Raw genomic sequence first — 56,439 nt, 5'->3', positions numbered from 1 at the left:
GATTTCTTACCGGCATCGATAGCCGCCAGCCAGAAAATCACCGGCATCACGGTATTCACCAGCAGGTTTGCCGCCGGAACCAGTACCTTAACGGCGGTGACCTGCAGCGCTTCCGGCACGGAAGAGGCGGTCAGGTTAAGGAAGGCGACGACGATCATGCCGATGATGCCGCAGGCAATGGCCATTTTTTTCGGATCGTGTAGCGTTTCGCCAACGTTACGATTTTTCACCATCAACGCCGCCGCGCCCCAGTTCGGGATAATGCGGTGGTCAACGTCCTGGGTGAAGGAGCCTGCTGCAACGGAAGAGGCCCAGGCGTTAAAGAAGAAGCCGAGGCCAAAAGAGAAGTGAGAAGCCGGATCGCCTTCGCAGGAATTCAGCTCGCCCAAGGTACGAAACGCCCCCATCCCTTGCGTGGTGGGCGCGTGAAACATGCGTGCCGCTCCGGCGCCCACGCCGACGCCGACCAGGCCGCCGATGATGAGCGATTTTATTAAAATTATCAGGAACATAGTCTGACCCTTTGGTAACAATCAGGTTTGCGTGACGAAATCCACTTTATCGAGATCGATGGCGGTCACGTTGACGGTGACGTCCAGCTCCACGCTGTAGGTCCGTCGTTCACGGCGCAAAAAGATGAACAGAAACGCCTCTTTTCGTACCGCTTCGCGCGCATGAACAACCGTCACGTCCTGTGGCTCAATACGCAGTAGGATGCGCGATGATGATTTCATCACCGCAGCCTGCACATGGTTAAGGGCATCGGCGAAGGCCCGTGATTTGCTTTCGCCTTTGCCTGCAACCCTCACCGTGGTGGTGAATTGCTCTTTCATACTTATGCGCCGTATTTCTTTTTCCAGGCTTCAACCAGGCGCTCGCCCAGCTCTTCTTTATCCATGAAGCCGAAGCCCAGCACGTTGCAACCTTCGTTGATGGCGGTGACGCCCTCTTCAATAGAACGCATGCCGTATTTTGCTTTGTAGCCGTACTTGGTCTGCGCGGTGATAGCGCCTGCGCCGCCGCTGCCGCAGAAGGAGATGCCGAAAGAGGCGTTTTCCGCTTTCATCATGTCGCCAAGTTTCATATCTGCAGCAACGCCAGGGACGACCACTGCACGTGCGCCGGCTTTTTCTGCGCCTGCCGCGACTTTTTGTCCTTTACCCAGACGGTCGCCAATAACTACGGTGATTTGTTCCATGTTTTGCTCCTTACAGGTTTTCTTTTGCGACTTCGAAGTGGACGGAGAGCAACCAGGCCTCTTCATCAGGCAGGTTGCCGAACTGCGCGACCACTTCGCGGGCCAGCATCATTGAATCTTCAGAAATTTCTTCGAACAGACTGGCATCCACTTCCGGTAGCGGTTCGCCGCTGATTGACCGGTGGGCCATGGCCCGCACGTGGGAAGTCAGCATTTGCTCCTGAACGTCGTTAGGGACGATGTCGTGACGGCTTAACAGGGCGAATACCTGCTGTAACATCTTGTCAGCCAGGCGTTCGGTCTGCGCCGCCTGCTCCCCTACGTCGTTTATTACCGCTCCGTTATTCACTTGTGTTACCCCGCTGATGTCTCTGGAATCCAAAGTAGCGCCGGGGGTCAGGAGTTTGTAGCGAGTTGTTTTCCACTTCGAAGTGGAAAGGGAGAAGGCTTAGGTGATCGACTCCACATATTCACCGGATAAATGTAAAAACAGGTGATATGGCGTGATGCGCATCACAACAATGCGCAAGGTTTAGCGGAAAACGACGATGGAAAAACCGGAAAAAGAAAAGGGAAAAATGTGATGCGGGTAGGCTTTTAGGCGGGAGACATCGGCTGACGCCTCCCGAAAACGGCGATTAGCGATACTTCTTATGGTAGGTATTGCGGGTAGTTTTGAAGTCCTCTGCGGCGGCCTGCGCCTCTTTCAGCTTACCAGCGTCAGCTAACTTCAGCGCGCCGTCGATCTGGCCGACCAGCGTTTCCAGACCGTGGCGGAAATCTTTCATCTCCGGGCTATCGGCCGCTTTGCCTTCCAGTTTTGGCGGCGTCTCTTTCTGCGCGTCAACCGCAGCAGTACGCATCTTATTCAGCGCCGCTTTCAGCTCGCCAATGTCTGAGGTTTTCTGTACCACCTGCAGATTTTCCGCAAGGGTGTCCATGTCTTCGCCAAGGTCGGCAAACGCCGATGCCGAACCGAGCGCAAAAGCAGAGACGGCCAGCATCGCTAACAGTTTTTTACGCATTGCTCACTTCCTTTTTATTATGAAGATATCAAGCGGGCGCGGCAGGACGCGCCCGGCACACAGGTCATTGACCGGCGATTTTCATCTCCGGCAGCAGCACGGAACCACACTGAATATTGCTGCGCGTTTCGATATCGTCGCCGACGGTGACAATATTACGCCACATTTCTTTCAGATTTCCGGCGATGGTGATCTCACTAACCGGATACTGAATCTCGCCGTTTTCTACCCAGAAACCGGATGCGCCGCGCGAGTAGTCGCCGGTCACGCCACTGACACCCTGCCCCATCAATTCGGTGACCACAAGCCCGGTGCCCATCTCTTTAAGCATCTTTGCAAAACTCAGGCCGCGGCCGTTGATGCGCCAGTTATGGATGCCGCCGGCGTGGCCGGTGCTTTTCATACCCAGCTTGCGCGCGGAATAGTTGGTCAGTAGCCACTGGGTCAGCACGCCGTCTTTGATGATGTCGCGACGTTCGGTGCGTACGCCTTCGCTGTCGAACGGCGTGGAAGCCAGCCCCTTCAGCAGATGCGGATGTTCTTCGATGGTCAGCCACTCCGGCAGGATCTGTTTGCCGAGGGAGTCGAGCAGGAAGGTCGATTTACGGTAGACCGCGCCGCCGGCAATCGCCCCGACCAGATGGCCAAACAGCCCGGTCGCGACTTCGTTGGCGAAGATAACCGGCGCTTTCATCGTCGACAGCTTACGCGGCGCCAGGCGCGACAAGGTGCGGCGGGCGCATTCGTTGCCGACCCACTCCGGGGTCTGTAAATCGCCAAGGGCGCGGCCAATGGTGTAGGCGTAGTCGCGTTCCATATCGCCGTTTTCTTCGGCAATCACGCAGCTGGAGAGCGAGTGGCGAGTCGAACAGTAGCTCTGGAGCATGCCATAGCTGTTACCGAAAACTTTAATTCCATAGTGGCTGTTGAAGCTGCCGCCTTCGGTATTGGTAATGCGTTTGTCGGCCTGCAGGGCGGCCTGCTCGGCGCGGGCGGCCAGCTCGATGGCTTCGTCCGGGGAGACCTCCGCCGGATGGAACAGGTCCAGATCCGGGGCGTCAAAGGCCAGCAGTTCTTTATCCGCCACGCCGGCAAACGGGTCCGGCGAAGTGTAACGCGCGATATCCAGCGCCGCCTGCACGGTACGCGCGATAGCGTCCGGACTCAGGTCGGTCGAAGAGGCGCTGCCTTTACGATTTTGATGATAAACGGTGATGCCAAGCGCGCCGTCGCTATTGAATTCAACATTCTCCACCTCACCGTAGCGGGTGCTGACGCCGATGCCGGTGGTCTTGCTGACGGAGACTTCCGCACCGTCGGATTTGCCTGCCGCCAGTTCCAGTGCCGTACTAACGGCTTCTTCCAGCGTCTTACGCTGCTGTGCAACTTGAGAGATGACTTTCATTGCTAATGCCATAATGTAAGAAGGAGTTAACTGAAGTCTAACAGAGAACCGTTTTTCAGTGCGCGCCTTAACTGGTAACATTAGCCTCTTTTTTAAGGAGCCTGAGATGACAAAGCAGCCCGAAGACTGGCTCGACGACGTGCCCGGTGATGACGTTGAAGATGAAGATGATGAAATTATCTGGGTCAGCAAGAGTGAAATTAAGCGCGACGCGGAAGAATTGAAGCGTCTTGGCGCGGAAATGGTAGACCTCGGTAAGAACGCGCTGGATAAGCTGCCGCTCGATACCGACCTGCGCGACGCCATTGAACTCGCCCAGCGTATCAAAAAAGAAGGCCGCCGCCGCCAGCTGCAGCTGATTGGTAAAATGCTGCGTAACCGCGACGTCGATCCGATTCGCCAGGCGCTGGATAAGCTGAAGAACCGTCACAACCAGCAGGTGGCGCTGTTCCATAAGCTGGAACAAATCCGCGATCGCCTGATTGATAATGGCGATGATGCTGTCGTAGAGGTATTGAACCTGTGGCCAGACGCTGACCGTCAGCAGCTGCGCTCACTGATCCGCAATGCCAAGAAAGAGAAAGAAGGCAACAAGCCGCCGAAATCCGCGCGCCTGATCTTCCAGTATCTGCGCGAACTGGCCGAGAACGAAGGCTAATTCCCACGCTAACCGCCATCTCCCGGATGGCGGCGCGTTGCGCCTTATCCGGGCTACGAATCGGTATCCGGTGGCTAGCTCCGGTCAGCGCATCGCAAACCTTACCTCATGACCTCGTGCCCTAAATCCTCGGCAAACTGCTGATACCGCGCCACATCGATCGGCTGCGGATAGCTCAACACCAGCAGTTCATGATCGTCGATCCCTTGATGATAGGTTGGATGGCGGTGCGCCCAGGCATTGGCATGGAATCCCATCGACTGGTAAAAGCGCAGCCGTTTATGGGCGATTTCGCTGGTGAGCGGATCGATTTCCAGAATAGTCAGCGGCGCGCGCGTCAGGATCTGCGCCAGCAGCTGTTTGCCATAGCCGCGCGAACGCAGGGTGTCGTCAATCGCCAGATGTTCGATATAGCTATAACCGGCAAACTGCCAGCAGCCGCTCAGGCCAATAAATACCCCGTTATCAAACCACGCTTCCAGCGCATAGTGCGGGTTGCTCAACGCCTGAAGTTTGGCGTCGCTTTCACGCTGTTCGTGCCACGGAAAGGCACGGGCGTACAGCGCGTCAAGCGCGGCGAAATGGGGCGAGTCGGTAGAAATGACTTTTTCACAGGTCAGCATCACACAATCCCTGGTGGCGAAAACAAAACTGCCCTCACGCGGAGGGCAGTAACCGGAGGCGTTCGCGCTTACTCTGCCGCGGCCGCTTTTTGCGCCAGTTTATCCAGCAGCTTCTGATGAATACCGCCGAAACCGCCGTTGCTCATCACCAGAATATGGTCGCCCGGATGCGCGGTTTTCACGATCATATCCACCAGCGTATCAACGTCGGCGCTCCAGTGCGCCGGCTGTACGCAGGCTTCCGCCACTTCCGCCACCTGCCACGGGATATGCTGCGGCTGCAGCAGGAAGACTTCATCGGCGCGGCCGAGAGACGGCGCCAGATCGTCTTTACAGACGCCCATTTTCATGGTGTTGGAACGTGGCTCCAGCACCGCCAGAATACGCGCGGTGCCGCCGACTTTGCCGCGCAGCGCCTGCAGCGTCGCGAGAATGGCCGTCGGATGGTGGGCAAAATCGTCGTAGACGGTCACGCCGTTGGCTTCGCCGCGCAGCTCAAGGCGGCGACGGGCGTTGATAAAGCTGCCCAGCGCGTTAGCGGCATCCGCCGGCACCACGCCGACATGACGCGCCGCGGCAATCGCCATCAGGCCGTTGTGCATATTATGCTCGCCGACCAGCGCCCAGTTCACCTCGCCGACCTTTTCGCCGTCGAGCAGGACTTCCCACTGCGAGGCATCGGCGTTGAGTTTCTTCGCCTGCCAGTGCCCCTGCTCGCCCACCAGCTCCTGTTCGCTCCAGCAGCCCATCGCCATCACCTGCTTCAGGTTGATGTCGCTCTCCGGCAGAATAATCTTGCCTTTGCCCGGCACGATGCGCACCAGGTGGTGGAACTGTTTCTGAATCGCTTTCAGGTCGTCAAAGATATCCGCATGGTCAAACTCAAGGTTATTGAGGATCAGCGTGCGCGGGCAGTAGTGAACGAACTTAGAACGCTTGTCGAAGAAGGCGCAGTCATATTCGTCGGCTTCAATCACGAAGAACGGGCTGTCGCCCAGGCGTGCGGAAACATCGAAGTTCCCCGGTACGCCGCCGATAACGAAGCCCGGCTTATAGCCACAGGCTTCGAGGATCCACGTCGCCATGCCGGCGGTGGTGGTTTTACCGTGAGTACCGGCAACGGCCAGCACCCAGCGGTCGCGCAGGACGAAGTCGTGCAGCCACTGCGGGCCGGACATGTACGGAATGTTGTTTTCCAGCACCGCTTCGACGCACGGATTACCGCGGGTCATGGCGTTACCGATAATCACCAGATCCGGCTGCGGGTCCAGTTGGCTGGCGTCGTAGCCCTGAATCAGATCGATACCCTGATTTTCCAGCAGGGTGCTCATTGGCGGATAAACGTTAGCATCCGAGCCGGTTACTTGATGCCCGAGGGAACGTGCCAGCATTGCCAGCCCCCCCATAAACGTGCCACAGATTCCTAAAATATGAATGCGCATTCGTTACTTCCCTCATTAATCTGACCCGCATTTTACCCATATGTATGCCCCCTGAGAAATGCATTTCAGGCAAATCTGCATTTGCTGGCGCGATTCACCTGTGCGCAGTTTTTTTATTATTTGTTAAGATTGTTGCGTTCGTTTTACTCAACATAAAAATGCAGGGAACGAGTTATGAAAACGTTAGGTGAATTTATTGTCGAAAAGCAGCACGAGTTCTCCCACGCTACCGGTGAGCTGACTGCTTTGTTGTCGGCAATAAAACTGGGCGCCAAGATCATCCACCGCGATATCAATAAGGCCGGTCTGGTCGATATCCTGGGTGCCAGCGGTGCGGAAAACGTTCAGGGTGAAGTTCAGCAGAAGCTGGACCTGTTCGCGAATGAAAAATTAAAAGCTGCACTGCGCGCACGTGATATCGTCGCCGGTATCGCCTCGGAAGAAGAAGATGAAATCGTGGTCTTCGAAGGGTGCGAACACGCCAAATACGTTGTGCTGATGGATCCGCTGGATGGCTCCTCCAACATTGACGTTAACGTCTCCGTGGGGACTATCTTCTCTATCTACCGCCGCGTCACGCCGGTCGGTACGCCGGTCACCGAAGAAGACTTCCTGCAGCCGGGTAACAAACAGGTTGCCGCGGGTTATGTGGTTTACGGCTCCTCTACCATGCTGGTCTACACCACCGGCTGCGGCGTGCACGCCTTTACCTACGACCCGTCACTCGGCGTCTTCTGCCTGAGCCAGGAGCGGATGCGCTTCCCGGAGAAAGGCAAAACCTACTCCATCAACGAAGGTAACTACATCAAGTTCCCGATGGGCGTGAAGAAGTACATCAAGTACTGTCAGGAAGAAGATAAAGAGACCCAGCGCCCGTACACCTCGCGCTATATCGGTTCTCTGGTGGCCGACTTCCACCGTAACCTGCTGAAAGGCGGCATCTACCTGTATCCAAGCACCGCCAGCCACCCGCAAGGGAAACTGCGTTTACTGTACGAATGCAACCCGATGGCGATGTTGGCGGAACAGGCGGGCGGCAAAGCCAGCGATGGTAAAGAGCGTATTCTCGATATCATCCCGGAAAGCCTGCACCAGCGCCGTTCGTTCTTTGTCGGCAACGACCACATGGTAGAAGACGTCGAGAACTTCATTAAAGAGTTCCCGGACGCTTAATTTCTGCCTTCCCTTCCCGCCTTGCGGGAAGGGAGCTCCCTGTCAGCGATTCACCGCCCCACCCACGCGAGTCACCGCCGCATTCTGGCGATTTTCCCACAGCACCGTCAGCCCGCGCTGCAGCGCGATGAAGATAAATAGCAGGATGCCGATGGCAATCTTCGTCCACCATGAACTGAGCGTACCGTCAAAGTTGATGTAGGTCTGAATAAGCCCCTGAATCGCCACGCCGAACAGCGTCCCCAGCACCGTTCCGACGCCGCCGCTCAGCAGCGTGCCGCCTATCACCACCGAGGCGATAGCGTCCAGCTCCACGCCGACGCCCGCCAGCGCGTAGCCCGCCTGGGTGTAGATAGAGAAGACGATTCCGGCAAGCGTCGCCAGGCCGGTCGACAGCATATAGATGCGAATAGTGGTGCTACGCGTGGAAATGCCCATCAAATTGGCCGACGTGGCGTTGCCGCCGATGGCATAAACCTGATTGCCAAAGCGGGTACGATGGGCGAGGAAAATGCCCAGCACCACCACCAGCAGCATCAGCAGCCCCATCGCACTCAGGCGGCCGCCGCCGGGGATGGTCCACGCCAGCCCGGACAGAGTGTCATACAGCGGGTGGTTAATGGGAATCGACTCTTCCGAGACCAGATAGCTCACGCCGCGCAGGAAAAACATACCGGCGAGGGTGATGATAAATGCCGGGATCTTCAGCGCATCGATCAGCAATCCCATAAACGCGCCAAAGGCGCAGCCCATGGCCAGTACCAGCGGAAAGGCCAGCAGCGGCGAGATCCCCCAAAAGCCGATCGCTTTGGCGAGAAACACGCCGGTGAAGGCAATCACCGACCCGACCGACAGATCGATACCGCCGCTGAGGATCACGAAGGTCATGCCAACGGCGATAATGCCAAGGAAAGCGTTATCGGTCAGGATATTGCAAATCACCCGCGTCGAAGCAAACCCCGGAAACTGGGTCAGGCAGTAGAGATAGCCCAGCACGAATACCGCGAGGGTAATCATCAAAGGTAAATTACGTTTTATCACGGCCGCGTACCCCTTTCAGTAGACCGATAAAGCGCGGCGACTGAACGATCAGTACGCACAGCACCACCACCGCTTTCACCACCTGGTTGAGCTCCGGCGGGAAACCGGAGAGTAAAATCCCGGTGTTCATCCCCTGGATAATCAGCGCCCCCACCACCGACAGCAGCAGATTGAAGCGCCCGCCCATCAGCGAACCGCCGCCGATCACTACCGCCAGAATGGCGTCCAGCTCCAGCCATAATCCGGCGTTATTGGCGTCGGCGCCGCGGATATCCGCCGCCACGATAATGCCGGCAATCGCCGCGCAGATGCCGCTTAGTACATAGGCCAGCATCACCACGATGCGGGTGTTCACCCCGGCATTTTTCGCCGCGCGGATATTGATCCCCACCGCTTCAATAAACATGCCGAGCGCGGTCCGGCGGGTAAACAGCCAGAACAGCAGCAGCGTTGCGACGGCGATAATCACCGGCGTCGGCAGTAGCAACAGGGAGCCGCTGCCGAGCCAGGAAAGCGCCGGCGAATCAAAGGTGACTATCTGCCCGGAGGTAATCAGCTGCGCGACGCCGCGCCCGGCAACCATCAGGATCAGCGTGGCCACGAAAGGCTGGATCTTCAGCACCGCTACCAGAATGCCGTTCCACAGGCCGGCCAGCGCGCCTGCGCCTAACGCGGCGAGCAGCACCACCGGCAGGCTGTGCCCGGCGACGGTCATTGAGGCGGCGGTCGCCCCGGCGATGGCCATCACCGCGCCAACCGACAGATCGATGCCGCCGGTGGCGATGACCAGCGTCATACCAATCGCCAGCAGCGCCACCGGCGCCGCGCGGTTGAGAATGTCAATCGGGCTGCCGAACAGCCGCCCATCCTGCAGCAGAATCTGGAAGAAATGCGGCGCCACCAGGCTATCCACCGCCAGTACCAGCAATAGCGCGATAATTTGCGGCATTCCTTTCGGCCAGCTAAAGCGCCGTTTTGGCTGTCCGCTTTGTGAAACAGTTCTGGGCATCATGCTGGGCTCCTTATGCCGCAATCGCGTTCATGATCGCCGGGACCGATAGCTCGGCGAGCGGGATTTCCGCTACCTGCTGGCGATCGCGCATGATAATCACCCGGTCGGCGTAGCCAACCAGTTCTTCAAGCTCCGAGGAGATAACCAGTAGCGCCAGGCCATCGGCGCAGAGGGTTTCTATCAGACGAATAATCTCGGCGTGGGCGCCGACGTCGATACCGCGCGTCGGCTCATCGAGGATCAGGAACTGGGGTTTGGTCAGCAGCCAGCGCGACAGCAATACCTTCTGCTGGTTGCCGCCGGAGAGAAATTCGATTGGCTGTTCGGCGCTGGGCGTCCTGATACCTAACTGGCGAATAAAGCGTTCGGCAATCTCATGCTGTTCACGACGCGGGATCGGCCGCAGCCAGCCGCGCTGCGCCTGTAGCGCCAGCACAATATTTTCCCGCACCGAAGCAGCGGCGATGATGCCGTCGGTTTTGCGGTCTTCCGGGCAGAAGCCAATGCCGAGGCAGGAGGCCTGATGCGGCGAGCGCAGCGTTTGCGGCTTGCCCTTGATCCACGCTTTACCGCTGTCGGCGGGCTTGATGCCGAAGATGACCTCCGCCGTTTCAGTGCGACCGGATCCCAACAGCCCGGCCAGGCCGACGATCTCGCCCGGCCGCACCTGCAGAGTAAACGGCGCAATCGTGCCCTTCTTGCCAAAATCTTCAAACGCCGCCACCGGCTTATCGCTGAGCAGCGTGCGCCCGGCGCGCTGCAGCGCCTGATGGTCCAGCTCGCGCCCCAGCATCATTTTGACCAGTTCGATTTGCGGCAGCTCGCGGGTCTCCCGACAGCCGACGAAGCTGCCGTTGCGCAGCACGGTAATACGGTCGCTGACGGCATAGACCTGGTCAAGAAAATGGGTCACGAAAATCAGGCTGACGCCGTTATCGCGCAGCTGGCGCATCAGGGTGAACAGCATTTCCACTTCCTGAGTGTCGAGGCTGGCGGTCGGTTCATCGAGGATTAGTACTTTCGCCGACAGGTCGATGGCCCGGCAGATAGCGACGATTTGCTGCATCGCCACCGAAAAACGGTTCAGCGGTTCGCGCACGTCGAGCGAGAAGCCGTAAGAGGCCATCAGCGCGGTGGCGCGCTTTTCCATCTCTTTGCGCCGCAGCAGGCCAAAGCGCTTCGGCTCGCGACCAATAAACAAATTATCCGCCACCGACATATTCGGCAGCAGATTAACTTCCTGGTAGACGGTACCGATACCCAACTGCTGAGCGTGGGCGGTGTTTTTCGGCGAAATTTGCTGGCCTTCCAGCCAAATCGCTCCGCGTTCGGCATGGTACACGCCGGTGAGCGCTTTAATCAGCGTCGATTTTCCGGCGCCGTTTTCGCCCAGCAGGGCCATGATTTCGCCACGCCGCAGGCTGAAATTGACGTTATCCAGCGCCTTCACGCCGGGGAAGAATTTACTGAGTCCTTCGGTACGAAGGATCTCCTGGTGTTGGTCGCTGGTCATGGTTCCCCCTGCATCACGCCGGATGGCGCTGCGCTTATCCGGCCTACAAAAGAGCGAAATGTAGGCCGGGCAAGCGTAGCGCCCCCGGCATTTTCATGAAGGCTTAGTAACCCATATTTTTCTTCTTCTCTAACTCTTCTTTTGCCGTATCCGGCAGGTAGAGGGTCGATTTGGTAATGGTCAGCTTCTCAGGCAGGGTGCCGTCTTTTTTGTATTTTTCCAGCGCATCAAACGCCGGACCGGCCATATTCGGCGTCAGCTCGACGCTGGCATTCGCCTCGCCGGCGATCATGGCTTTATAGATATCCGGCACGCCGTCGATAGAGCCGGTGAGGATATCTTTGCCCGGCTTCAGCCCGGCCTCTTTAATGGCCTGGATCGCGCCAATGACCATGTCATCGTTATGGGCGTAGACCATGCAGATGTTCTTGCCGTTATTCTCCGCTTTGATAAAGCTCTCCATCACCTCTTTCCCCTTACTGCGGGTGAAGTCGCCGGACTGCGAGCGGATAATCTTGATGTTGGGGGCTTTGGCAATCGCCTCGGCGAAGCCTTTCTTACGATCGATAGCGACGCTGGCGCCCACGGTGCCCTGGAGCTCCACAACGTTACACGGCTTGCCATCGACGGTTTTCACCAACCAGTCGCCAATCAGTTGGCCTTCCAGCACGTTGTTGGCGGTGACCGTGGTCATATACAGCGACTTATCTTTAACGTCGATCGAACGGTCGAGGAGGAACACCGGGATATTGGCCTCTTTCGCTTCTTTCAGTACCGGCTCCCAACCGGTCGCCACCACCGGCGCGATAAAGATCGCGTCCACGCCCTGGGCAATGAACGAGCGCACGGCTTTAATCTGGTTTTCCTGTTTTTGCTGACCGTCGGCAATCTTCAGAGTGATGCCACGCTTCGCCGCTTCTTCCTTAGCAACATTCGTTTCGGCCGCGCGCCAGCCCGATTCAGAGCCGACCTGCGAAAATCCTACGGTCAGGTTGGCGGCCATCGCCATAGACGACATAGCTGCCGAAACCGCGGTGACAAGAAGTAAGCGCTTCCACATAAGATGATCCTCGTAGGGTTATTGTTGGTTAAATGCTCACCTGCGAACAAACTATAGACAATCCGTTATGTAACTGAATGCGTTACATCACACTTCGAAAAAGTAAATAAAATGTTAATTAATGCGATTTATCTGAGCTGAGCGGCGATAAGGCTTCCCGCCCAACGGCATGGCCTGCGCCAATGGCGAAAATTTGTCTTCTGGATAACCGCCGTTCGCGATAATGAAAGCGTTTACACAATTTTATTCAGAATGTAGCTATCTTTATGGATTTTAGGGTTATCTGATGAGGAGAAATTCAGACGCTTCCCCCTGCATCAGGGCAAAAAGAAGCGAAGACATTCGATGTGAGTTGGCTATAATACCGGGCACTTGTTTGCCAAACATTTTTAAAGGAAACAGACATGAGCTTACTCAACGTACCTGCGGGCAAAGAGCTGCCGGAAGACATCTACGTCGTTATCGAAATCCCAGCTAACGCAGACCCAATCAAATACGAAGTTGACAAAGAGAGCGGCGCGCTGTTTGTTGACCGTTTCATGTCCACTGCGATGTTCTATCCGTGCAACTACGGCTACATCAACCACACTCTGTCTCTGGACGGCGACCCGGTTGACGTGCTGGTCCCGACCCCGTACCCGCTGCAGCCAGGCTCAGTTATCCGCTGCCGTCCGGTTGGCGTACTGAAAATGACCGACGAATCCGGTGAAGATGCCAAGCTGGTTGCGGTACCGCACACCAAGCTGAGCAAAGAATACGATCACATCAAAGATGTGAACGACCTGCCGGAACTGCTGAAAGCCCAGATCACTCACTTCTTCGAGCACTACAAAGATCTGGAAAAAGGCAAGTGGGTTAAAGTCGACGGTTGGGACAACGCTGAAGCGGCGAAAGCTGAAATCGTTGCTTCCTTCGAGCGCGCTAAACAGAAGTAATTCTGTCTCAGGCAGGGTCATCCCCTGCCTGACTGCGGCACGGATTGCCGCAATATCACCATGGAGGGTACCCCGTGAAAAGCACTCGCTATTTCACCCTGAACTATTCCGGTTTCACCACAGCAGCCTCTGAAGGGCAAACCTATTTGCGCCTCATTGCTGGCGAGCATGTCTTTTATACCAATAAACGCCATTTTAGCGATCCCACGCTTTTTGACCGCCTGCAGCTTAACTACCCCCTGCACATCGGCGCCCGCCGCTTGCGTAACGGTTGCTACTGGATCCACTGGTTGAGCGACGGCGCAACGCTACTTGAACCTGACCAATTAGCAAAGCCATGGGCCCGGCCGCTGCTGTTGGTTAGCCTACTGGTCCTCATCGCAACGCTCATCCCTGTCATTTACATCGATTCAGAATGGGGAAAGATGGGCTTCGGCATTATCGCGGTACTGGCGTTAATCGCGCTGCTGTCTGGCCTCTGCGAGCTACTGTTTCGCCCGGCGTTAAAACGCCTCCCCGATATGCGCGATCTGCTGGCGAAGATGAATTTGGCGCGCCGCGGCGACTTCTCATTTTGTCAGGCGATACAGGCAACGCCGCCGGTCGTTCGTCAGGCGGCGCTGGCTTTTACCGAAACGCTTCCGCAACGCTATGCCGTCAGGACGGGAAAAATTAGCAATATCATTTTTAAGAAGTGGTTCACGGGAACCCCAACGCGGGAATACCACGGCGTTGGGATGCAATGCGATGCTGCGCCGCTGGCTTTCTTCTGGCAGATCGGTTTCGCCAATTTCGGCCTGCATCCCCTTTTTTACCGCCGTCAACCGCCCTTTCTCGCTATCGGCGATCGGATAGTCGCCGTTTACCAACGGGAAAATAACGACATCCATGCGTTATACAACGTCAGCGACGGGGGCGCTTTTCTGAAAAATCATTCCTGTTATCCCGGCGACCGGCAAATGTCACTACTCTATAACCTGTTCTATGGCATCGCGCTGGTGCTGTACTTACTCGTACTTGGCATGGAGTTAAATAACCCCTACAAGTCAGGCAGGGATTTTTGGTGGTTGCTTCGCGATTCACTGGACATGTTGTCTCTCTTACTACTTTGCTTCAGCGGAACGCTGGCAATCCTGGAGCTTATCGGCCCAGTTGCCCGCTGTTTGTCACAAAGCGTACGTGACTGGCTGGCGCTGCGAACGGCATTAAGAGGTTACCTCACGCGAGTCGCCGCCAACACCCCATTACAGGAGATAGCATAATGTTCAGCACCCTAACACGGCGGTTGTCGTTTCTCGCACTCACCACGCTGGCGGCCCTTCTGTTGCTTGGCAAGAGTCATTTTCATTTGTGGTAATGGTATAGCGATTAAACGAGGAATATACGCTGACAGCTGATGGCCACAAGGTAAAAAAACAACGCCACCCGAAGGTGGCGTTGCCGTTTTCAATTACTGGTCTCTGTCCAACCAGTTTCCGCTCTCAATCTGCGCAAACCCCTCGACGGAGCGCTGGTAGACATACATCCACGCGCTGCCGTAAGGCGTTTGGATCAGATGGCGCGCGTATTCACCGCCCTTGGTGCGCAGCGCATCCAGCTCGGCCAGCGTCGATGCGTCGATACGATACACTTCACCATGTACTGTGCCCTCGCCCGGCACCGCGCCTGGATAGTGGCCCAGGCTGTACAGCTGATAATCGTCGACACTATGAGCGCCCAGCAACTGGGCGTTGGTCATCCAGTGGCTGTTGCCTTGTTTGCGTCGTAAACTGCCGTAAACAAATATTCGCATTGCTAAAACTCAAACTGATAGAGCAAATCGAGAGCCTGGTCTACGCCAGACACCGCTTCCATATATAGCTTAGGCATCAGGCGATAACGCAGGGTAAGCGTCGCCAAAGAGTCGAAGATGCCGACGCCGTATTTTACCTGAAGACCCGGCAGCACATAGCCGCTGACCACCACCTGGGAGGAGTCGCCTACCCCCTGGGTATCCAGCGCCAAATTGCTTACGCCAAACGTCTCGCCGATTTTACCCACAACCTGACCACTTTGTGCAACCCCCATTCCAATAAGCATTGAGGTCATCGCCGCACTATCGCTCTGTTCGCTGCCTAAACCCTGGCCGCGCAGCAGATATGAAAGCGCTTCCTGCTGGGACATTGCCGGGTCGGAGAAGATCTCGGCCTTCGGCTGATCGGCAGAACCGGTGACGCGAACGCCGGCGATCACGTCGTCTTCTGTGGCTTCCGGGTTACGAATCGCTTCGATATTAAGCAGCGGCTGATCCGGCGGCCCGGAGAACAGCAGCTCGCCTTTACGCACGATCAGGTCCTGACCGTAAGCGTGGAAACGGCCTTCCGGAATATTAATCTGGCCGTTGAGCCCCAGCCCCTGCTTATCCTGCGCCACTTTCAGATCGCCGGTCAGACGCGCTTTCAGGCCGAAAGCGTCCAGACGCACGTTGTTGCCGACGTGAATCGTCAGGTTGCTGTTGATCGGAATACCGGCGCTCTGCGGCTTGATCGGTTTCAGATCTTTATCCAGCATCACTTCATCGGAAGAGACGCCCACCGCGCTCTCCGGCACCTCGTTCACCACAATACGCGCCCACGGTACGTCAACGCGGCCATCGAGGTTAAACAGGCTTGGCGTAGCGGTAAACACCACATCCGGAGAAACATCCAGGCGGACCATCGGCGGCACGGTAATGCGCACCCGGCTGCCCTTCGCCGCAATCTGCGCGCGCCAGTTATCGATTTGCGTCCAGTCGGCGTTGCCGCTCAGCGCAATCTGTCCCTGTTTGGTATTCACCGTCCCCTGCAGGGTCGAGCGAGTCCCGTTGAAGTTCATCGCCAGCTGGCTCGGCTGCATATCAAACGGCATAAAGTTGCCGTCGATATCGACGCCGCTCAACTGCATCTGGCCAAACAGCTGCGGGCTCTGCAAGTTGCCGCCCAGACGCAGACGGGCATTAAGCTTGCCTTCCGCTTTCTCGCCGCGAGCGAAGATCGGGTTAATCATCGCCAGCGAGAAGTTGCTGATGTTGACGTTGCCGCCAAGGTTACGCCGCCCCTGCGGGTCGGTCACTTCCACCTGGCCATCAAGCTGGCCGTTATTGGTCAGGCGTATCAGCCAGCCCAACTGCGCCCGGTTGTTATGCAGGTCGGCGCTGAGGTTAAGCGTATCGAACGCCACCGGCAGCGGCGCGTCGTTGACCGTCTGGGTAACTTTGACGTTGCGCCCGCTGAGGGTGACTTTGCCCTGAGGCAGTCCCTCTTTGGTGGTGTCCCAACTGACATCGGCGTTACCGCTAAACACGCCGCTTGCCTGGGTCGCGTCCGGCATAAACGGCTTCAGCATCGCCAGATCGAAACGGTTGAGATTGACCACCGCGCGCCCGCTGGCGCCGGCATCAATGGTTTGCGGTACGCACAGCTCGGCGTTCGGGTTGCTCCAGCAGTGCGGCCCGATGCTGATTTTCTGCTCCTGATTACGATAATCCAGCGCGATGTTGCGCGTCAGCGCTACCGGCCCGACCGGTGTCTGGAAACGGGTATTACTCAGGGTGCCCTTCCAGCGCTCCTCTTTACGATCGAAGCTGCCCGCCAGCGTCAGCTGGCCCGACACCGGCTCACCCTGTACGCGCAGCTGTAAATCATGCTGCTTCTCGGTACCTTTGGCATTCAGCTGCACCAGGCTGATGTTGACGCCCGGCTGGCTGATGCGATCGACGCGTACATCAAGATTACCGCCAATCTGATCGCTGGACTTCACGTCGCCTTTGACGTTGACCTGGGCTACCGTCAGTTCCTGCCAGCGTAAGGCGCGAGCGGTGATATCCGCCAGCAGCTGCGGCGCGTCGATGGTGCCGCGCACCTTCAGCAGACCTTTCGCCGTGCCGCCAAGCCCCGGCAGCGCGTTGTCGAGATGCGGCGCGTCGATGGTGGCGTCAAGGTTGAGGTCTTTCACTCCCAGCTCGCCTTTTACGTCGGCGCTGTTTGGGCCAAGCGCCAGATGCAGTCCCGGCACTTTCCACTGCATATAGCTGTTACCCTGCAGCGAACCGTGGACATCCACTTTATTCTGTTTCACGTTGCCGGTAATTTTCAGCTCGGGAACCGCCATCTGCCAGCTGCTGCCATACAGGCTACCCTGGGTTTTGATAATCCCGTTCAGCTTCGACGGCCAGTCCGGCACCTCTTTGGCGGTATTAATGCCATCGAGCGTCAATTCACCGCGCCAGCTGATCGCCTGCTGCCAGTCGAGCAACGCTTTCAGTTCGGTTTTCCCCTCCAGCGCCGCCACGGTCAGCTTATCGATATTTACCTGCTGTTCGTTGCCTTTAGCATTAAGGGTAATTTTAGCCGGCGGCAGCGACTGCCCTTTGACCGCGGTACTGAACGCCATGGTGTAGTCGGTCATTTTGCCGCTGAATTTCAGCTGCAGATCATCCGCCTGGAACTGTTTCTCGCCGGTAAACGGCCAGTACAGCTGTTTACTTTTCACTTCCATATTCAGCGGCAGACCGGCTTCCGCCAGCTGCGCTTCGGCGCGCAGGGTCATGGCCACCGAGCCGGCTAAATCCACGCCGACCTGCAGTTTTTTACGCAGCTCGCCGCCTACTTTCAGCTTCACCTTCTCGCCTTTCAGCGGGTCGATGTTCAGCGTGCTGTCGAGGGTGATATCAACCGGCCAGTTATCCTGCAGTTGCGCGGTGCCGGAAGCGGTAACCTTGCCCTGGTCGGAATCGACGTCCAGCGCATCGAGCTTCATCTGCCCGTCGATGCTGCTGACCTTCAGCAGCAGGCTGTAGACGGTCATATCGGTGTCGCCAGTCAGGCGCAGCTGTTCGCCGCGGAACTCCTGAATATTAAGATTCAGCGGCAGATGCACATCGACCATTTCCGGCAGCACCGGCTGCGAGAACAGATCTTTCATCGTCTCGCCGAGCGGTTTCTCTTCCGGTTTCGGATGGTCAATTTTCGGCTCCACCACCTGCTCCTGCGCCACTTTCGCCACCTTCGGCAGGGCGATGAGCAAGCCCTGGAGCGAAGTCGGCGTCAGGGTCAGGTTTTTCTCCTGCCAGTTCAGGCCGGTGGAGAAATCGCGCAGCGAAACGGCGGTGTCGTCGATTTTGACATTGACGTTATGCAGCGCCACGCGGCTGAGGGTAATAGGATATGGCGTCGACAGGTTCAGCGGGCCGGAATCTTCTTCCTCTACCGGCGTCGAAGGCGGCATCTTTTTGGTATCGATAGCGACGTAGATATCGCGCAGCGAGATATCATTAACGCACAGGCTGCTATCCCACAGACAGCGCAACTTGACGCCGAGATGGAACTGGCCGGCCGTCACCGCCACGCCCGGCTGTTCGAAGCGTACGTTCTGTAAGGTCAGGTCGCGCCAGCCGCCGGTGACCTTGCCAATCTCCAGTCCCGGCACCCAGCGGTCCGCCGCTTTCAGTACCAGATGCAAACCGGTAGTGGTGCCGACTAAAAAGCCGACCGCGCCAATCAGCAGCACTAAAAAGAGTAATACGCCGAGGCTTATCTTCTTCCATAAACTCATAATTCAGGCCCCAGACCGATGTAAAACTGTAAACCGTGTTCTTCTTTGTCGCCGATGGGTCGGGCGATATCCAGCTTGATCGGCCCAACCGGCGACTGCCAGCGCACGCCGACGCCCGCGCCGGTTTTAAAATCGCTTTTACGGATATCGCTCACCGCTTCGCCGCTGTCGATAAACGCCGCGCCCCACCATTTCCCGGTGACGTTGTATTGATACTCCAGCGAACCTGTCGCCAGCTTTGACGCACCGATCAGCTTGCCGTCGTCATCTTTCGGCGAGATCGACTTGTATTTATAACCACGAATGCTGCGGTCGCCACCGGCGAAGAAACGCAGATCCGGCGGGACTTTGCTGAAGTCATCGGCTTCAATCCAGCCGAGGTTGCCGCGCACCACGAAGCGGTGGCGGTCATAGAGGGTGCGGATCCACACGTCCTGCGCCTGCATGACGATAAAGTTAATGTCCGAGCCCCACATGGTGTTGGAGTAGTCCACCGAATAGCGCTGGGAATCGCCCCAGGTCGGCATCAGCCCGCCGCGGGAGCGGGTGCGGTTCACCGAGACGCCGGGATAAAGCAGCATGGTGGTATTGGTGACGTTGGCCTGGGTAAAGTGGTCCAGACTCCAGCGCAGGTTAATCGCGCGCTGCCAGCCGCTCGACATCTCCCAATAGCGCGACAGCGCCAGGGTGGTGGAGTCGGCCTTGGTATCGTTAAGGTCGGTACGCTTAAAACCGCCCTGCATCAGGTAATACTGCTCAAGCGGGCTTTTTAGCAGCGGGACTTTGTAGCTAAAATCGAGTTGCTGTTCCGGCGCGGAGAGGCTGACGCTGGAGGTCAGGCTGTGGCCGTAGGAGTTCATCCACGGCTTTTTCCACGTTGCTTTCACTCGCGGTCCGACGTCTGTCGAATAACCGATCCCGGTTTCCACGGTGTTCTCTTTGCGTGGCGAAACGACGCCCTGCAGAGGCAGCACCTTGGTTTTACGTGATTTATCAAACTGCGGCGCGACGACCACCGAGTTAAACCAGCCGGTCGCCGCCAGGCGGCGGTTCAGCTCCGCCAAATCCTGTGAGGTGTAATAATCACCCTGTTTAAAGGGCACCAGGTTTTGCAGGTACTCTTCGCGGATCTGCGAACCGGTAAAACTTACCGGGCCAAAGCGGTAACGCTCGCCGCTGTTGTAATCGATGTCCCAGAAAGCCTGATGGCGATCGAGCGATACGCCAAGCTGGCTTTTATTGAACTCGCTATCGAAATAGCCTTTGCGCAGCGCCACCTTGGTGAGCGAGCTCTTGAAGCCGTCATAGTCGCTGTGATTGAGCACCGTGCCAATTGCCGGACGCGTTTTCAGCAGATCCAGGTAATCGTGGTCGGTGCGCGCGCCGCCGCGCAGGATCACCTCGGTACCGCCAATGCGCACCGGCTCGCCGGGAGTTACTTTGGCAATCAGTACCTGGCGCCCTTTCTTGGGCGGCGGACGTAGATCGAAATCGATGGTGGGTTCATAGTAACCCAGCGCTTTCAGCCCCTCGCGGATGGCGTCATCGACGCGCGCGCGAAAACGACGGTCCGGCGTGACTTCATCGCTCTGGATCGTGGATAGTTGGGCGCGGACGTTTTTTTCCAGTTCCCCGGATAACCCCTCAACCTGCAAACGCACATTCGCTGCGCTGGCGACCCCGCTGACCAGCAAAAGGCTGGTAACGCATATCTGGCGGATTTGTTGCACGTGTTCTCCTGAATATCCTTGTTTCCCCCCGAAGGAAACGCAAGTGCCGCTCCACGGCTTAACAAAACCCTAACAACTAAGGGTTGAAAAAGTGACGGTAACCCAAATAATTCTTATGTTTAAATTTAGACGTATTGAGCGTGTTTATTGTCTAAAAAGATACGCGACGTTACAACCTTAACCACAAATTGCGAGGCCAACCGTGAGTCTATTTGATAAAACGCATCTTGTCGCCCAGGCGGATGCGCTGCCGGGGCGCAACACGCCGATGCCGGTAGCAACGCTCCACGCCGTTAACGGCCACTCAATGACCAACGTTCCTGAAGGAATGGAGGTAGCGCTGTTCGCGATGGGCTGCTTCTGGGGCGTCGAGCGTCTGTTCTGGCAATTGCCGGGGGTCTACAGCACCGCGGCGGGCTATACCGGCGGTTACACGCCAAACCCGACCTATCGTGAAGTGTGCAGCGGCGAGACCGGGCACGCGGAAGCGGTGCGCGTGGTATATGACCCGCAGGTCATCAGCTATGAGCAGCTGCTGCAGGTTTTCTGGGAGAATCACGACCCGGCGCAAGGGATGCAGCAGGGTAACGACCACGGCACGCAGTACCGTTCGGCTATCTACCCGCTGACGCCGGAGCAGCTTGAAGCGGCGCAGGCCAGCCTGGCGCGCTTCCAGAAGGCGATGCGCGACGCCAACGATACCCGCGAGATCACCACCGAGATCGCCACGGCAAAACCGTTCTACTACGCCGAGGACGATCATCAGCAGTACCTGCACAAAAACCCGTACGGCTACTGCGGTATCGGCGGGATTGGCGTTTGCCTCCCCCCGCAGGCGTAATCCTGAAGAATAAGGCCGCTGGCGCGAATAATTATCGCTCTGGTGGCTTTACAGACATTTACGCTATACTACGCTGTGTCATAGCCGGTCCAGCGCCTTCGGACCGGTTTTTTATGTATTCCACATTAAAAGAGTTATCCACTTCCCTTCCGAGGATCTGGCCTCAACGGTCAGAAAAGATATGTTAAACAGTATTTTAGTAATACTTTTCCTTATTGCCGTCAGTGCGTTTTTTTCGATCTCTGAAATCTCACTGGCCGCATCGCGTAAAATCAAACTCAAATTGCTGGCTGATGAAGGCAATGTGAACGCGCAGCGCGTTCTCAAAATGCAGGAAAACCCCGGCACCTTCTTCACCGTCGTGCAGATCGGCCTCAACGCCGTGGCCATTCTGGGTGGTATCGTCGGCGACGCCGCCTTTTCCCCTGCTTTCCACAGCGTGCTGAGCCGCTACATGTCGCCGGAGCTTTCCGAGCAGCTGAGCTTTATTTTCTCCTTCACCCTGGTCACCAGCTTGTTCATCCTGTTTGCTGACCTGACGCCGAAACGCATCGGTATGATTGCGCCAGAAGCCGTGGCTTTGCGCATCATCAACCCGATGCGCTTCTGTTTACTGGTCTTCCGCCCGCTGGTGTGGCTGTTTAACGGCATGGCGAACAACATCTTCCGTCTGTTTAAAATCCCGATGGTGCGTAAAGACGACATCACCTCCGATGATATCTACGCGGTGGTGGAGGCCGGAGCGCTGGCCGGGGTGCTGCGTAAACAAGAACACGAATTAATTGAAAACGTCTTTGAGCTGGAATCCCGTACCGTTCCCTCTTCAATGACGCCGCGCGAAAACGTGATCTGGTTCGATCTGCACGAAGACGAGCAGAGCCTGAAGAATAAAGTGGCGGAGCATCCGCACTCCAAGTTCCTGGTGTGTAACGAAGATATCGATCACATCATCGGCTACGTCGATTCCAAAGACCTGCTGAACCGCGTGCTGGCAAACCAGAGCCTGGTGTTAACCGGCGGCGTGCAGATCCGCAATACGCTGATCGTGCCGGATACCCTGACGCTCTCTGAAGCGCTGGAAAGCTTTAAAACCGCCGGCGAAGACTTCGCGGTGATCATGAACGAATACGCGCTGGTGGTAGGGATCATCACCCTCAACGACGTCATGACCACCCTGATGGGCGACCTGGTCGGCCAGGGGCTGGAAGAACAAATTGTCGCCCGCGATGAGAACTCATGGCTGATTGACGGCGGTACGCCAATCGATGACGTAATGCGCGTGCTCGATATCGATGAGTTCCCGCAGTCCGATAATTACGAGACTATCGGCGGCTTTATGATGTTTATGCTGCGCAAGATCCCGAAACGCACCGATGCGGTGAAGTTCTCCGGCTACAAGTTTGAAGTGGTGGATATCGATAACTACCGTATCGACCAGCTGCTGGTCACCCGTATCGATAACAAACCAACGGTGCTGGTACCGAAACTGCCTGATGTCGAAGACGCGGCGAAAAAAGAGAAAGGTGCGGCGTAAGCGGCCCTGAAAACATCAACGGCTCCCATCGGGAGCCGTTTTTTTTCGTGCCGTCATACCACGTTATGCGGTCTCTGTTTGCAGACGCATAACCTGACGATTGACCTCGGACATCACTGAGAAGTGCAGCTTGTCCTTAACCTTCGGGATAAGGATTTTGCCCTTATCAAATTCAAAAGCGCCAACGTCCTTGATGTACAACCGTCCACGAAACAGGATCTTCACGTACTTCGCCACTTGCAGCGGATTGTAGCGTTGGAAAATTTTCATTGTTGTCTCCTGCCAGGGTTACGCTCCTGCGGTGCCACAGTTAGCCCGCGTATCGGGAGCGCAAATTTTAATGCCCTAAAACTATAGTCCAGATTTCCGAAGTCACCCAGTCTGTAGAAGTTTTTTTACCCTTTGATGACAATAATTCAGAATTTTCGTTTCAGGCATACGTAGTTGTTAGTATAAGTTTCCGTTTTTTATTGAATGTGTGCGTTGGCACGCAAACTGGCATCACGCTTGCGGGTAATGGCGACAATTCGCACTTATCATTAAACAAGACCAAGTGGTCGGATCACCTGCATATAAAAAAGGATATCTCATGACCCTACGTAAGTTGCTGGCGGTTTCCGCCCTCCTGTTGCCATTAATGGCTTCGGCACATAATTTTGTCGACGGTCAACGCGTCGCGCCGGTAGGCATCGCCGACCGCGGAGAACTGGTACTGAGTAACGATAAGTTTAGCTACAAAAACTGGAATAGCTCGCAGCTGGCGGGAAAAGTGCGCGTCATCCAGCATATTGCCGGGCGCACCTCGGCAAAAGAGAAAAATGCCAATCTGATTGAGGCGATTAAGGCGGCTGGCCTGCCGCACGACCGCTACCAGACCACCACCATCGTCAATACCGATGACGCGATCCCCGGTTCCGGAATGTTCGTGCGCAGCAGCATTGAGAGCAATAAACAGCTCTATCCGTGGTCGCAGTTTATCGTCGACAGCAACGGTCTCGCACGCAAAGCCTGGCAGCTCGATGAAGGCAGTTCGGCGATTGTGGTGTTAGACAAAGACGGACGCGTTCAGTGGGCAAAAGACGGCGCGCTGACCCAGCAAGAGGTACAGCAGGTCGTCGACCTGCTGCATAAGCTGCTTAATAAATAGAGACGCGGAAGCCGGGGTTGAGGAAGGATTCACGCGGCGTGTAGTCGAGGGTTTTACCCTGCCAGTCGTGAACGTGCGCCCCGGCGGCTACCGCGACCGCATGACCAGCGGCGGTGTCCCAGGTGCTGGTCGGCCCGAAGCGCGGATAGAGCTGCGCCTGACCTTCCGCCACCAGGCAGAACTTCAGCGACGAACCGATTGAGGTGGTCTGGTGCTCGCCCAGTTGCTCCAGATACTCCTGCAGCTCCGGGTCATTACCGTGGGAGCGGCTAATCACCACCAGCGGCGGGCGAGCATCGCGAACCTGAATCTGCTTGCGCACGCCGCACTCTTCTTTCCACGCCTTGCCATTTTGCGCGCTGTACATCACTTTCATCACCGGCGCGTACACCACGCCCAGCGTCGGTTTGCCGTTTTCAATCAGCGCGATATTGACGGTGAATTCGCCGTTGCGCTTGATAAATTCTTTGGTGCCGTCCAGCGGATCCACCAGCCAGTAGCGCTGCCAGTGCTGCCGCACTTCCCACGCCGGCGGATCCTCTTCCGACAGGATGGGGATTGCTGCATCCAGCGCCTGCAGGCCGCTGACAATGACTTTATGCGCGGCGATATCCGCCGCGGTAACGGGAGAATCATCCTTTTTGCTGCTCACATCCATCGGCTGGTTCCCATCGTAGACATCCATGATGGCATCGCCCGCGGTCCGTGCAAGCTGACATACTTGTTCTAACATTCTCCACCTCTTCTGGTTACAGTGGCGTTAACTCGTTGTTTTATTTATATCGCATCATCACCAGTTCCGCTATCTGTGATAACACTAGCGGTTTCCATTCACGCTTTTCTGGCAGAATTCACAATTCTGTAAGCAACAGAATGTAAATACATTCTCTTTTGTGCCATTGCTCATAAAAAAGGACGCCTCTGATGATTAAGTTTAGCGCAACGCTGCTGGCCACGCTGGTGGCGGCCAGCGTCAACGCGGCGACGGTCGACCTGCGGATCATGGAAACCACCGATCTGCACAGCAATATGATGGATTTCGATTACTACAAAGATGCCGCGACGGAAAAATTCGGCCTGGTCAGAACCGCCAGCCTGATTGAAAAAGCCCGCGCGGAAGCGAAAAACAGCGTGCTGGTGGATAACGGCGATGTTATTCAGGGTAGCCCACTGGGCGACTATATGGCGGCAAAAGGACTCAAAGAGGGGGATGTGCACCCGGTTTATAAGGCGATGAACACCCTGAATTACGCCGTCGGCAACCTGGGCAACCATGAATTCAACTACGGTCTCGACTTCCTGCACAAGGCGCTGGCCGGAGCGAAATTCCCCTACGTTAACGCCAACATTATCGATCTCAAAACCGGCAAACCAATGTTTACGCCCTACCTGATTCAGGATACCCAGGTTCAGGATAGCGATGGTCAATCCCATACACTGCGCATCGGCTATATCGGTTTTGTGCCGCCGCAGATCATGACCTGGGATAAAGCCAACCTCAACGGCAAGGTGAAGGTCAACGACATCACTGAAACCGCGCGTAAGTACGTGCCGGAGATGCGCGCGAAAGGCGCTGATGTGGTGGTCGTGGTTGCGCATTCCGGCCTCTCCGCCGACCCCTATCAGGCGATGGCGGAAAACTCGGTCTACTACTTAAGCCAGGTGCCGGGCGTTGACGCCATTATGTTCGGCCACGCCCACGCGGTGTTCCCCGGTGAAGACTTCGCCAGTATTAAAGGCGCGGATATCGCCAAAGGTACGCTAAACGGTATTCCGGCGGTGATGCCGGGAATGTGGGGCGATCATCTCGGGGTGGTCGATTTGGTGCTGAATAACGACAGCGGCAAATGGCAAGTAACGCAGGCCAAAGCCGAAGCGCGGCCTATTTACGACCCGGTGGCGAAAAAGTCGCTGGCGGCGGAAGATAGTAAAATGGTGGCGGTGCTGAAAGCCGATCACGACGCTACTCGCGAATTCGTCAGCAAACCTATCGGCAAGTCCGCCGACAACATGTACAGCTACCTGGCGCTGGTGCAGGACGACCCAACGGTGCAGGTGGTCAACATGGCGCAAAAGGCCTATGTCGAACACTACATCCAGGGCGATCCGGATCTGGCGAAGCTGCCGGTGCTTTCCGCCGCCGCGCCGTTTAAAGTCGGCGGACGTAAAAACGATCCGGCAAGCTTTGTCGAAGTGGAAAAAGGCCAGCTCACCTTCCGTAACGCCGCCGACCTCTATCTCTACCCGAACACGCTGGTGGTGATGAAGGTAAGCGGTAAAGAGGTCAAGGAGTGGCTCGAATGCTCCGCCGGGCAGTTTAATCAGATTGACACCGCCAGCAGCAAACCACAGTCGCTGATTAACTGGGACGGGTTCCGCACCTATAACTTCGACGTGATTGACGGCGTAAACTATCAGATCGACGTGAGTCAACCGGCGCGCTACGACGGCGAGTGCCAGATGATTCACCCGCAGTCAGAGCGCATCAAAGACCTGACCTTTAACGGTAAGCCTATCGATCCGCAGGCCACCTTCCTGGTCGCCACCAATAACTATCGCGCCTACGGCGGCAAATTCGCCGGTACCGGCGACAGCCATATCGCTTTTGCCTCCCCGGACGAAAACCGTTCGGTGCTGGCGGCGTGGATTGGCGCGCAGTCGAAGAAAGATGGCGCGATCCATCCGGCGGCGGATAACAACTGGCGGCTGGCGCCGATCCACAGCAAAACGCCGCTGGATATTCGCTTTGAGACCTCGCCAGGCGACAAAGCCGCGGCGTTTATCAAAGAGAAAGCGCAGTATCCGATGCGGCAGGTAGCGACCGATGATATCGGCTTCGCTATTTATCAGCTGGATTTGAGTCAGTAATGCCTGTTCCCCGGTGGCGCGGCGCTTACCGGGGCTACAAAGCGAAGCTGGCTGGTAGCCCGGATAAGGCGCAAGCCGCTATCCGGGTATAGCCCGTACGGCCTGCCGTTAATTTATTCACCATGCTGGCTGAAACTGCCGGTGTTGGTGGCCTCAAAATCGCTGAGACGTTCCCGGAAGGCCGGGGCAGCCCGCATGGATGCGGGCTGAGGGCCGTGATTTGCAGGGACGCTGCCTCGGCCCGACCCGGAGCCTGCCGGGATAAGTCGAAGGCACCACGAAGTGGCGATTTTGGCGGCCAGAGCCCGGGAGTACAGAGGGCGGCGGCGACTGGCCGCCCTCTGTGCGCTCCCCGCGCCATGAGAAACATAACGCAGGAGACAGTTCGGGAGCGCAATGTGCTCTGAATGAATACAAAACAACGGTTTTTCCCGGACCAAAACAGTTGCAAACCGATAACACCTGGTACCCCGGTGGCGCTGTGCTTACCAGGGCTACAAAGCGGAGCTGACTGGTAGCCCGGATAAGGCGCCAGCCGCTATCCGGGTACAGCTCCCCGGTGACGCTGCGCTTACCGGGGCTACAAAGCGAAGCTGGCTGGTAGCCCGGGATACATTTTCACTCCCCGTGGTTAGCCAGCACCGCGGGGAGATTCAGCTCGATCCAGTCCGCCAGCGCCGCCACCTTCTCGCTCACCTGCAGGCCGAGCGGCGTCAGGCTATATTCAACATGCGGCGGCACCACCGGATATGAAACACGGTCGATAAAGCCATCCTGTTCCAGCGCCTGTAAGGACTGCGCCAGCATTTTTTCACTGACGCCGCCCATTTTGCGTCGCAGATCGCTAAAGCGGTGGGTTCCCTCGCGTAGCGCCACCAGAATCAACACGCCCCAGCGGCTGGTCACGTGTTTTAGCACATCACGCGACGGGCACTGTTCAGCAAACAGATTCCCGTTGCGCAGTTTGTCGCTCAGCGTCGGTTCGGCCATTTTATACTTACCTTTTTGTACGTACTTACTAAAAGTTAGTTAAGGTGTTAGCTTACCACAACTGCCAATGAACACGAAGGAGAAGACCTATGATCGCGATTACCGGCGCTACCGGCCAGCTTGGCCAGCACGTACTGCATGATCTGTTAAAAACCGTTCCCGCCAGCCAGATTGTGGCGATTGTCCGCAACCCGGCAAAGGCGCAAGCGCTCAGCCAGCAGGGCGTCGTCGTGCGCCAGGCCGAGTACGGCGATGAAGCCGCGCTTACCGCCGCGCTGCAAGGGGTTGATAAACTGTTATTAATCTCTTCAAGCGAAGTCGGCCAGCGCGCCGTTCAGCACCGTAACGTCATTAACGCCGCTAAAGCCGCTGGGGTGAAATTTATCGCCTATACCAGCCTGCTGCATGCCGATACCTCACCGCTGGGCCTGGCCGGTGAACATATCGAAACCGAACAAATGCTGGCTGATTCCGGCATTCCTTACGCGCTGCTGCGCAACGGCTGGTATACCGAAAACTATCTGGCCAGCGCGCCGCCGGCGCTGGAACACGGCGTGTTTATCGGCGCCGCCGGCGAGGGTAAAATCGCCTCCGCCACCCGTGCCGATTATGCCGCCGCCGCCGCCCACGTTATCGCCGGTGAGGGCCATGCCGGGAAAGTTTACGAACTGGCGGGAGATAACGCCTGGACCCTGAGCGAACTGGCAGCCGAGCTGAGCAAGCAAAGCGGGAAAAATGTGGTTTATCAAAACCTCAGCGAAGCCGATTTCGCCGCCGCGCTGAAAAACGTCGGCCTGCCGGCCGGGCTTGCCGATATGCTGGCGGATTCCGATACCGGCGCGTCGAAAGGCGGACTATTTGACGACAGCCGCACCCTGAGCAAACTGATTGGCCGCCCGACCACGTCGTTTGCCGATAGCGTGAAAGGCATCATCTAATCGCTCCCTGTCAGTTTTTGCGGTTGCTTCCCGGCGCTTCATCTCTAATATTGAAGGGATGAATCGTCGGGAGACACGGCATGCAGGGCGTACCACCACAATTTAGCGATGAAAAAGACCACGCGCGCTTTCGCCATCTCGAACAACTCCCCGGCGTTGAGCTCTATCACGCCCATATTTCCCGCTATGCCTTTGAACCGCATACCCACGAAGCCTTCGGCATCGGCGTGATTGAACAAGGCGCCGAACGCTTTCGCTATCGCGGTAGTCAGCACGTCGCCTCAGCCAATTCCATCGTCACCATGAATCCGGATGAGCTCCATACCGGCGAGGCGGAAACCGCCGAAGGCTGGCGCTACCGGATGATTTATCTGGAGCCGGATCGGCTGGAGGCCTTCACCGGCGTTCGCCACTGGTGGTTCAGCGAGGTCGTGCGCCAGGAGCCGCAGCGCGCCCGGCAAATCGGCCAACTGATTTACGGCCTGTGGCACGCAGACGATCCGCTGGCGCAGCAGGGGATACTGCTCGACCTGGTTGATACCTTCCGCCCGCTGGCTCACCATTCGCCAATGGCGCCGGAAGCGGCGCATCGCTTCGATCGGGTACGCGACTACCTGCACGATAACTATATGCGTGCCGTCAGCCTTGATGAACTGGCGCAGGTCGCGGCGCTCAGCCCCTATCACTTCCAGCGCCAGTTTAAAGCCCACTTTCACGTTACCCCGCACCAGATGCTGATGGCGATTCGCCTGTGGCGCGCCAAGGCGTTTTTGACCCACGGCATGCCCGCCGCCGAAGTGGCCATCGCCGCCGGGTTAACCGACCAATCGCACTTAACCCGCGCCTTCACCCGCCGCTACGGCATTACGCCGGTGCGTTATCAAAAGCAGGTCGCCGGGCGCTAAAGCGCAATCTCATACAATATTCTTTCCCCCACACCCTTCTACACTTGGCGCAAGCAAACTGAAGATGGATGTCATCATGATTAGCGGCGTGTTGTATGCCCTGCTGGCGGGGTTAATGTGGGGGCTGATTTTCGTTGGCCCGTTGCTGGTGCCGGAATACCCGGCGGTGCTGCAGTCGATGGGGCGCTATCTGGCGCTGGGACTTATCGCCCTGCCGCTGGCGTGGCTCGGCCGCGCGCGTCTACGCCAGCTGAAGGGTAAGGACTGGTGGACCGCGCTGGCGCTGACAATGATGGGGAACCTGATCTATTACTTCTGTCTGGCCAGCGCCATTCAGCGCACCGGCGCGCCGGTATCGACGATGATTATCGGCACCCTGCCGGTGGTACTGCCGGTGTGCGCCAACCTGCTTTATAGCCAGCGCGATGGCAAGCTGCCGTGGCGGCGGCTATTTCCGGCGCTAATCTGTATTGCGCTGGGGCTGGTATGCGTCAACGTGGCGGAGCTGCAGCACGGGCTTCCTGATTTCAGCCCGTGGCGCTATGGTTCGGGCATTCTTCTCGCGCTGATCTCCGTCGTCTGCTGGGCGTGGTATGCCCTGCGCAACGCTCGTTGGCTGCGTGAAAACCCGGATAAGCCGCCAATGATGTGGGCTACCGCGCAGGCGTTGGTCACCCTTCCGGTCTCGCTGGTCGGTTATATCGCCGCCTGTGGGTGGCTGCAGAACCAGCATATCGACTTCCCGCTCCCCTTCGGCCCGCGCCCGGCGGTGTTCATCGTCCTGATGCTGGCGATCGCCGTACTCTGTTCGTGGGTCGGCGCACTGTGCTGGAATATTGCCAGCCAGCGCCTGCCGACGGTGATCCTCGGGCCGCTGATCGTCTTCGAGACGCTGGCCGGTCTGCTGTACACCTTCCTGCTCCGCCAGAGCCTGCCGCCGCTGCTGACGCTCAGCGGGATCCTGCTGCTGGTGCTCGGCGTGGTGTCGGCGGTTCGCGCCCGCCCGGATAAACCGGTCCTGCAGGAACTACGCGTTGAGCCAAAAAAATAGCCTGGTATCCCAAAGGGGTATTCCCATCTATATAAGATGCATTTAATATGCATCTTATATTTTTGATGACGAGGTAATTGCTATGGCTTTCCGTGACCAACCTTTGGGCGAGCTGGCGCTGAGCATCCCGCGCGCCTCCGCGCTGTTCCGTCAATACGATATGGATTACTGCTGCGGCGGCAAACAAACCCTGGAGCGCGCGGCGACGCGCAAAGCGCTGGATGTTGCGGCGATTGAAGCCGAGCTGGCGAAACTGGCCGAGCAGCCGGTCGAGCGCGACTGGCGCGCCGCGCCGTTCGCCGACATCATCGACCACATCATCGTTCGCTATCATGATCGCCACCGCGAACAGCTGCCGGAACTGATCCTGCAGGCAACCAAGGTTGAACGCGTCCACGCCGATAAACCGAACGTGCCAAAAGGGCTAACCAAATATCTGACCATGCTGAACCAGGAACTCTCCAGCCACATGATGAAAGAGGAGCAGATCCTGTTCCCGATGATCAAGCAGGGCATGGGCGCTCAGGCCGGCGGTCCTATCAGCGTAATGGAAAGCGAGCATGACGAAGCGGGCGAACTGCTGGAAGTGATCAAGCACATCACCCATAACGTGACGCCGCCGCCGGAAGCCTGTACTACCTGGAAAGCGATGTACAACGGCATTAACGAGATGATTGACGACCTGATGGAGCACATCAGTCTGGAAAATAACGTGCTGTTCCCGCGTGCCCTCGCCGGAAAATCATAAAAAAAGGCGCCCGCAGGCGCCCTCTCGACATTATCAGTTTATTGGCCACTCCGGGTGGCCTTTTTTATTTCGCTAGACGTTTTTTACCGGCAAACAGCCAGCCCGCGCCCAGCAGAACAAACCACAACGGGGTGACCATCAGCGCTTCGCGGGTATCATCTTCCAGCGTCAACAGCACCAGTACGAAGACGAAGAAAGCCATGCACACCCAGCACATCACTTTACCCAGCGGCATCTTATAGATGGACTTCTCGTGCAGCTGCGGACGCTTTTTACGATAGACCAGATAAGAGCAGAGGATAATAGTCCAGACGAACATGAACAGAATCGCCGACACCGTGGTGATCATGGTGAAGGCGGCAATCACGCTCGGGTTGACCATCAGCATTACCACGCCGCCCAGCAGACACATGCAGGAGAAGGTTAAGCCCTTCGCCGGCACCGCGCGCTTCGACAGCTTGGCGAACATTTTCGGCGCCTGACCTTCCTGCGCCAGACCGAATAGCATACGGCTAGTGGAGAACACTCCGCTGTTAGCGGAAGAGGCGGCGGAAGTCAGTACCACGAAGTTGATCAGGCTGGCGGCAGCCGGCAGACCAACCAGAACAAACAGTTCAACGAACGGACTCTTGCTCGGCACGACGGAGCTCCACGGCGTCACCGACATAATCACAATCAGCGCGAAGACGTAGAACATAATGATACGCAGCGGGATGGAGTTGATCGCCCGCGGCAGCGATTTTTCCGGGTCCTTGGTTTCCGCCGCGGTGGTACCAACCAGCTCAATACCCACGAAGGCGAATACCGCTATCTGGAAGCCGGCAAAGAAACCGCTGAGGCCTTTCGGGAACCAGCCGCCGTCATTCCACAGATGCGCGAATGAGGCTTCGACGCCGGTCGGCGATTTAAAGTGCATCATCACCATCACCAGGCCGACCACAATCAGCGCCACGATGGCGACGATTTTGATCATCGCGAACCAGAACTCCATTTCGCCAAACATCTTCACGGTTGCGAGGTTCAGGCCCAGCAGCAGCAGGATAACCGCTAACGAAGCGACCCAGTCAGAAAGTCCGGGGAACCAGAACTGCGCGTAGGCGGTGATGGCGACAACGTCCGCCATCCCGGTGACCACCCAGCAGAACCAGTAGGTCCAGCCGGTAAAATACCCCGCCCACGGCCCTAACAGGTCGGAGGCGAAGTCACTGAATGATTTATATTCGAGGTTCGACAGCAGTAATTCACCCATCGCACGCATGACGAAGAACAGCATAAAACCGATGATCATATAAACAAAAATAATGGATGGCCCGGCGAGACTGATGGTCTTGCCTGACCCCATAAACAGCCCGGTGCCGATCGCCCCGCCGATAGCAATAAGCTGAATATGCCGGTTAGTGAGATTTCGCCGTAGCGATTGTTCAGTCGTCTCCTGCTCGTCGGCAACGACTTTGACCTGATCTACCATGTGATTTTCTTCCTGTTGTACCTGTCTGTGTTGTTCAGGCTCTGTTGGCCTGTCATTTGTCGCAACCCTGGCAAGAGGGTTTATCGATATTAGGTAAGAATCGGAGGGATGAATACTATGATTTAGATATAATGTTAATTTTATGTTTAAAGTGAGTGTTATATCACCAATGTAACGCGAAACAGCTCACAAAAATACACTCAACAAACTTATATGCAATATAAAATTCCAATAAATTTATAACTTAAGGATTTTGCACTATTTTTATTGGCTCCCTCCCCTCTGCGGGAGAGGAAGCCCCTGGTGCTTAAATAATGTCCAGCAGCTCAACTTCAAAGATAAGAGTGCTGAATGGCGGGATAGAAGCGCCCGCGCCGCGCTCGCCGTAAGCCAGGTTGTGCGGAATGGTCAGTTCCCATTTGGAACCTACCGGCATCAGGGTCAGCGCTTCGATCCAGCCGCCGATCACGCCGGTCACCGGGAATTCAGCCGGTTCGCCGCGGGCTACGGAGCTATCGAACACGGTACCGTCGATAAGCTTACCGGTGTAGTGAACGCGTACGCGGTCGGTGCGCGCCGGGATCGGGCCTTCGCCCTGCGTCAGTACGCGGAACTGCAGACCGGATTCAGTGCTGTTCACGCCTTCTTTTTCACGGTTTTCATCGAGGTATTTCTGGCCATCGGCGGCCATCGCCTGGAAGCGCTCGCGACGCACGGCGTCAGCGCGTTCATGGATTTCACGCAGCGCGCGGTGTACGGCTTCAACCGGCACCTGCGGCTGGTTGCCTTCCAGCGCATCGGCAATGCCGGCAACCAGCGCTTCCGGCAGCAGCCCCTGCAGGCCGGATTCGCTCAGTTGTTGTCCAACCTGCAAGCCGATACCGTAACTTGCCTGCGCTTCGATAGTGTCAAAAGTCGGGGTTGCCATCTTTGTTCCTTTTTTGGGTGATAAACATCTTGAGAAAAGCGTTCGAAAGCATAACAGCCATAGAGGAATGGGTAAAACTTTGTCGGCGGATGATGACAAATCTCAGCGAAACAGAAACAATAGGCGATATCAGGTTAACCTCTACCTTCAGGACGTTAGCCGTCTATACTCATAAGCAGGATAAAAATATGCGGAGCAGGAGGAAAGCCATGCCCGGGCGCTTTGAACTGACATCTACCCTGGCGAAGATCTGGCACGCCCCGGATCAACTTCGTCTCATGGATCCGCTACCGCCCATGCATCGCCGCGGCATCATCGCCGGCTTCCTGCTGGTGATTATTGGTTTCCTGCTCCCCTCCGGCGATAACAGCACGCCGACCCAGGCAAGCCGTGAAGCCAGTCTCGATTTGCAGTCCCAGTCTCAGCCGCAAGGTTCGGGTAATCAGGCCGTGCCGCTTCCGCCAATCACCAATACGCCGACGGTCAGCGATGCCGATCAGGTTGCGCCTGTGGCGCCTGAAGCCATTCAGGATGAACAGCCTGACCAGCCGCAAACGTCTTCCTCTTCTCAGCCGTATCAACAACCGGCGCAGCAGCAGTCTGCGCCGGGTATTGAACAGCAGTGGCGCACCTACCGGATTGAATCGGGCAAAACGCTGGCGCAACTGTTCCGCGACCACGGTCTGCCAGCCACTGACGTCTACGCCATGGCGCAGGTCGAAGGCGCCGGCAAACCATTAAGCACCTTGCAGAGTGGACAGACGGTGCAAATTCGCCAGAACGCCAACGGCGTCGTCACCGGCCTCACTATTGATACCGGCAACGGCCAGCAGGTGCTGTTCACCCGCCAGTCGAACGGCAGCTTCGTGCGTGCGCGATAAACGCTTCGCTTAGGCCGGGTTGTACGCCCGGCCTAACGCGCCTGGCTTTTGTTCACCCAGCGGATCCCTACACACACCAGGACCAGCGCGATCGCGTACTTCCACTCAAAGATATTCTCGCCAAGAAAGATCGCTGACAGCACCGTCCCGGCCACCGGGATAACAAAGTTAAACGGCGCAATCATACTGACGCGATTGTGCTTGAGCAGCACGCTCCATAGCGCAAAAGCTATCGACGACAGCAGAGTTAAATAGCCAAGGATCATCGCTGCGGTCAGGCTGTGCATCCGTAGCTCCCCGCCGGTCAGATACCCGCCCGCCACCAGCACCAGACCGCCGAAGGCCAGCTGCCAGCCGGTCATCACCGTCGGGTCGACGGTTTGCGAGATGCGTTTGCCGTAGAGCGTCGCCGCCGAGAGGATGAACGCCGCCAGCACGACAAAGCCATCACCCTGCCAGACAAAATTAAAATCGCCCAATGAGGCGTTGAAGTTCACCAACATCACGCCGACGAAGCCAAGCACGCAGCCGATAGTTTTGTTGTAGCTGAGCCGGTCATTCTGATAGATAAAATGCGCCAGCAGAACGCTGAAAAACGTCCCGGTGGCATTCATGATCGATCCCTTCACTCCAGTGGTGAACGCCAGGCCGACGTAGAAGAAGGCGTACTGGATAGCGGTCTGCGTTAGCCCCAGCATCGCCAGCTGCCCGCACTGGCGGCCATTGAGCCGGGCGATGGGTTTGCGCTGTGCCAGCGCAAACAGCAGCAACAATAAGCCCGCAAACAGAAAGCGATATCCGGCAAAAACAATTTTTGAGGGAACATCATCGGTGGCGATGTGCAGAAGCTCATAGCCGTTTTTTATCGCGGGATAAGAACTGCCCCACAGCAGACAGCATAGCGTCGCGCAGACATAAGCTACTTTTTTATTGGCAAAAATCGAAGGGGTCGGAGAGGAAGCGTCCATTAACTTTACCGGAAATAAAATCGTGTTTTATTTTATTATCCAGAAAGCGGCGAGAATAGCTACCATACCAGATAAAAATCAGGCAGGCGCTAAAAAGCAAAACGCCGGCACAAGGCCGGCGCATCGACGTGAGTTGAGTAAAAAATTACTCAGCTACAACGTTAACAACCAGTTTAGCGAAGACTTCGCTGTGAACCTGGAAGTCTACTTCGTGCTCACCGGTGGTGCGCAGAACGCCGTTCGGCAGGCGAACTTCGCTCTTCGCAACGGCAACGCCAGCTGCAGAAACAGCGTCAGCGATGTCGCGAGTACCGATGGAACCGAACAGTTTACCTTCGTCGCCAGATTTGGACGCGATGGTAACGGTGCCCAGTGCGTTGATTGCTTCAGCACGTGCGTTAGCAGCGGCCAGAACGTCAGCCAGTTTGGCTTCCAGTTCAGCGCGGCGCGCTTCGAAGAACTCAACGTTTTTCTTGGTAGCTGGAACAGCTTTACCCTGTGGTACCAGGAAGTTACGAGCATAGCCCGCTTTAACGTTTACCTGATCACCCAGGCTACCCAGGTTTGCTACTTTATCAAGCAGAATAACTTGCATTACCTTATCCTCTCAAAGTCGTATTAATGGACCGTGACCGATTACTGATGACGATCAGTGTACGGCAGCAGGGACAGGTAGCGTGCGCGTTTGATAGCGCGAGCCAGCTGACGCTGATATTTTGCACGGGTACCGGTGATACGGCTTGGGACAATCTTACCGCTTTCGGTGATGTAGTTTTTCAGCGTAGCGATATCTTTATAGTCGATCTCTTGAACGCCTTCCGCGGTGAAACGGCAGAACTTGCGACGACGGAAATAACGTGCCATATGGCTAGTCTCCAGAATCTATCAATTCAATCTGCTCGGCATGCAGAACCATTTTACTCAAGCCGTTCTTTGCCTTATGGCAACTAATGAACCCTTGAACGGTGACTGCGCTACCGACCGTTATACTGTGAGTAATGGCCTGGTTCTCGTGTCCGCTAATAATAACGGGCATTTGGCACCACGCCTGCCGGTGAAAACCGGCTTCCTCCTGCACAGAACGATGCTCAAGCACGAACTGGCAATGAGGAATTCCTGACGGGCTGACCTTTCGAAGGGGCATCCTGCACACGGTGCCGGACAACACCAGACGGTTGGTCATCAGGATTACTCTTCAGAATCCCCAGCTTCAGAATCATCTGCGGTTTCGTTAGCGAAATCTTCACGACGCTCACGGCGCTCGTCTTTCGCTTTAACCATCGGAGATGCTTCGGTAACAGCGTGCTTAGTACGCATTACCATGCTGCGGATAACGGCGTCGTTGAAGCGGAAGTTAGTTTCCAGCTCATCGATCGCTTCCTGCGGCGCTTCAACGTTCAGCAGAACGTAGTGAGCTTTGTGCAGTTTGTTGATCGGATAAGCCAGCTGACGGCGGCCCCAGTCTTCCAGACGGTGGATCGTACCTTCTGCTGCAGTGATTGCACCAGTGTAACGTTCGATCATGCCCGGAACCTGTTCGCTCTGGTCAGGATGGACCATAAAAACGATTTCGTAATGACGCATCGAATTGCTCCTTACGGATTATTCAGCCTCCTGTCTGGGTCAGCCGCGGCCCATGGAGGCAAGGAACGTGTTAAAGGGCGGCTGAAAAATTGACGCGTCATTCTAATTGCGCCCCCCCAGGAACACAAGCGCATTTGCACAAATAATTCGCACTAAGCGCCAAGCTGGGCTAAGTGGGTGATTTAAAATTAACCAATAAGGAACGCGGCATTTTTTTGAACAACTGCATCAGAAAAGGTCGCTATCAGGCGGCACGCCAGCGATTACAATTTAATCAATAGCCAGACACCAGCAAGAGGAGTCCAGCGTTTTACCCGTACTGTCAGTAAGGAGCGTTCTATGAAAAGCATTATCATCGCCGTAATGGCTGCGCTACTCCTTAGCGCCAACGCGCTGGCAGCCATCAAAATCGATGGGCGTCAGGCTCGCAACATGGACGATGTGCAGAGTCTGGGCGTAATTTATATCAATCATAATATGGCTAGCGAACAAGAAGCCGAACAGGCCCTGAACCAGGAAAGCGATGCCCTGGGAGCGAAGTACTTCCAGCCAATCCTGATTCACGAACCGCAGAGCAATGGCCTTATTCATGCCAGCGCCGCTATTTACCGCTAGCCCAGGTCGATGCTTCGCCTCTCCTCACGAGGGGCGAAGCGAATAACCGATGTAAACGCAATTGAGAATTATTTTCCCAACTGACTTACCAGCGTCATCGCAACCTGATTTAATCATCAATTCACCGTTTGATAATCAGGAGTGATTGATGGTCCCGCGTTTCGCGACCTTAGGTCGTATCCCGAAAGGAGTTTGGGTGCTCGGCGGCGTCAGCCTGCTAATGGATGTCTCGTCAGAGATGATCCACAGCCTGCTCCCGTTGTTTATGGCCACTACGCTCGGCGCCAGCGTCATTATTATCGGTCTTATCGAAGGGCTGGCCGAAGCCACCGCCTTAATCCTCAAAGTCTTCTCCGGCGTCATTAGCGACTACGTTGGCAAACGCAAAGGGCTGGCGCTGCTTGGCTACGGGCTGGGGGCGCTGAGTAAACCGCTGTTTGCCCTCGCGCCGAGCGCCGGGGTGGTATTTAGCGCCCGCATGATCGACCGCGTCGGAAAAGGTATCCGCGGAGCGCCGCGCGATGCGCTGGTCGCCGACGTAACGCCGCCGGAGATCCGTGGCGCGGCCTACGGGCTACGCCAGGCGCTGGATACCGTCGGCGCCTTCCTCGGCCCGCTGCTGGCGGTGCTGCTGATGTTTATATGGCATAACGATTTTCACGCTATCTTCTGGGTGGCGGTCATTCCCGCCGTACTATCCATTGCTCTACTGGGCTTTGGCCTGCAGGAGCCGAAATCCGCCATCGCGCACAAACGTAGCAATCCGCTGAAGCGCGAAAACCTGAAAAAGCTCTCCGCCGCCTACTGGTGGGTGGTCGCGATTGGCAGCATTTTCACCCTCGCCCGCTTCAGCGAAGCCTTTTTGGTACTGCGCGCCCAGCAGATGGAGATCCCGCTGTTTACTATTCCGCTGGTGATGGTCGCGATGAACCTGGTCTACAGCCTCACGGCTTACCCGTTCGGTAAGCTCTCTGACAGCATGAGCCACAGCAAACTGCTGCAATGGGGGCTGCTGGTGCTGATCCTCGCCGATATCGTGCTGGCGGTCAGCGGCCACTGGAGCACGCTGCTGATCGGCGTCGCGCTGTGGGGGATTCATATGGGGATGACGCAGGGGCTACTGGCGGCGATGGTTGCGCATACCGCGCCGCCGGAACTACGCGGTACGGCATTCGGCATGTTTAACCTGATGAGCGGCCTGGCGCTGCTGCTGGCCAGTACCGGCGCAGGAGTACTGTGGGAAACCTTCGGCGCTGCCTCGACGTTTTACGCCGGCGCGATGATTTGCGTGGTCACGCTCATCGGCATGCGCTGTATGCCATCGGCTTATCGTCAGGGTTAAAACGGCTCCGGGGCCAGACCAGTTGCTTCACCCTGAGGTGAAAGCCCCGGAGCGCGTAACTTACTTCTGCCCGTAGTAGGCGTCAGGCCCGTGTTTACGCAGAAAATGTTTCTCCATTAGCCAACTGTCGATGGGCTGTAGCTGCGGATTAATGCCGCGGGCGATCCACGCCATTCGCGCCACTTCTTCCATCACTACCGCATTGTGCACCGCCTCATGGGCATCTTTCCCCCAGGAGAACGGCCCATGCTGATAGACCACAATCCCTGGCGTATGTAACGGGTTGGCCTCGCCCAGCGTTTCGATAATCACCTTTCCGGTGTTCAGCTCATAGGCCTCTTCCACCTCCTGTGCGCTGAGCGCCCGGGTACAGGGGATATCGCCGAAGAAGTAGTCCGCGTGGGTGGTGCCGAGCGCCGGGATTGCCAGCCCCGCCTGCGCCCAGGCGGTAGCGTGCGTCGAGTGGGTATGCACCACCCCGCCGAGGCCGGAATAGCGACGATAGAGCGCAAGATGGGTCGCGGTATCAGAAGAGGGACGCCAGCGCCCTTCCACCACGTTGCCCTGCAAATCGACCACCACCATATCATCGACGGTCATTGACTCGTAGGCTACGCCGCTGGGCTTGATCACCACCAGCCCACGCTGCCGGTCGATTGCGCTGACGTTGCCCCAGGTAAAGGTCACCAGCCCGTAGCGCGGCAGATCCATATTAGCTGCAAATACCTGCTGTTTAAGTTGCTGCATTATGCCGCCTCCGTCAGGCCCGCGCGCGCCATCCGCGCTTTCACCCAGTCGCGAGCCTTTGCGACTTCCGCCGCCGGGTCATCGGTGGTTTCACTCCACATCTCAATCAGATACGGGCCGCAGTAGCCCGTCTGCTTGAGCGTTTCGAAGCAACGTTCAAAATCGACGACGCCTTCACCGAACGGTACGTTTTTAAAGACGCCGGGCTTCGTATCTTTGACGTGCACCGCCACGATATGCCCCATACCGGCCTGCAGCTCCATCTGTACGTCGTTATCCCACGCCGACAAATTGCCAATGTCCGGATAAAGCTGAAACCATGGATTATTCAGGTAGTGGGCATAACCCAGCGCCTTGCTGATCGAGTTCATCAGCGGATAGTCCATGATCTCCATCGCCAGCGTCACCTGGGCCCGGCTGGCCATCTCGACGCTCTCTTTCAGGCCTTCGCGAAAACGGCGGCGCGTTTCATCGTTCGCCTGCTGATAATAAACGTCGTAGCCCGCCAGCTGGATCACCCGAATCCCCACATCCTGCGCCAGCTGGATGGCTTTACGCATAATTTCCAGCCCCTGATTACGCACCGCGTCATCTTCGCTGCCGAGCGGAAAACGACGATGGGCGCTGAGGCACATCGATGGCACCCGGACGCCGGTTTCGGCTACCGCCTTGACCAGCGCCAGGCGCTGCTCCTGGCTCCAGTCCAGCCGCGCAAGGCGGGCATCGGTTTCATCAAGCGACATTTCAACAAAATCAAAACCCAGCGTTTTCGCCAGCTGTAACCGCTCCAGCCAGCACTCCCCGGCGGGGAGCGCTTTTTCATAGATACCGAGCGGAATGTGTTTCGACAACATAGCCGCTCCTTATCCCCACAGCTGGGCGATAGAGCGTTTAAACTGGCGAGCCGCTTCCACCGGCGAGGCGGCATCGCGGATGCTGCGACCGGCAATAAAGACGTGAATAGGAATACCGGCGAACAGCGGCAGGTCTTCCAGCGCCAATCCGCCGGTCACGGTGACTTTGAAGCCCATATCGGAAAGACGCTTAATCGCACTGATATCCGCCTCGCTCCACGCCACGCCCGCGGCCTGCGCGTCGCGGCTGCGGTGATAGACCACCTGCTGAATGCCCGCATCGCGCCACGCCTGCGCCTGCTCCCAGGTCCAGAAGCCGGTCAGTTCAATTTGTACGTCGCCATTGAACTCTTTGGCGACATCCAGCGCCCCCTTGGCGGTGTTGATATCGGCGCAGCAGATCACGGTCACCCAGTCGGCGTTGGCTTCAAAGCACATCCGCGACAGGATTTTTCCGGCATCGGCGATTTTGGCATCCGCCAGTACGATTTTATGCGGGTACAGCGCTTTCAGATCGCGCACCGCGCGCACCCCTTCGCCGACGCAGAGAATCGTGCCCACTTCAATGATATCCACCTCTTCGGCGATCAGGCGGGTGGTCTCATAGGCGTGAGACAGGGTTTGGTTATCCAGCGCAACCTGCAACATTGGTAACTGAGACATCGTATCAACTCCCTCTTAAACAGCCGCCGCAGTGGCGTTTTCAATTAAATCCAGCACTTCCTGCTCGGTGCGGCAGGCGCGTAAACGGTCGAAATTGGCTTCATCATCAAACAGGTTAACGATCTGCATGATGCCCACCTCCTGGTGGGTGGTGGCGTCAACTGCCGCCATGGTGATCAGAATGTCGACCGGGTCGTTATCTTCGTGATTGAAAATCAGCGGTTTTTTTAGCGTCACCAGCGCGAAGCCGGTTTTCTTAACGCCCTCTTCCGGACGCCCATGAGGCATCGCCAGGCCCGGCGCGATAACAAAATAGGGACCATGCTGCGCGACGCCATCGAGGATCGCCTGGTAGTAACGCGGTTCCACTACGTCGGCGGCCACCAGCAGATCGACGCCGATTTTCACCGCCGCCTGCCAGCTTTCCGCCTCCGCCTGCAGGCGTATGGAGTGGTTCTGCGCCAGAGAATCATGAAGTTTCATGGCGGCTCCTTATTTCACATCCTGCGGGAAGTGGGCTTTGATCACTTCAAGCAGTTTTGGGCCGAAATCCGCAGGGGACAGCATATTGCGCACGCCAACCACGTATTTATTGCCAGTGACGGTGATTTCGCCGGCGATGTGGGTCGAGGCAATAATGATATCCGCGCCGTTTAGCTCGCTTTTATACTCACCTACCGCGCAGCTGTTCACCGTGTGGTCGATGTTTGATTGCGTCAGGAACTGGTCCACCTTCATTTTCATGATCATGGAACTACCTTGCCCGTTGCCACACACAGCCAGAATACGTACGGTCATAATCAGAACTCCTTATTGAGCAGAGGCTTCTGCCAGTTGTTTTTCCGCGTCTTCCTCGGCGCGCAGCGCGCGGCCGGCGAAGAACATATAAGCCAGTGAAATCAGAATAATGACGGCCATAAACGCCAGCCCTATCGAGGCGAAACCCTGCATCATCGGCGGCGCCAGGATTGACCAATCCGCCATGCCCATCCAGGCGCTCATTCCGGTCAACTTCACCGCCCACACGCAGCCGAAGATTTCAATCATGCCCATCACCAGACAGATCTTGAGCGCCGCGCGCCAGCCGCCGAAGTGATTAGCAAAGACGCCAATCGTCGCGTTAGAGAAGAACATTGGGATAAAGCCCGGGATGATCAGAATGGAGGAGCCAACGCCGACGAGAATACCAACGGCAATCAGTTGGCCGATGGTGCCCCACATAAAGCCCCAGACCACGGCATTCGGCGCGAAGCTATAGATAGCGGCGCAGTCGATCGCCAGCACGGCGCCGGGGATCAGGCGCTGTGAGATACCGTTGAAGGCTTCGGACAGCTCGGCGACGAACATACGCACGCCCTGGGTAATGATGAAAATGGCCACGGCGAAGGAGAAACCGGTCTGCAGGATATAGACCGTCCAGTGGGTTTTGCCCGCCATCGCCTGTACAACATCGATGCCAAAGGAGAGCAGAATGGCGCCAAAGAAAATGGTCATCACAATCGCGGTAGAGACGATGTTGTCGTGGAAAATATTGAGCCAGCCCGGCAGCTTGAGGTCTTCGACGCTCTCCTCTTTTTTCCCCAGATACGGCGCCACTTTATAGGCAATCCACGAGGCAAACTGCTGTTGGTGACCGATAGAGAAGCCGCAGCCGTCGGTAACCAGTTGAGTCGGCTTAAACATCATGTTGGAGGTGATACCCCAGTACAGGGAGACCAGCACCGCGGTGCAGATAATGGTCGTCCACATGGAGTAGCCGAAGATGAAGAAAGAGACCGCAATCAGCCCCGCCTGCTGAAACATGATATGGCCAGTCAGCATGATAGTGCGGATGCCGGTAATGCGGCGCAGCAGGACGTAACAGATATTTAGCGCCAGGGCCAACAGCACCGCATACCCCACCCAGCTATAGGCCTCGCCCATCCGGTCGATGGTCGCCATCATTGAGGCGTAGGTATCGGAAATCGCGCCATTGATGCCATAGACCTCTGACATTTTCGCCACCACCGGCTTAAAGGTGCTGGTAAGAATGCCGGAGCCGGCTTGTAACAGCATGAAACCAATGATGGTTTTGATCGTGCCTTTGATAATCACGCTGACGCTTTTACGCAACAAGATATAGCCAAGGCAGGTCACGATACCCAGCAGCAGCGGGGCATTAGTCATTACCTGATTAAAGAAGACGGTAAAGATGTTGTAGAGGATCTCCATAACACACTCCAGAAGAGGAAGGCTTTGAACGCGCATGACGCTCAGCAGTTGTCGTCTCCCTCACTCTAATAATCAAAAACAATCACAACAAGATTGAATTTGATTAAATGTGACGCATCACGCAAATAATCATATTTTTTGTGCGTGTATTTTCCACTACGTCACGACATAACCAAACAAACCACTAATATCAACAATATACATACATGCTTGATATTAAATTCAGGGTTTATCAGCGCGTTAGCGCAACGCTCTCACCGCTTTTTCTTGAAAATAGTCGATTGCATTCCTGAAAAAACAGTGCCAGTATCAATCAAAACAAATCACCAATTGATTACTTTTGAAATAAAAGAGGAAGAGATCGATGAGTAAAGTGCAAACCATCACCCGTGAATCCTGGATTTTGAGCACTTTCCCGGAATGGGGTAGCTGGCTGAATGAAGAGATCGAACAAGAGCAGGTTGCGCCGGGCACCTTTGCCATGTGGTGGCTGGGATGCACCGGCATTTGGCTAAAATCGGAAGGCGGCGCTAATATTTGCGTCGATTTTTGGTGCGGTACCGGTAAGCAGAGCCACGGTAATCCGCTGATGAAAACCGGCCACCAGATGCAGCGCATGGCCGGGGTGAAAAAACTACAGCCGAACCTGCGCACTACGCCATTCGTGCTCGATCCTTTCGCCATCCGCCAAATTGACGCCGTGCTGGCGACGCACGATCACAACGATCATATCGACGTTAACGTCGCCGCCGCGGTGATGCAAAACTGCGCCGCCGATGTGCCGTTTATCGGACCAAAAACCTGCGTTGATCTGTGGATTGGCTGGGGCGTGCCGGCAGAACGCTGCATCGTCATGAAGCCGGGCGATGTGGTGAAGATCAAAGACATTGAGATCCACGCGCTCGACGCATTCGATCGTACTGCGCTCATTACCCTGCCAGCCGATCAAAAAGCCGCCGGCGTGCTGCCGGACGGCATGGACCAGCGCGCGGTCAACTATCTGTTCAAAACGCCGGGCGGCAACCTGTACCACAGCGGCGACTCACACTATTCCAACTACTATGCAAAGCACGGTAACGAGCATCAGATTGACGTCGCCCTCGGTTCCTATGGGGAAAACCCGCGCGGTATCACCGACAAAATGACCAGCGCCGATATCCTGCGCATGGCGGAATCGCTAAATGCCAAAGTGGTCATTCCGTTCCACCATGATATCTGGTCCAACTTCCAGGCCGACCCACAGGAGATCCGCGTACTGTGGGAGATGAAAAAGGATCGTCTGAAATACGGCTTCAAGCCGTTTATCTGGCAGGTCGGCGGTAAATTTACCTGGCCGCTGGATAAAGACAATTTCGAATACCACTACCCACGCGGATTCGATGACTGCTTTACCATTGAGCCAGACCTGCCGTTCAAATCCTTTTTGTAATCCTATTCCGGCGGGCGCGCCCGCCGGAATTCCCTTTCCACATTAGTATTTAGCGTTAATTTCAAATATCATCTTTGCTTGTCACTTTTAATCGGATTCGCTCATGACTGAAGCGCAAAGACATCAAATTTTACTGGATTTGCTGGCGCAAACGGGATTTGTCACCGTTGAACAGGTAATCTCCCGCCTCGGCATCTCTCCGGCGACGGCAAGACGCGATATCAATAAGCTGGATGAAAACGGCAAGCTGAAAAAGGTCCGTAATGGCGCGGAAGCCATCAGCGAACAGCGCCCACGTTGGTCGCCAATGAACATTCATCAGGCGCAAAACCACGATGAGAAAGTGCGGATTGCCCGCGCCGCCTCGCAACTGGTTTCTCCGGGCGAAAGCATCGTTATCAACTGCGGCTCCACCGCCTTCCTGCTTGGCCGTGAATTATGCGGCAAACCGGTGCAGATCATTACCAACTACCTGCCGCTGGCCAACTATCTGATTGACCAGGAGCATGACAGCGTGATCATTATGGGGGGGCAATATAACCACAGCCACTTCATCACCCTCAGCCCGCAGGGTAGCGAAAACAGCCTGTATGCCGGGCACTGGATGTTCACCAGCGGCAAAGGGTTAACCGCCGAGGGATTGTATAAAACCGATATGTTGACCGCGATGGCCGAGCAGAAAATGCTTAACGTCGTTGGCAAACTGGCGGTACTGGTCGATAGCAGCAAAGTCGGCGAACGCGCCGGGATGCTGTTCAGCCAGGCCAGCCAAATCGACCTGGTTATCACCGGCAAGCAGGCCGATGAAACGATCCTCAAGCAGCTTGAGGATCAGGGCGTGCAGGTTATCCGCGTTTAAAGATGCTGCCGGAAAAAGGCGGTGGTCGCGTCCAGCGCTTCCGGGGTAATGCGGTGGCGTACGCCCTTTTGCCACTGGCAGGTCAGGTTAGTTGCCAGGCCGCTCTGCGTTAACGCCTGCTGCAGGCGAAATGTGTCGCCGGGCGGAACCACGTCGTCTGCGTCGCCGTGCCACAGCAGCAGCGGCTTGTCGGCTAGCGCCGCTAACTGATGAGTCACGTCCCACTCCGCCAGGCTTGCCGTATCGAATCCGGGCGACGGAAACAGCGTCTGCGCGAGGCTGCTGAAATAGCCTGAGCCCATCAGGCAGGCCACGCATTTTAGCTCCGGATGATGGGTCATGATACCGAGCGCAGTCATGCCGCCCATTGATGCGCCGGCCACCGCCAGCCGTTCATCTTCAAGCCATCCCTCTGCGATAATCGCGTCTCGCAGGGCGGGAAATTCAAGAAAATTCTGTCGCAGGATCGGCCAAAAACGCTGCATTCGCCCCTCCTCGTCGCCGCGAAAACGCGCGCCATGTTCGGCGGCATCCGGCATAATCACCCGGAACCCGGCTTCGGCCAGCGCGACGGCGAAGTAGCTGTAGACCAGCCTGGAAGAGGTAAAACCGTGATAGAAGACGATAACCGGCAGAGGCTTATCCGCCATCCCAGCCGGACAGGCATGGATCGCTTCACCGCCTGCCAGATTGCGCATTTCGAGTGTAATCAACTATCGTCTCCTTCTTTATAGTGGCACGGCGTCTCGCACCAAAACATTCGTCAAAGCTTTGCGTTGAGCACGATTTATAATGTTGAGAGCTCGGTTACGCTTTCATAACATTTTCATTCGAAAATCGCGCGATAGATAACAATTCGGGAACATTCCCCAGAAATGATGTTCAGGCTACCACTACACTATCACTATCAGGAAACGAGATATGGTCATGCGTAGGTTTACACCGTGGTTACTGGCTCTCGCCTTAAGCGGATGTAGCGTCCTGCAGGGTACGCCGGAGGCGCCGCCGCCGGCAAGCGATCATCCGCAGGAAATTCGTCGCAATCAGACTGAGGGCCTGCAAAAGATAGGTACCGTCAGCGTGCTGATGTACGGTTCGCCGATGGATGTCGAGACCGCGTTGAAAGCCAAAGCAGAAGCCGCAAAAGCGGATTACTACGTCATCGTTATGATCGATGACACCATGGTTCCCGGCCAGTGGTATTCGCAAGCGATTCTGTATCAAAAATAGCGGTGTGATGCGTTTTTAACCAGCTTTACACTGCTTTGCGTCCATTCACGTTCTCCTGCGCATAATAACGTTCGGCCAGCCTTTTTGGCAGAACGTTAGCAAACGGACTGCCCTCGGGATTACGTGAAATGGAGCTGACGATGAAACGATCACTGACCTTACCCAGCCTGTTGCTGACTACCGCGACGGCCAATACTTCCGCTCAGTCAGCCGAATTCGCCAGTGCGGATTGCGTCACTGGCCTGAACGAAATTGGTCTGATTTCCGTCAATAATATCTCCGGCAGTCAGCAGGATGTCGAGCATGCCATTGCCGTAAAAGCCGATGAGCAGGGCGCTTCCTGGTATCGTATCGTTCAGATGTATGAAGAGCCGCAGCCGGATAGCTGGCGAGTGCAGGCCATTCTCTACGCCTGAGACGGCTGTCGTCCGCGCCCCATCGCCCGTAGCAGCGCATCGTCCAGCAGTTGAGCGTCCAGGCGGATACCTCCTCGCGGATCCAGCATCATCCGGCACCACGCCTGGGCCAGCGGCGGCGATGCAAAGCGCAGCATCTGCGCCCCCGCCCCCAGGCAATACACCAGACGCGCTATTTCTCGTCCCTGCGCCTCAACCGGCCGCCGCAAGAGTTGCTGAAGCTGTCGCCACGCGCGGTCATAATGCCGGTTCTGCCCCTTGACCTCAGCGCACTCCGCCGCCAGCATTTCTAACGCCGCCGGCTGCTTGCCAAGCACCCGCATTACGTCGAGGCACATAATATTGCCGGAACCTTCCCAGATACTATTCACCGGCATCTCACGGTATAAGCGCGGGAGTTCGCTCTCTTCGCAATAACCGATACCGCCCAGCACTTCCATCGCCTCGGCGACAAACGGTATACCGGCGCGACAGATAGCAAACTTGGCGGCCGGGGTAAATAAACGAGCCCATAGCACTTCATGCGCATCGTCGCGCCGATCCCAGGCGCGAGCCAGACGGAACAGAAAAGCGGTTTGTCCTTCAAGACGCAGCGCCATCTGGCCCAGCACCTGACGCATCATCGGCTGATCGGCCAGATTCTTGCCGAACGCCTGACGCTGCAGCGCATGGTACAGCGCCACCGAGTATGCGCGGCGCATCAGGGCATGGCTGCCGGCCGCGCAGTCGAAGCGGGTCAGCGCGCCCATCTTGAGAATTTGCCGCACGCCGTCGCCCTCTTCGCCTATCAGCCACCCGCAGGCGTCAAAGAATTCGGCTTCGCTACTGGCGTTAGAGCGGTTACCTAATTTATCTTTCAACCTCTCCAGGCGCACGCCATTGCGTTGGCCATCGGGTAAAAAGCGCGGCACAAAGAAGCAGGAGAGCCCGCCCGGCGTCTGGCCTAATACCAGATGCGCATCGCTCTGCGGCACCGAGAAGAACCATTTATGGCCCACCAGCCGATAGAATCCTTCCGCCGTTTTTTCCGCTCGGGTGGTATTGCTGAGCACATCCGAACCGCCCTGTTTTTCGGTCATTCCCATGCCAATCAGCAATCCACGTTTCTGATCGCCCGGTGCGAGATGCGGGTCATAGCGATCGCTGAGTAATGGCGGCAACCAATCGCTGAACACCGCAGGTAACGCGCGCTGCAGCAGCGGCGTTGCGGCGAAGGTCATGGTTATCGGGCATAACGTTCCCGCCTCCACCTGGGCATGCAGCATAAAGCGGGCGGTACGGGCAACAAATGAACCCGCGCGGGCGTCTTCCTGCCAGGCGAGATTATGCACCCGGTTGGCGCACAGTCCCTGCATCAGCAAATGCCAGGCGGGATGAAACCGCACGTCATCCAGCCGGGCGCCGGTGGCGTCATAGCGTAATAGTTCTGGCGGGTTGCTATTCGCCAGTCGCCCCAGCTCCAGCGATTCCGCCGTGCCCAACTGTTGGCCGATGCTGGCGAGCAGATCGCCATCCCAACCGGCGCCTTCACGCACTACCGCCTCACAAAGCGCGGTATCGGACAAAAACAGATTGCTGTTACACAGCGGCGTCGGTTGATTGAATACGGTATGCGTTTGCCAGTGCATGATGTCTCCCTCCGTCAATGGCTCTGACAGTAAGTATGGTCGCCCGCATAGACGGTCACAAAAAAACCGCTACGCCTTCGTGAAGCCCATCACAGGCATAAGAATTTAAAATTTCCTCAGGAAAAATGTATGGAATAATTTATTCATTCGTTACTGTTTTGTATCAGTCGGGGCTTCCTATGCACACCGCCAGCACAACATCAGCGGCGCAAAAACGCGCGCTGATCGCCGGTTCTATCGGTAACTTTATTGAATGGTACGAGTTTGCGGTCTATGGCTTTCTGGCGACCGTAATTGCAAAAAACTTCTTCCAGTTGAACGGGGAAGCGCCGCTGACCGGGCTGATTCTGACTTACGCCTCTTTCGCGATTGCGTTCTTCTTTCGCCCGCTGGGCGCCATCGTTTTTGGCCGTCTCGGCGATCGTATTGGCCGCAAGCCGACGCTGATTATCGTGTTGGTACTGATGACGCTCGCCACCACGGCAATCGGGCTGGTACCGGTTTACGCCAGCATCGGTATTGCGGCGCCACTCCTTCTGACCGGATTACGTATTCTGCAGGGGTTGTTTGCCGGCGGCGAGTATGGAGGAGCGGTATCGCTGATGACCGAGTTCGCCCCTAAAGGTAAACGCGGTCTGTATGGCGCATGGCAATCTTTTACCGTGGCATTAGGGTTGCTGGCAGGCGCAGGCGTGGTCGCGCTGATTTCCGCCGTACTGAGCCCCGAAGCGCTGCATGACTGGGGCTGGCGAATTCCCTTTTTCCTCGCCATACCGATGGGCATCGTTGCGCTATGGCTACGCGTTAAAATGGAAGAGACGCCGGGCTTTTTACGCCAGCAGCAGACTACGCCGCCTGCGGAAACCCGCGCCAGTTGGCGCCAGACGCTCAAAGCGATTTTCACCGGCATTGGCCGGCTGATGGTATGGTCGGCGGCGGGTTATACCTACCTGGTGATCATGCCCTCGTACCTCCAGTCCGCGCTGCACACCGGTTTTAATCAGGCGCTGCTGATTGCGGTGATCTCCAACATTGGCTTCGCCATCACCATCTTGCCTGCCGGGATGCTCAGCGATCAGTGGGGACGTCGGCGGGTGATGGTCGCGGCTGCGGTATTGCTGCTGGTACTGGCGCTGCCGCTGCTGAAAATATTGCAGGCGGAAAGCAGCACGCTGCTGGTGAAAGGTATCGTGGTGCTGATTGCGGGTGGACTGGTGGGGATTCTGGCCGGGCCTGGGCCGGCGATGCTGGCGGAGATGTTCCCTACCAGGGTGCGTTATACCGGGCTGGGGTTAGCCTATTCGCTATCAAATGCCGTGTTTTCCGGCTGCGCCGGATTGATTATTACCGGCCTGATTAAACAGACCGGTAATCTGGACATTCCGGCGTACTACGTGATGGCGACGGCCGTCGTCAGTATTGCCGCGCTAATGACGCTCAATAAGAACGACCATCTGCGCGCGCTGGACGACTAACCCGCCGCGCCAGCGGCGGCTTAGCTGCGCTGGCGCACCGCTTCAAACAGGCAGATACCGGTGGCGACAGAGACGTTCAGCGAAGAGACGCTACCCGCCATCGGGATGCTGATCAGTTCATCACAATGCTCGCGGGTCAAACGACGCATACCTTCACCTTCCGCGCCCATCACCAGCGCCATCGGGCCGGTCATTTTGCTCTGGTACAGCGTATGGTCGGCTTCGCCGGCGGTACCGACAATCCACACGTTTTCTTCCTGCAGCAGACGCATAGTACGCGCCAGATTGGTGACGCGGATCAGCGGCACGCTTTCCGCCGCGCCGCAGGCGACTTTTTTCGCCGTAGCGTTGAGCTGAGCGGAACGATCGCGCGGCACGATCACCGCATGCACGCCTGCGGCGTCGGCGCTACGCAGGCAGGCGCCGAGGTTGTGCGGATCGGTGACGCCGTCGAGGATCAGCAGGAACGGTTGATCGAACTGCGCCAGCAGATCCGGCAGATCGTTTTCCTGATACTGACGTCCCGGCTTCACGCGGGCAATGATGCCCTGATGCACCGCGCCTTCGCTTTTCTCATCGAGGAACTGGCGGCTGGCAACCTGAATCACCACGCCCTGCGCTTCAAGGGCATGGATCAGCGGCAGCAGACGCTTATCCTCACGGCCTTTCAGAATAAAAACTTCCTGAAAACGCTCAGGGGCGCGTTCCAGCAGTGCCTGCACCGCATGGATGCCGTAAATCATTTCACTCATTGATGTACTCGTTTTAGGTTCTGTTATCCGTTCCCTTCACCCCGCTCTGCGCCAGCAGACTTCAGGGCGAAGGGACGTCAATCACTCGGCGATCTTCTTTTTCGCCGCGCGCTTGGCTTTGGTTGCCGCGGCGATTTTCTGCGTTTTCGCCGACGGTTTTTTCGCTTTCTTTTCGCCTTTCGGTTTGGCTTTAGCTTTCTCTTTTTCCTTACGGAAGGCGCTATCCGGCTCGAAGTTTACCTGCTTGCCTACCTGACGACGACGGCCGCCGCCGTTTTTACCCGGCGCGCCCTTCTTCGCTTTTTCGCGTGCGGTTTTGCCAACATTACGCGGACCGCGTTCGCTGGAAATCAGGCTGAAATCAATCTTACGCTCATCCATATTGACCGCTTCGACGCGCACTTCCACGCGGTCGCCCAGGCGGTAAGTCTGGCCGCCGGACTCGCCGATCAGCCGCTGCCCGACCTGGTCGAAGCGATAGTAGTCATTATCCAATGAGGAGACATGTACCAGACCATCGATAAACAGATCGTTCAGGCGGACGAAGAAGCCAAAGCCGGTGACGCTTGCGATCACGCCGGAGAAGGTGTTGCCCACCTGATCCTGCATGAAGTCGCACTTCAGCCAGTCTGACACTTCGCGCGTCGCTTCATCGGCGCGGCGCTCGGTCATCGAGCAGTGCTCGCCCAGCTGCAGCATCTCTTCCATGCTGTAGTGCCAACCGCCGGTCTCGGTGCTATTGCCTTTATGTCCCTGCTCTTTCGCCAGTAAATACTTAATAGCGCGATGCAGCGACAGGTCAGGATAACGACGGATCGGCGAGGTGAAGTGCGCGTATGACTGCAGCGCCAGGCCGAAGTGGCCGCGGTTTTCCGGATCGTAGACCGCCTGCTTCATGGAACGCAGCAGCATCGTCTGCAGCATTTCCGCATCCGGGCGATCGGCGATGGAAGTCAGCAGCTCGGCGTAATCGCGCGGCTCCGGTTTGTTGCCGCCCGGCAGCTCCAGCCCCAGCTCCGCCAGCACGGTGCGGAAGGCGGTAATCGCTTCGGTGCTTGGCTTATCGTGAATACGGAACAGCGCTGGCTCCTGCGCTTTCTCAACGAAACGCGCCGCGGAGATGTTCGCCAGAATCATGCACTCTTCGATCAGCTTGTGCGCATCGTTACGCTGAGTCTGTTCGATACGCTCGATACGACGCTCGGCGTTGAAGATGAATTTAGCTTCTTCACTTTCAAATGAGATACCGCCGCGCTCTTCACGGGCGCCATCCAGCACCTTATAGAGGTTATGCAGCTCTTCAATATGCTTCACCAGCGGCGCGTAGTGTTCGCGCAGCTCTTGATCGCCCTGCAGCATATGCCAAACCTTGGTGTAGGTCAGACGGGCGTGAGAGCTCATCACCGCTTCATAGAATTTAAAGCCGGTCAGGCGACCTTTTGACGAGATCGTCATTTCGCAGACCATACACAGGCGATCGACCTGCGGATTCAGCGAGCACAGGCCGTTGGACAGCACTTCCGGCAGCATCGGTACGACCTGCGAAGGGAAGTAGACTGACGTCCCGCGGCTGCGCGCTTCGCCGTCCAGCGGCGTACCGGGGCGCACGTAATAGCTCACGTCGGCGATAGCCACCCATAGACGCCAGCCGCCGCCGCGTTTTTTCTCGCAGTACACCGCGTCATCAAAGTCGCGGGCATCTTCGCCGTCAATAGTAACCAGCGGTAGAGAGCGCAAATCAACGCGCCCGGCTTTCGCCTCTTCCGGCACCTGCTCTTTGAGGCCGGAGACCTGTTTTTCCACCGCCGGCGGCCAAACGTAAGGGATCTCATGGGTACGCAGCGCCATATCAACGGCCATGCCGGTGCCCATATTGTCGCCCAGCACTTCAACTATTTTGCCGACCGCCTTGGTACGACGGGTTGGACGCTGGGTCAGTTCGACCACCACCACGTAACCCATGCGGGCGCCCATGATCTCTTCAGGAGGGATCAGGATATCGAAGCTTAGACGGCTGTCGTCCGGCACCACGAAGCCCACGCCGGCATCGGTGAAGTAACGGCCGACGATCTGGCTGGTTTTCGGCACCAGCACGCGAACGATGCGCGCTTCGCGACGGCCCTTACGGTCCGCGCCCAGCGGCTGGGCCAGCACCTGATCGCCATGAATACACATTTTCATCTGCTCAGATGAAAGATACAGGTCGTCTTTGCGCCCTTCGACGCGTAAAAAGCCGTAGCCGTCGCGGTGGCCAATAACGACGCCTTTGACTAAATCGAGACGTTCCGGCAGCGCATAACACTGACGGCGAGTAAAGACCAGCTGGCCATCGCGTTCCATTGCCCGCAGGCGGCGACGCAGCGCTTCAGTTTGTTCTTCGCCCTCAATATTTAACTCAATCGCCAGCTCGTCGCGGCTGGCCGGTTTTTCACGTTTGGTTAAATGTTCGAGGATAAATTCCCGGCTCGGGATGGGATTCGCGTACTTCTCAGCTTCGCGTTCCTGGAATGGGTCTTGTGACATATCGGTTCCTCCGTTGTCATCTCCGATGAAAGTCTGACTGCGTTTTACGCCGCCGCTTTGTGGGTTCTCTTTACGCTGCGGCGCAAATCATTCAGCGCTTTTCTTCCACCAGTAATAATTTATATAGCGGTTGATTCTTTTCAACCAAATCGGCCAGCGTGTAGTTATCCAGTTCCTTCAGGAAACTTTGCGCGGCTTCGGCAAGTGCCTGTTTCAGGCGGCAAGCGGGAGTAATGTGGCAAAATTCGCTGCTGCAATTCACCAGCGATAGCGGCTCAAGATCGCGCACAACATCACCCACGCGAATCATTTTAGCCGGCTTGCCAAGGCGAATCCCCCCATTCTTTCCCCGCACGGCCGTCACATAGCCAACACGGCTTAACTGATTGATTATTTTGACCATATGATTACGGGAAACGCCATAGACATCCGTCACCTCGGAAATACTGGTCATTCGGTCATCCGGCAACGACGCCATGTAAATCAGCGCGCGTAATCCGTAATCGGTGAAACTCGTTAACTGCACATCAACCTCAGGGTAAGGGGAAAGCGGTGAATCCGCGGGTATTAACTCTATTGATGATAAACCAGCCAGCGCTCAGGCCGCTAATTTATTTGAAATGGGGCGGGCGAACTGCAAAAACAAGGGCGCCCGAACGGCGCCCCTGGATGATGATTACGCGTCGAACGGATCGCGCAGAATCATAGTCTCAGTACGGTCAGGACCGGTAGAGATGATATCAACCGGCACGCCGGTCAGCTCTTCAATACGCGCGATGTAGTTCAGCGCTGCCTGCGGCAGGCCGCTACGCTCTTTCACGCCGAAGGTAGTTTCGGACCAGCCCGGCATGGTTTCGTAGATAGGCTCGATACCTTCCCAGTTGTCGGCAGCCAGCGGAGTGGTGGTCACTTCACGGCCGTCCGGCATACGGTAACCGACGCAGATTTTAACTTCTTTCAGGCCGTCAAGGACGTCCAGTTTGGTCAGGCAGAAGCCGGACAGGGAGTTAATCTGCACCGCACGGCGTACCGCGACAGCGTCCAGCCAGCCGGTACGACGACGACGGCCGGTAGTGGCGCCGAATTCGTTACCCTGCTTGCACAGGAACTCGCCGGTTTCATCAAACAGCTCGGTCGGGAACGGGCCCGCGCCTACGCGAGTCGAGTAAGCTTTGATGATACCCAGAACGTAATCCACATAACGCGGGCCCAGGCCGGAACCGGTCGCCACGCCACCCGCGGTGGTGTTGGAGGAAGTTACGTACGGATAGGTACCGTGGTCGATATCCAGCAGCGTGCCCTGCGCGCCTTCGAACATTACGAAGTCGCCGCGCTGACGCGCCTGATCGAGCAGATCGGAAACGTCAACGACCATGCTGGTGAGGATGTCGGCAATCGCCATCACATCGTCCAGCACTTTCTGGTAGTCAACCGCTTCTGCTTTATAGAAGTTCACCAACTGGAAGTTGTGATATTCCATCACTTCTTTCAGTTTGTCAGCGAAGGTGGCTTTATCAAACAGGTCGCCAACGCGCAGGCCGCGACGGGCGACTTTATCTTCGTAAGCCGGGCCGATACCGCGACCGGTCGTACCGATAGCTTTCGCGCCACGCGCTTTTTCACGCGCTACGTCCAGCGCGACGTGATAATCGAGAATAAGCGGGCAGGCTTCAGAGAGCAGCAGACGCTCACGAACAGGGATACCACGGTCTTCCAGACCTTTCATCTCTTTCATCAGCGCAGCCGGAGACAGCACAACACCGTTTCCGATGATGCTGGTTACATTCTCACGGAGAATACCTGATGGAATAAGATGGAGGACGGTTTTTTCACCGTTGATTACGAGAGTATGGCCTGCGTTATGGCCACCCTGGTAGCGCACAACATATTTAGCCCGTTCTGTCAGGAGATCGACGATCTTCCCTTTACCTTCGTCACCCCATTGGGTGCCCAGTACGACGACGTTGTTACCCATTTTTTCAAAATCACCGTTTGCTTAAAAATGGATTCTACCATCGCTTTTTCAGAGTTACAGCACTTTTTGCACTCAAAATGAGGTTAATCCGATTATTTTTTGATCAGCCAATCGATTTCCTCAACATGTAGTAGATGACAATGCCAGCCACCACAAGACCGCCGCCAAAGCGACGCAATAAATTATCCGGCAGTTGGCTCATTGTCGCTACCATCTTGCGCCAGGCGCGGGGATAAAGCAGTGGGCCAAGACCTTCGAGAACTAAAACCAGCGCCAGTGCCAGCCAAATTGTTGCATTCATTATTGATGACCCTTATAGAAAAACAAAACCGCCGCCAGTTGGCGCCGGTGAGTATTACCGCAAACCCTTTTTCTTTCTTCACATTCTCCGGCATTTCACAGGCAATATGAAACCACTAGCTGAGAGAAAAATCACAATCTATGGCATAAAAAAAGGCGCCTCTTGCAAGGCGCCTTCTGATT

58 protein-coding genes (1 of these 58 running past the window's edge) are annotated in these 56,439 nt (G+C 56.6%); 20 read left to right on the top strand and 38 right to left on the bottom strand.

The window, feature by feature from the left end; translation table 11 throughout:
- From PGR23_RS14770 to pmbA, 6 genes are all read right to left on the bottom strand, one after another.
- Positions 1–512 carry the 5' portion of a DUF4311 domain-containing protein gene (locus PGR23_RS14770; RefSeq protein ID WP_015368574.1) on the bottom strand. The gene continues 265 nt to the left of window position 1, outside the view, so the window shows 512 of its 777 coding nt (coding positions 1–512); the start codon lies at positions 510–512; the stop codon falls past the left edge of the window.
- A 21-nt stretch (positions 513–533) separates the two neighbouring features.
- On the bottom strand, positions 534–833 hold the full coding sequence (locus tag PGR23_RS14765) for a DUF4312 family protein (protein ID WP_015368575.1): 300 nt from the start codon (positions 831–833) through the stop codon (positions 534–536).
- Positions 834–835: 2 nt separating this feature from the next.
- Complete coding sequence (locus PGR23_RS14760; protein ID WP_015368576.1) at positions 836–1,198, bottom strand: SFCGS family glycine-rich protein; 363 nt, start codon at positions 1,196–1,198, stop codon at positions 836–838.
- Positions 1,199–1,208: 10 nt separating this feature from the next.
- Positions 1,209–1,547 carry a PRD domain-containing protein gene (locus PGR23_RS14755; protein ID WP_015368577.1) on the bottom strand — a complete coding sequence of 113 codons (339 nt, stop codon included), beginning with the start codon at positions 1,545–1,547 and terminating at the stop codon, positions 1,209–1,211.
- A gap of 289 nt (positions 1,548–1,836) precedes the next feature.
- The gene (gene cybC, locus PGR23_RS14750) at positions 1,837–2,223 is read right to left on the bottom strand and encodes a cytochrome b562 (protein ID WP_015368578.1); all 387 of its coding nucleotides are present in this window, start codon (positions 2,221–2,223) and stop codon (positions 1,837–1,839) included.
- Between the two features lie 64 nt (positions 2,224–2,287).
- Entirely contained in the window at positions 2,288–3,640 is a 1,353-nt protein-coding gene (gene pmbA / locus PGR23_RS14745) for a metalloprotease PmbA (protein WP_045360325.1), read from the bottom strand.
- A gap of 94 nt (positions 3,641–3,734) precedes the next feature.
- On the opposite strand from pmbA, the gene yjgA reads away from it, so the two are divergent.
- Positions 3,735–4,286, top strand: a complete 552-nt coding sequence (gene yjgA, locus PGR23_RS14740) for a ribosome biogenesis factor YjgA (RefSeq protein WP_015368580.1) — start codon at positions 3,735–3,737, stop codon at positions 4,284–4,286.
- 101 nt (positions 4,287–4,387) lie between these two features.
- Here yjgA and PGR23_RS14735 read toward each other — a convergent pair whose 3' ends face one another.
- Complete coding sequence (locus PGR23_RS14735) at positions 4,388–4,909, bottom strand: GNAT family N-acetyltransferase (protein ID WP_047046241.1); 522 nt, start codon at positions 4,907–4,909, stop codon at positions 4,388–4,390.
- Between the two features lie 68 nt (positions 4,910–4,977).
- Positions 4,978–6,351, bottom strand: coding sequence for a UDP-N-acetylmuramate:L-alanyl-gamma-D-glutamyl-meso-diaminopimelate ligase (gene mpl / locus PGR23_RS14730; RefSeq protein ID WP_032709697.1), 1,374 nt, complete (start codon positions 6,349–6,351; stop codon positions 4,978–4,980).
- A gap of 174 nt (positions 6,352–6,525) precedes the next feature.
- Between mpl and fbp the strand changes: the two genes are divergently transcribed.
- Complete coding sequence (fbp, locus tag PGR23_RS14725) at positions 6,526–7,524, top strand: class 1 fructose-bisphosphatase (RefSeq protein ID WP_015368583.1); 999 nt, start codon at positions 6,526–6,528, stop codon at positions 7,522–7,524.
- A 42-nt stretch (positions 7,525–7,566) separates the two neighbouring features.
- Here the strand turns inward: fbp and yjfF are convergent, their stop codons facing one another.
- The 4 genes from yjfF to ytfQ form a co-directional block, all read right to left on the bottom strand.
- Positions 7,567–8,565, bottom strand: a complete 999-nt coding sequence (gene yjfF, locus PGR23_RS14720; protein WP_015368584.1) for a galactofuranose ABC transporter, permease protein YjfF — start codon at positions 8,563–8,565, stop codon at positions 7,567–7,569.
- The gene (gene ytfT, locus PGR23_RS14715; protein WP_047065993.1) at positions 8,552–9,577 is read right to left on the bottom strand and encodes a galactofuranose ABC transporter, ATP-binding protein YtfT; all 1,026 of its coding nucleotides are present in this window, start codon (positions 9,575–9,577) and stop codon (positions 8,552–8,554) included. Before ytfT ends, yjfF begins: the two co-directional genes overlap by 14 nt.
- 10 nt (positions 9,578–9,587) lie before the next feature.
- Complete coding sequence (gene ytfR, locus PGR23_RS14710; protein WP_045394681.1) at positions 9,588–11,090, bottom strand: galactofuranose ABC transporter, ATP-binding protein YtfR; 1,503 nt, start codon at positions 11,088–11,090, stop codon at positions 9,588–9,590.
- A 103-nt stretch (positions 11,091–11,193) separates the two neighbouring features.
- Entirely contained in the window at positions 11,194–12,150 is a 957-nt protein-coding gene (gene ytfQ, locus PGR23_RS14705; protein WP_015704195.1) for a galactofuranose ABC transporter, galactofuranose-binding protein YtfQ, read from the bottom strand.
- 404 nt (positions 12,151–12,554) lie between these two features.
- Between ytfQ and ppa the strand changes: the two genes are divergently transcribed.
- Both ppa and PGR23_RS14695 read left to right on the top strand, forming a co-directional pair.
- The gene (gene ppa / locus PGR23_RS14700; protein ID WP_015368588.1) at positions 12,555–13,085 is read left to right on the top strand and encodes an inorganic diphosphatase; all 531 of its coding nucleotides are present in this window, start codon (positions 12,555–12,557) and stop codon (positions 13,083–13,085) included.
- A 74-nt stretch (positions 13,086–13,159) separates the two neighbouring features.
- Positions 13,160–14,347 carry a hypothetical protein gene (locus PGR23_RS14695; RefSeq protein ID WP_396279999.1) on the top strand — a complete coding sequence of 396 codons (1,188 nt, stop codon included), beginning with the start codon at positions 13,160–13,162 and terminating at the stop codon, positions 14,345–14,347.
- 188 nt (positions 14,348–14,535) lie between these two features.
- Here the strand turns inward: PGR23_RS14695 and PGR23_RS14690 are convergent, their stop codons facing one another.
- Genes PGR23_RS14690 through tamA form a run of 3 tightly spaced genes read right to left on the bottom strand, consistent with a single transcriptional unit; the run spans position 14,536 to position 20,386 of the window.
- A complete protein-coding gene (locus tag PGR23_RS14690; protein WP_015704194.1) occupies positions 14,536–14,877 on the bottom strand; it encodes a gamma-glutamylcyclotransferase family protein in 342 nt (113 codons plus the stop codon).
- Between the two features lie 2 nt (positions 14,878–14,879).
- Positions 14,880–18,656, bottom strand: coding sequence for an autotransporter assembly complex protein TamB (gene tamB / locus PGR23_RS14685; RefSeq protein WP_047078405.1), 3,777 nt, complete (start codon positions 18,654–18,656; stop codon positions 14,880–14,882).
- A complete protein-coding gene (gene tamA, locus PGR23_RS14680) occupies positions 18,653–20,386 on the bottom strand; it encodes an autotransporter assembly complex protein TamA (RefSeq protein ID WP_045396922.1) in 1,734 nt (577 codons plus the stop codon). Before tamA ends, tamB begins: the two co-directional genes overlap by 4 nt.
- 202 nt (positions 20,387–20,588) lie before the next feature.
- Here tamA and msrA point away from each other — a divergent pair, with 202 nt between their 5' ends.
- The gene (gene msrA / locus PGR23_RS14675) at positions 20,589–21,227 is read left to right on the top strand and encodes a peptide-methionine (S)-S-oxide reductase MsrA (RefSeq protein ID WP_045396918.1); all 639 of its coding nucleotides are present in this window, start codon (positions 20,589–20,591) and stop codon (positions 21,225–21,227) included.
- A 181-nt stretch (positions 21,228–21,408) separates the two neighbouring features.
- Positions 21,409–22,761, top strand: coding sequence for a hemolysin family protein (locus PGR23_RS14670; RefSeq protein ID WP_045411099.1), 1,353 nt, complete (start codon positions 21,409–21,411; stop codon positions 22,759–22,761).
- A gap of 63 nt (positions 22,762–22,824) precedes the next feature.
- Here PGR23_RS14670 and PGR23_RS14665 read toward each other — a convergent pair whose 3' ends face one another.
- A complete protein-coding gene (locus tag PGR23_RS14665; protein WP_015368594.1) occupies positions 22,825–23,031 on the bottom strand; it encodes a DUF1107 domain-containing protein in 207 nt (68 codons plus the stop codon).
- Between the two features lie 319 nt (positions 23,032–23,350).
- Between PGR23_RS14665 and PGR23_RS14660 the strand changes: the two genes are divergently transcribed.
- A complete protein-coding gene (locus PGR23_RS14660; RefSeq protein ID WP_045396912.1) occupies positions 23,351–23,908 on the top strand; it encodes a YtfJ family protein in 558 nt (185 codons plus the stop codon).
- Here the strand turns inward: PGR23_RS14660 and cysQ are convergent.
- A complete protein-coding gene (gene cysQ / locus PGR23_RS14655) occupies positions 23,898–24,641 on the bottom strand; it encodes a 3'(2'),5'-bisphosphate nucleotidase CysQ (protein ID WP_015704189.1) in 744 nt (247 codons plus the stop codon). The genes PGR23_RS14660 and cysQ overlap by 11 nt on opposite strands.
- 191 nt (positions 24,642–24,832) lie before the next feature.
- Here cysQ and PGR23_RS14650 point away from each other — a divergent pair, with 191 nt between their 5' ends.
- The gene (locus PGR23_RS14650) at positions 24,833–26,776 is read left to right on the top strand and encodes a bifunctional 2',3'-cyclic-nucleotide 2'-phosphodiesterase/3'-nucleotidase (RefSeq protein ID WP_396280000.1); all 1,944 of its coding nucleotides are present in this window, start codon (positions 24,833–24,835) and stop codon (positions 26,774–26,776) included.
- A gap of 618 nt (positions 26,777–27,394) precedes the next feature.
- Here the strand turns inward: PGR23_RS14650 and PGR23_RS14645 are convergent.
- Positions 27,395–27,766: a winged helix-turn-helix transcriptional regulator gene (locus PGR23_RS14645; protein WP_015704186.1), complete on the bottom strand. Its 372-nt coding sequence runs from the start codon at positions 27,764–27,766 to the stop codon at positions 27,395–27,397.
- Positions 27,767–27,855: 89 nt separating this feature from the next.
- Between PGR23_RS14645 and PGR23_RS14640 the strand changes: the two genes are divergently transcribed.
- The 4 genes from PGR23_RS14640 (at position 27,856) to ytfE (ending at position 31,408) form a co-directional block, all read left to right on the top strand.
- Positions 27,856–28,704, top strand: a complete 849-nt coding sequence (locus PGR23_RS14640; protein ID WP_396280001.1) for an SDR family oxidoreductase — start codon at positions 27,856–27,858, stop codon at positions 28,702–28,704.
- 80 nt (positions 28,705–28,784) lie between these two features.
- Positions 28,785–29,609 (top strand): AraC family transcriptional regulator, encoded by an 825-nt coding sequence (locus tag PGR23_RS14635; protein ID WP_032709687.1) that lies wholly within the window; start codon positions 28,785–28,787, stop codon positions 29,607–29,609.
- Between the two features lie 76 nt (positions 29,610–29,685).
- Entirely contained in the window at positions 29,686–30,660 is a 975-nt protein-coding gene (locus PGR23_RS14630; RefSeq protein WP_289578054.1) for a DMT family transporter, read from the top strand.
- An 82-nt stretch (positions 30,661–30,742) separates the two neighbouring features.
- Positions 30,743–31,408, top strand: a complete 666-nt coding sequence (gene ytfE / locus PGR23_RS14625; protein ID WP_396280002.1) for an iron-sulfur cluster repair protein YtfE — start codon at positions 30,743–30,745, stop codon at positions 31,406–31,408.
- 64 nt (positions 31,409–31,472) lie between these two features.
- Here the strand turns inward: ytfE and cycA are convergent, their stop codons facing one another.
- Together cycA and fklB are read right to left on the bottom strand one after the other, a co-directional pair.
- Positions 31,473–32,876, bottom strand: a complete 1,404-nt coding sequence (cycA, locus tag PGR23_RS14620) for a D-serine/D-alanine/glycine transporter (RefSeq protein WP_015368603.1) — start codon at positions 32,874–32,876, stop codon at positions 31,473–31,475.
- Between the two features lie 307 nt (positions 32,877–33,183).
- Positions 33,184–33,804, bottom strand: a complete 621-nt coding sequence (gene fklB / locus PGR23_RS14615) for an FKBP-type peptidyl-prolyl cis-trans isomerase (protein ID WP_002886687.1) — start codon at positions 33,802–33,804, stop codon at positions 33,184–33,186.
- A 209-nt stretch (positions 33,805–34,013) separates the two neighbouring features.
- Here fklB and PGR23_RS14610 point away from each other — a divergent pair, with 209 nt between their 5' ends.
- Positions 34,014–34,685: a LysM-like peptidoglycan-binding domain-containing protein gene (locus PGR23_RS14610; RefSeq protein ID WP_047046269.1), complete on the top strand. Its 672-nt coding sequence runs from the start codon at positions 34,014–34,016 to the stop codon at positions 34,683–34,685.
- Between the two features lie 32 nt (positions 34,686–34,717).
- Here the strand turns inward: PGR23_RS14610 and PGR23_RS14605 are convergent, their stop codons facing one another.
- The 5 genes from PGR23_RS14605 to rpsF all read right to left on the bottom strand — a co-directional run bounded on the left by PGR23_RS14605 (position 34,718) and on the right by rpsF (position 37,237).
- The gene (locus tag PGR23_RS14605) at positions 34,718–35,653 is read right to left on the bottom strand and encodes a DMT family transporter (protein WP_047046271.1); all 936 of its coding nucleotides are present in this window, start codon (positions 35,651–35,653) and stop codon (positions 34,718–34,720) included.
- Positions 35,654–35,798: 145 nt separating this feature from the next.
- The gene (gene rplI / locus PGR23_RS14600) at positions 35,799–36,248 is read right to left on the bottom strand and encodes a 50S ribosomal protein L9 (RefSeq protein WP_015368607.1); all 450 of its coding nucleotides are present in this window, start codon (positions 36,246–36,248) and stop codon (positions 35,799–35,801) included.
- A 41-nt stretch (positions 36,249–36,289) separates the two neighbouring features.
- Complete coding sequence (gene rpsR, locus PGR23_RS14595) at positions 36,290–36,517, bottom strand: 30S ribosomal protein S18 (protein ID WP_000135199.1); 228 nt, start codon at positions 36,515–36,517, stop codon at positions 36,290–36,292.
- A gap of 4 nt (positions 36,518–36,521) precedes the next feature.
- Positions 36,522–36,836, bottom strand: a complete 315-nt coding sequence (gene priB, locus PGR23_RS14590; protein WP_015704181.1) for a primosomal replication protein N — start codon at positions 36,834–36,836, stop codon at positions 36,522–36,524.
- A 5-nt stretch (positions 36,837–36,841) separates the two neighbouring features.
- Entirely contained in the window at positions 36,842–37,237 is a 396-nt protein-coding gene (gene rpsF, locus PGR23_RS14585; RefSeq protein WP_004098001.1) for a 30S ribosomal protein S6, read from the bottom strand.
- A 339-nt stretch (positions 37,238–37,576) separates the two neighbouring features.
- Here rpsF and PGR23_RS14580 point away from each other — a divergent pair, with 339 nt between their 5' ends.
- Together PGR23_RS14580 and PGR23_RS14575 are read left to right on the top strand one after the other, a co-directional pair.
- Positions 37,577–37,852: a DUF1471 domain-containing protein gene (locus PGR23_RS14580; RefSeq protein WP_045396896.1), complete on the top strand. Its 276-nt coding sequence runs from the start codon at positions 37,577–37,579 to the stop codon at positions 37,850–37,852.
- A gap of 148 nt (positions 37,853–38,000) precedes the next feature.
- On the top strand, positions 38,001–39,194 hold the full coding sequence (locus PGR23_RS14575; RefSeq protein ID WP_213797771.1) for an MFS transporter: 1,194 nt from the start codon (positions 38,001–38,003) through the stop codon (positions 39,192–39,194).
- A gap of 60 nt (positions 39,195–39,254) precedes the next feature.
- On the opposite strand, the gene PGR23_RS14570 is transcribed toward PGR23_RS14575, so the two are convergent.
- The 6 genes from PGR23_RS14570 to ulaA are packed head-to-tail and all read right to left on the bottom strand — an operon-like array spanning position 39,255 to position 43,669.
- Positions 39,255–39,941, bottom strand: a complete 687-nt coding sequence (locus tag PGR23_RS14570; RefSeq protein WP_015704178.1) for an L-ribulose-5-phosphate 4-epimerase — start codon at positions 39,939–39,941, stop codon at positions 39,255–39,257.
- The gene (locus PGR23_RS14565; protein WP_045396890.1) at positions 39,941–40,795 is read right to left on the bottom strand and encodes an L-ribulose-5-phosphate 3-epimerase; all 855 of its coding nucleotides are present in this window, start codon (positions 40,793–40,795) and stop codon (positions 39,941–39,943) included. Before PGR23_RS14565 ends, PGR23_RS14570 begins: the two co-directional genes overlap by 1 nt.
- A gap of 9 nt (positions 40,796–40,804) precedes the next feature.
- On the bottom strand, positions 40,805–41,458 hold the full coding sequence (ulaD, locus tag PGR23_RS14560; RefSeq protein WP_015368613.1) for a 3-keto-L-gulonate-6-phosphate decarboxylase UlaD: 654 nt from the start codon (positions 41,456–41,458) through the stop codon (positions 40,805–40,807).
- Between the two features lie 15 nt (positions 41,459–41,473).
- Complete coding sequence (ulaC, locus tag PGR23_RS14555) at positions 41,474–41,941, bottom strand: PTS ascorbate transporter subunit IIA (protein WP_063415149.1); 468 nt, start codon at positions 41,939–41,941, stop codon at positions 41,474–41,476.
- A 9-nt stretch (positions 41,942–41,950) separates the two neighbouring features.
- Positions 41,951–42,256: a PTS ascorbate transporter subunit IIB gene (gene ulaB, locus PGR23_RS14550; RefSeq protein ID WP_001577590.1), complete on the bottom strand. Its 306-nt coding sequence runs from the start codon at positions 42,254–42,256 to the stop codon at positions 41,951–41,953.
- Between the two features lie 12 nt (positions 42,257–42,268).
- Entirely contained in the window at positions 42,269–43,669 is a 1,401-nt protein-coding gene (gene ulaA, locus PGR23_RS14545; protein WP_015368616.1) for a PTS ascorbate transporter subunit IIC, read from the bottom strand.
- A 364-nt stretch (positions 43,670–44,033) separates the two neighbouring features.
- Between ulaA and ulaG the strand changes: the two genes are divergently transcribed.
- Together ulaG and ulaR are read left to right on the top strand one after the other, a co-directional pair.
- On the top strand, positions 44,034–45,098 hold the full coding sequence (gene ulaG / locus PGR23_RS14540) for an L-ascorbate 6-phosphate lactonase (protein ID WP_045396887.1): 1,065 nt from the start codon (positions 44,034–44,036) through the stop codon (positions 45,096–45,098).
- Between the two features lie 103 nt (positions 45,099–45,201).
- Positions 45,202–45,957, top strand: coding sequence for an HTH-type transcriptional regulator UlaR (ulaR, locus tag PGR23_RS14535; RefSeq protein ID WP_015368619.1), 756 nt, complete (start codon positions 45,202–45,204; stop codon positions 45,955–45,957).
- On the opposite strand, the gene yjfP is transcribed toward ulaR, so the two are convergent.
- The gene (yjfP, locus tag PGR23_RS14530) at positions 45,954–46,670 is read right to left on the bottom strand and encodes an esterase (protein ID WP_047046276.1); all 717 of its coding nucleotides are present in this window, start codon (positions 46,668–46,670) and stop codon (positions 45,954–45,956) included. The genes ulaR and yjfP overlap by 4 nt on opposite strands.
- A gap of 208 nt (positions 46,671–46,878) precedes the next feature.
- Here yjfP and bsmA point away from each other — a divergent pair, with 208 nt between their 5' ends.
- Both bsmA and yjfN read left to right on the top strand, forming a co-directional pair.
- Positions 46,879–47,187: a biofilm peroxide resistance protein BsmA gene (gene bsmA / locus PGR23_RS14525; protein ID WP_047046278.1), complete on the top strand. Its 309-nt coding sequence runs from the start codon at positions 46,879–46,881 to the stop codon at positions 47,185–47,187.
- A gap of 140 nt (positions 47,188–47,327) precedes the next feature.
- Complete coding sequence (gene yjfN / locus PGR23_RS14520) at positions 47,328–47,603, top strand: DUF1471 family protease activator YjfN (RefSeq protein ID WP_020079815.1); 276 nt, start codon at positions 47,328–47,330, stop codon at positions 47,601–47,603.
- On the opposite strand, the gene PGR23_RS14515 is transcribed toward yjfN, so the two are convergent.
- Complete coding sequence (locus PGR23_RS14515; protein WP_045396883.1) at positions 47,594–49,231, bottom strand: isovaleryl-CoA dehydrogenase; 1,638 nt, start codon at positions 49,229–49,231, stop codon at positions 47,594–47,596. The genes yjfN and PGR23_RS14515 overlap by 10 nt on opposite strands.
- Positions 49,232–49,410: 179 nt before the next feature.
- Here PGR23_RS14515 and PGR23_RS14510 point away from each other — a divergent pair, with 179 nt between their 5' ends.
- Positions 49,411–50,706, top strand: coding sequence for an MFS transporter (locus PGR23_RS14510; RefSeq protein WP_047046281.1), 1,296 nt, complete (start codon positions 49,411–49,413; stop codon positions 50,704–50,706).
- Positions 50,707–50,726: 20 nt separating this feature from the next.
- Here PGR23_RS14510 and rlmB read toward each other — a convergent pair whose 3' ends face one another.
- From rlmB to PGR23_RS14485, 5 genes are all read right to left on the bottom strand, one after another.
- On the bottom strand, positions 50,727–51,458 hold the full coding sequence (gene rlmB / locus PGR23_RS14505) for a 23S rRNA (guanosine(2251)-2'-O)-methyltransferase RlmB (protein ID WP_047065981.1): 732 nt from the start codon (positions 51,456–51,458) through the stop codon (positions 50,727–50,729).
- Positions 51,459–51,539: 81 nt separating this feature from the next.
- The gene (rnr, locus tag PGR23_RS14500) at positions 51,540–53,981 is read right to left on the bottom strand and encodes a ribonuclease R (protein ID WP_045396877.1); all 2,442 of its coding nucleotides are present in this window, start codon (positions 53,979–53,981) and stop codon (positions 51,540–51,542) included.
- 91 nt (positions 53,982–54,072) lie between these two features.
- The gene (nsrR, locus tag PGR23_RS14495; protein WP_045379682.1) at positions 54,073–54,507 is read right to left on the bottom strand and encodes a nitric oxide-sensing transcriptional repressor NsrR; all 435 of its coding nucleotides are present in this window, start codon (positions 54,505–54,507) and stop codon (positions 54,073–54,075) included.
- A gap of 150 nt (positions 54,508–54,657) precedes the next feature.
- Positions 54,658–55,956, bottom strand: a complete 1,299-nt coding sequence (locus tag PGR23_RS14490; protein WP_045396875.1) for an adenylosuccinate synthase — start codon at positions 55,954–55,956, stop codon at positions 54,658–54,660.
- A 103-nt stretch (positions 55,957–56,059) separates the two neighbouring features.
- Positions 56,060–56,257, bottom strand: coding sequence for a DUF2065 domain-containing protein (locus tag PGR23_RS14485; RefSeq protein ID WP_015368629.1), 198 nt, complete (start codon positions 56,255–56,257; stop codon positions 56,060–56,062).
- Positions 56,258–56,439: the final 182 nt, after the last annotated feature.

Source organism: Klebsiella sp. 141162, from assembly GCF_050600755.1.
In the GTDB taxonomy this organism is placed as follows: domain Bacteria; phylum Pseudomonadota; class Gammaproteobacteria; order Enterobacterales; family Enterobacteriaceae; genus Klebsiella; species Klebsiella aerogenes.
Note: the sequence above shows the minus strand (reverse complement) of the source record. Positions and strands in the feature narration are given on the sequence as shown.

Bases quoted from the DNA above. Each gene is read 5' to 3' on its own strand.
- PGR23_RS14765 (WP_015368575.1), bottom strand. From the start codon at position 833: ATGAAAGAGCAATTCACCACCACGGTGAGGGTTGCAGGCAAAGGCGAA.
- PGR23_RS14760 (WP_015368576.1), bottom strand. From the start codon at position 1,198: ATGGAACAAATCACCGTAGTTATTGGCGACCGTCTGGGTAAAGGACAA.
- cybC (WP_015368578.1), bottom strand. From the start codon at position 2,223: ATGCGTAAAAAACTGTTAGCGATGCTGGCCGTCTCTGCTTTTGCGCTC.
- pmbA (WP_045360325.1), bottom strand. From the start codon at position 3,640: ATGGCATTAGCAATGAAAGTCATCTCTCAAGTTGCACAGCAGCGTAAG.
- yjgA (WP_015368580.1), top strand. From the start codon at position 3,735: ATGACAAAGCAGCCCGAAGACTGGCTCGACGACGTGCCCGGTGATGAC.
- PGR23_RS14735 (WP_047046241.1), bottom strand. From the start codon at position 4,909: ATGCTGACCTGTGAAAAAGTCATTTCTACCGACTCGCCCCATTTCGCC.
- mpl (WP_032709697.1), bottom strand. From the start codon at position 6,351: ATGCGCATTCATATTTTAGGAATCTGTGGCACGTTTATGGGGGGGCTG.
- fbp (WP_015368583.1), top strand. From the start codon at position 6,526: ATGAAAACGTTAGGTGAATTTATTGTCGAAAAGCAGCACGAGTTCTCC.
- ytfT (WP_047065993.1), bottom strand. From the start codon at position 9,577: ATGATGCCCAGAACTGTTTCACAAAGCGGACAGCCAAAACGGCGCTTT.
- ytfR (WP_045394681.1), bottom strand. From the start codon at position 11,090: ATGACCAGCGACCAACACCAGGAGATCCTTCGTACCGAAGGACTCAGT.
- ytfQ (WP_015704195.1), bottom strand. From the start codon at position 12,150: ATGTGGAAGCGCTTACTTCTTGTCACCGCGGTTTCGGCAGCTATGTCG.
- ppa (WP_015368588.1), top strand. From the start codon at position 12,555: ATGAGCTTACTCAACGTACCTGCGGGCAAAGAGCTGCCGGAAGACATC.
- PGR23_RS14690 (WP_015704194.1), bottom strand. From the start codon at position 14,877: ATGCGAATATTTGTTTACGGCAGTTTACGACGCAAACAAGGCAACAGC.
- tamB (WP_047078405.1), bottom strand. From the start codon at position 18,656: ATGAGTTTATGGAAGAAGATAAGCCTCGGCGTATTACTCTTTTTAGTG.
- PGR23_RS14670 (WP_045411099.1), top strand. From the start codon at position 21,409: ATGTTAAACAGTATTTTAGTAATACTTTTCCTTATTGCCGTCAGTGCG.
- PGR23_RS14665 (WP_015368594.1), bottom strand. From the start codon at position 23,031: ATGAAAATTTTCCAACGCTACAATCCGCTGCAAGTGGCGAAGTACGTG.
- PGR23_RS14660 (WP_045396912.1), top strand. From the start codon at position 23,351: ATGACCCTACGTAAGTTGCTGGCGGTTTCCGCCCTCCTGTTGCCATTA.
- cysQ (WP_015704189.1), bottom strand. From the start codon at position 24,641: ATGTTAGAACAAGTATGTCAGCTTGCACGGACCGCGGGCGATGCCATC.
- PGR23_RS14650 (WP_396280000.1), top strand. From the start codon at position 24,833: ATGATTAAGTTTAGCGCAACGCTGCTGGCCACGCTGGTGGCGGCCAGC.
- PGR23_RS14645 (WP_015704186.1), bottom strand. From the start codon at position 27,766: ATGGCCGAACCGACGCTGAGCGACAAACTGCGCAACGGGAATCTGTTT.
- PGR23_RS14640 (WP_396280001.1), top strand. From the start codon at position 27,856: ATGATCGCGATTACCGGCGCTACCGGCCAGCTTGGCCAGCACGTACTG.
- PGR23_RS14635 (WP_032709687.1), top strand. From the start codon at position 28,785: ATGCAGGGCGTACCACCACAATTTAGCGATGAAAAAGACCACGCGCGC.
- PGR23_RS14630 (WP_289578054.1), top strand. From the start codon at position 29,686: ATGATTAGCGGCGTGTTGTATGCCCTGCTGGCGGGGTTAATGTGGGGG.
- ytfE (WP_396280002.1), top strand. From the start codon at position 30,743: ATGGCTTTCCGTGACCAACCTTTGGGCGAGCTGGCGCTGAGCATCCCG.
- cycA (WP_015368603.1), bottom strand. From the start codon at position 32,876: ATGGTAGATCAGGTCAAAGTCGTTGCCGACGAGCAGGAGACGACTGAA.
- fklB (WP_002886687.1), bottom strand. From the start codon at position 33,804: ATGGCAACCCCGACTTTTGACACTATCGAAGCGCAGGCAAGTTACGGT.
- PGR23_RS14610 (WP_047046269.1), top strand. From the start codon at position 34,014: ATGCCCGGGCGCTTTGAACTGACATCTACCCTGGCGAAGATCTGGCAC.
- PGR23_RS14605 (WP_047046271.1), bottom strand. From the start codon at position 35,653: ATGGACGCTTCCTCTCCGACCCCTTCGATTTTTGCCAATAAAAAAGTA.
- rplI (WP_015368607.1), bottom strand. From the start codon at position 36,248: ATGCAAGTTATTCTGCTTGATAAAGTAGCAAACCTGGGTAGCCTGGGT.
- rpsR (WP_000135199.1), bottom strand. From the start codon at position 36,517: ATGGCACGTTATTTCCGTCGTCGCAAGTTCTGCCGTTTCACCGCGGAA.
- priB (WP_015704181.1), bottom strand. From the start codon at position 36,836: ATGACCAACCGTCTGGTGTTGTCCGGCACCGTGTGCAGGATGCCCCTT.
- rpsF (WP_004098001.1), bottom strand. From the start codon at position 37,237: ATGCGTCATTACGAAATCGTTTTTATGGTCCATCCTGACCAGAGCGAA.
- PGR23_RS14580 (WP_045396896.1), top strand. From the start codon at position 37,577: ATGAAAAGCATTATCATCGCCGTAATGGCTGCGCTACTCCTTAGCGCC.
- PGR23_RS14575 (WP_213797771.1), top strand. From the start codon at position 38,001: ATGGTCCCGCGTTTCGCGACCTTAGGTCGTATCCCGAAAGGAGTTTGG.
- PGR23_RS14570 (WP_015704178.1), bottom strand. From the start codon at position 39,941: ATGCAGCAACTTAAACAGCAGGTATTTGCAGCTAATATGGATCTGCCG.
- PGR23_RS14565 (WP_045396890.1), bottom strand. From the start codon at position 40,795: ATGTTGTCGAAACACATTCCGCTCGGTATCTATGAAAAAGCGCTCCCC.
- ulaD (WP_015368613.1), bottom strand. From the start codon at position 41,458: ATGTCTCAGTTACCAATGTTGCAGGTTGCGCTGGATAACCAAACCCTG.
- ulaC (WP_063415149.1), bottom strand. From the start codon at position 41,941: ATGAAACTTCATGATTCTCTGGCGCAGAACCACTCCATACGCCTGCAG.
- ulaB (WP_001577590.1), bottom strand. From the start codon at position 42,256: ATGACCGTACGTATTCTGGCTGTGTGTGGCAACGGGCAAGGTAGTTCC.
- ulaA (WP_015368616.1), bottom strand. From the start codon at position 43,669: ATGGAGATCCTCTACAACATCTTTACCGTCTTCTTTAATCAGGTAATG.
- ulaG (WP_045396887.1), top strand. From the start codon at position 44,034: ATGAGTAAAGTGCAAACCATCACCCGTGAATCCTGGATTTTGAGCACT.
- ulaR (WP_015368619.1), top strand. From the start codon at position 45,202: ATGACTGAAGCGCAAAGACATCAAATTTTACTGGATTTGCTGGCGCAA.
- bsmA (WP_047046278.1), top strand. From the start codon at position 46,879: ATGGTCATGCGTAGGTTTACACCGTGGTTACTGGCTCTCGCCTTAAGC.
- yjfN (WP_020079815.1), top strand. From the start codon at position 47,328: ATGAAACGATCACTGACCTTACCCAGCCTGTTGCTGACTACCGCGACG.
- PGR23_RS14515 (WP_045396883.1), bottom strand. From the start codon at position 49,231: ATGCACTGGCAAACGCATACCGTATTCAATCAACCGACGCCGCTGTGT.
- PGR23_RS14510 (WP_047046281.1), top strand. From the start codon at position 49,411: ATGCACACCGCCAGCACAACATCAGCGGCGCAAAAACGCGCGCTGATC.
- rlmB (WP_047065981.1), bottom strand. From the start codon at position 51,458: ATGAGTGAAATGATTTACGGCATCCATGCGGTGCAGGCACTGCTGGAA.
- rnr (WP_045396877.1), bottom strand. From the start codon at position 53,981: ATGTCACAAGACCCATTCCAGGAACGCGAAGCTGAGAAGTACGCGAAT.
- PGR23_RS14490 (WP_045396875.1), bottom strand. From the start codon at position 55,956: ATGGGTAACAACGTCGTCGTACTGGGCACCCAATGGGGTGACGAAGGT.
- PGR23_RS14485 (WP_015368629.1), bottom strand. From the start codon at position 56,257: ATGAATGCAACAATTTGGCTGGCACTGGCGCTGGTTTTAGTTCTCGAA.